Source organism: Streptomyces zaomyceticus, from assembly GCF_014656215.1.
Taxonomy (GTDB): Bacteria; Actinomycetota; Actinomycetes; order Streptomycetales; family Streptomycetaceae; genus Streptomyces; species Streptomyces zaomyceticus.
The window spans coordinates 1-55,986 of record NZ_BNBZ01000012.1 but is presented as its reverse complement, the minus strand read 5'-3'; the positions used below and the strand labels follow the sequence as shown (position 1 = coordinate 55,986).

At 72.8% G+C, this 55,986-nt stretch carries 52 protein-coding genes (1 of these 52 only partly in view); 16 read left to right on the top strand and 36 right to left on the bottom strand.

The genetic code is table 11. The features are described 5' to 3' along the window. The 14 genes from IE311_RS17575 to IE311_RS17510 form a co-directional block, all read right to left on the bottom strand. Window positions 1-616, bottom strand: partial view of a phosphorylase family protein gene (locus IE311_RS17575; RefSeq protein WP_189832645.1) — the 5' portion only. 65 nt of this gene lie to the left of the window's left edge; the window shows 616 of its 681 coding nt (coding positions 1-616); the start codon lies at window positions 614-616; its stop codon lies beyond the left edge, outside the window. Continuing rightward, a complete protein-coding gene (gene shc, locus IE311_RS17570) occupies window positions 616-2,601 on the bottom strand; it encodes a squalene--hopene cyclase (protein WP_189832644.1) in 1,986 nt (661 codons plus the stop codon). Before shc ends, IE311_RS17575 begins: the two co-directional genes overlap by 1 nt. Window positions 2,602-2,708: 107 nt before the next feature. Next, window positions 2,709-3,809 carry a polyprenyl synthetase family protein gene (locus IE311_RS17565; RefSeq protein WP_189832643.1) on the bottom strand — a complete coding sequence of 367 codons (1,101 nt, stop codon included), beginning with the start codon at window positions 3,807-3,809 and terminating at the stop codon, window positions 2,709-2,711. Beyond that, window positions 3,806-5,206, bottom strand: coding sequence for a hydroxysqualene dehydroxylase HpnE (gene hpnE, locus IE311_RS17560; protein ID WP_189832642.1), 1,401 nt, complete (start codon window positions 5,204-5,206; stop codon window positions 3,806-3,808). Before hpnE ends, IE311_RS17565 begins: the two co-directional genes overlap by 4 nt. 82 nt (window positions 5,207-5,288) lie before the next feature. Continuing rightward, complete coding sequence (hpnD, locus tag IE311_RS17555) at window positions 5,289-6,239, bottom strand: presqualene diphosphate synthase HpnD (protein WP_189832641.1); 951 nt, start codon at window positions 6,237-6,239, stop codon at window positions 5,289-5,291. After that, window positions 6,236-7,147, bottom strand: a complete 912-nt coding sequence (gene hpnC, locus IE311_RS17550) for a squalene synthase HpnC (protein ID WP_189832640.1) — start codon at window positions 7,145-7,147, stop codon at window positions 6,236-6,238. The genes hpnD and hpnC overlap by 4 nt, the downstream gene beginning before the upstream one ends. Before the next feature lie 312 nt (window positions 7,148-7,459). Further along, a complete protein-coding gene (locus IE311_RS17545; RefSeq protein WP_189832639.1) occupies window positions 7,460-8,107 on the bottom strand; it encodes a TetR/AcrR family transcriptional regulator in 648 nt (215 codons plus the stop codon). A 116-nt stretch (window positions 8,108-8,223) separates the two neighbouring features. Then, complete coding sequence (locus IE311_RS17540; protein WP_189832638.1) at window positions 8,224-9,015, bottom strand: ABC transporter ATP-binding protein; 792 nt, start codon at window positions 9,013-9,015, stop codon at window positions 8,224-8,226. Then, window positions 9,008-9,937: an ABC transporter permease gene (locus IE311_RS17535; protein ID WP_189832637.1), complete on the bottom strand. Its 930-nt coding sequence runs from the start codon at window positions 9,935-9,937 to the stop codon at window positions 9,008-9,010. Before IE311_RS17535 ends, IE311_RS17540 begins: the two co-directional genes overlap by 8 nt. Window positions 9,938-9,986: 49 nt before the next feature. After that, window positions 9,987-10,832: a glycosyltransferase family 2 protein gene (locus tag IE311_RS17530; protein ID WP_189832748.1), complete on the bottom strand. Its 846-nt coding sequence runs from the start codon at window positions 10,830-10,832 to the stop codon at window positions 9,987-9,989. Between the two features lie 47 nt (window positions 10,833-10,879). Continuing rightward, a complete protein-coding gene (locus IE311_RS17525; RefSeq protein ID WP_189832636.1) occupies window positions 10,880-11,659 on the bottom strand; it encodes a CDP-alcohol phosphatidyltransferase family protein in 780 nt (259 codons plus the stop codon). Continuing rightward, window positions 11,637-12,698: an iron-containing alcohol dehydrogenase family protein gene (locus tag IE311_RS17520; protein ID WP_189832635.1), complete on the bottom strand. Its 1,062-nt coding sequence runs from the start codon at window positions 12,696-12,698 to the stop codon at window positions 11,637-11,639. Before IE311_RS17520 ends, IE311_RS17525 begins: the two co-directional genes overlap by 23 nt. Then, window positions 12,686-13,423, bottom strand: coding sequence for a phosphocholine cytidylyltransferase family protein (locus IE311_RS17515; protein ID WP_189832634.1), 738 nt, complete (start codon window positions 13,421-13,423; stop codon window positions 12,686-12,688). Before IE311_RS17515 ends, IE311_RS17520 begins: the two co-directional genes overlap by 13 nt. Further along, window positions 13,420-15,207, bottom strand: coding sequence for a DUF5941 domain-containing protein (locus tag IE311_RS17510; protein ID WP_189832747.1), 1,788 nt, complete (start codon window positions 15,205-15,207; stop codon window positions 13,420-13,422). Before IE311_RS17510 ends, IE311_RS17515 begins: the two co-directional genes overlap by 4 nt. A gap of 415 nt (window positions 15,208-15,622) precedes the next feature. On the opposite strand from IE311_RS17510, the gene IE311_RS17505 reads away from it, so the two are divergent. The 3 genes from IE311_RS17505 to idi all read left to right on the top strand — a co-directional run bounded on the left by IE311_RS17505 (window position 15,623) and on the right by idi (window position 18,783). Next, the gene (locus IE311_RS17505) at window positions 15,623-16,564 is read left to right on the top strand and encodes a cation diffusion facilitator family transporter (protein ID WP_189832633.1); all 942 of its coding nucleotides are present in this window, start codon (window positions 15,623-15,625) and stop codon (window positions 16,562-16,564) included. 198 nt (window positions 16,565-16,762) lie between these two features. Beyond that, window positions 16,763-18,010, top strand: a complete 1,248-nt coding sequence (locus IE311_RS17500) for a bifunctional class I SAM-dependent methyltransferase/N-acetyltransferase (RefSeq protein WP_189832632.1) — start codon at window positions 16,763-16,765, stop codon at window positions 18,008-18,010. Window positions 18,011-18,162: 152 nt separating this feature from the next. After that, window positions 18,163-18,783, top strand: coding sequence for an isopentenyl-diphosphate Delta-isomerase (idi, locus tag IE311_RS17495; RefSeq protein ID WP_189832631.1), 621 nt, complete (start codon window positions 18,163-18,165; stop codon window positions 18,781-18,783). On the opposite strand, the gene IE311_RS17490 is transcribed toward idi, so the two are convergent. Beyond that, on the bottom strand, window positions 18,749-19,270 hold the full coding sequence (locus IE311_RS17490; RefSeq protein ID WP_229901980.1) for an ATP-binding protein: 522 nt from the start codon (window positions 19,268-19,270) through the stop codon (window positions 18,749-18,751). The genes idi and IE311_RS17490 overlap by 35 nt on opposite strands. Window positions 19,271-19,400: 130 nt before the next feature. Then, window positions 19,401-20,012: an HdeD family acid-resistance protein gene (locus IE311_RS17485; protein ID WP_229901998.1), complete on the bottom strand. Its 612-nt coding sequence runs from the start codon at window positions 20,010-20,012 to the stop codon at window positions 19,401-19,403. A 129-nt stretch (window positions 20,013-20,141) separates the two neighbouring features. Between IE311_RS17485 and IE311_RS17480 the strand changes: the two genes are divergently transcribed. Further along, a complete protein-coding gene (locus IE311_RS17480) occupies window positions 20,142-20,885 on the top strand; it encodes an enoyl-CoA hydratase/isomerase family protein (protein WP_189832628.1) in 744 nt (247 codons plus the stop codon). A gap of 52 nt (window positions 20,886-20,937) precedes the next feature. Here IE311_RS17480 and IE311_RS17475 read toward each other — a convergent pair whose 3' ends face one another. After that, entirely contained in the window at window positions 20,938-21,582 is a 645-nt protein-coding gene (locus IE311_RS17475) for a DJ-1/PfpI family protein (protein WP_189832627.1), read from the bottom strand. Between the two features lie 11 nt (window positions 21,583-21,593). Continuing rightward, entirely contained in the window at window positions 21,594-22,565 is a 972-nt protein-coding gene (locus IE311_RS17470) for a GlxA family transcriptional regulator (protein ID WP_189832626.1), read from the bottom strand. 183 nt (window positions 22,566-22,748) lie between these two features. On the opposite strand from IE311_RS17470, the gene IE311_RS17465 reads away from it, so the two are divergent. Both IE311_RS17465 and IE311_RS17460 read left to right on the top strand, forming a co-directional pair. Then, on the top strand, window positions 22,749-23,615 hold the full coding sequence (locus tag IE311_RS17465; RefSeq protein ID WP_189832625.1) for an SCO6745 family protein: 867 nt from the start codon (window positions 22,749-22,751) through the stop codon (window positions 23,613-23,615). A 121-nt stretch (window positions 23,616-23,736) separates the two neighbouring features. Continuing rightward, complete coding sequence (locus IE311_RS17460) at window positions 23,737-26,142, top strand: Tex family protein (protein ID WP_189832624.1); 2,406 nt, start codon at window positions 23,737-23,739, stop codon at window positions 26,140-26,142. 119 nt (window positions 26,143-26,261) lie between these two features. On the opposite strand, the gene IE311_RS17455 is transcribed toward IE311_RS17460, so the two are convergent. Genes IE311_RS17455 through IE311_RS17440 form a run of 4 tightly spaced genes read right to left on the bottom strand, consistent with a single transcriptional unit; the run spans window position 26,262 to window position 29,591 of the window. Beyond that, window positions 26,262-26,666: a hypothetical protein gene (locus IE311_RS17455; protein ID WP_189832623.1), complete on the bottom strand. Its 405-nt coding sequence runs from the start codon at window positions 26,664-26,666 to the stop codon at window positions 26,262-26,264. Next, window positions 26,663-27,391 carry a 2-phosphosulfolactate phosphatase gene (locus IE311_RS17450; protein ID WP_189832622.1) on the bottom strand — a complete coding sequence of 243 codons (729 nt, stop codon included), beginning with the start codon at window positions 27,389-27,391 and terminating at the stop codon, window positions 26,663-26,665. The genes IE311_RS17455 and IE311_RS17450 overlap by 4 nt, the downstream gene beginning before the upstream one ends. Before the next feature lie 57 nt (window positions 27,392-27,448). Further along, complete coding sequence (locus tag IE311_RS17445; RefSeq protein ID WP_189832621.1) at window positions 27,449-29,089, bottom strand: ABC-F family ATP-binding cassette domain-containing protein; 1,641 nt, start codon at window positions 29,087-29,089, stop codon at window positions 27,449-27,451. A 13-nt stretch (window positions 29,090-29,102) separates the two neighbouring features. Beyond that, on the bottom strand, window positions 29,103-29,591 hold the full coding sequence (locus tag IE311_RS17440) for a hypothetical protein (RefSeq protein WP_189832620.1): 489 nt from the start codon (window positions 29,589-29,591) through the stop codon (window positions 29,103-29,105). A gap of 71 nt (window positions 29,592-29,662) precedes the next feature. Between IE311_RS17440 and IE311_RS17435 the strand changes: the two genes are divergently transcribed. Beyond that, the gene (locus tag IE311_RS17435) at window positions 29,663-30,619 is read left to right on the top strand and encodes an NAD(P)/FAD-dependent oxidoreductase (RefSeq protein ID WP_189832619.1); all 957 of its coding nucleotides are present in this window, start codon (window positions 29,663-29,665) and stop codon (window positions 30,617-30,619) included. Between the two features lie 83 nt (window positions 30,620-30,702). Here the strand turns inward: IE311_RS17435 and IE311_RS17430 are convergent, their stop codons facing one another. The 3 genes from IE311_RS17430 to IE311_RS17420 all read right to left on the bottom strand — a co-directional run bounded on the left by IE311_RS17430 (window position 30,703) and on the right by IE311_RS17420 (window position 34,490). Continuing rightward, window positions 30,703-31,005 (bottom strand): hypothetical protein, encoded by a 303-nt coding sequence (locus tag IE311_RS17430; protein WP_189832618.1) that lies wholly within the window; start codon window positions 31,003-31,005, stop codon window positions 30,703-30,705. Window positions 31,006-31,122: 117 nt separating this feature from the next. Further along, a complete protein-coding gene (locus tag IE311_RS17425; protein WP_189832617.1) occupies window positions 31,123-32,430 on the bottom strand; it encodes a M14 family metallopeptidase in 1,308 nt (435 codons plus the stop codon). Next, complete coding sequence (locus IE311_RS17420) at window positions 32,427-34,490, bottom strand: Xaa-Pro dipeptidyl-peptidase (protein WP_229901979.1); 2,064 nt, start codon at window positions 34,488-34,490, stop codon at window positions 32,427-32,429. The genes IE311_RS17425 and IE311_RS17420 overlap by 4 nt, the downstream gene beginning before the upstream one ends. 225 nt (window positions 34,491-34,715) lie before the next feature. Here IE311_RS17420 and IE311_RS17415 point away from each other — a divergent pair, with 225 nt between their 5' ends. Then, a complete protein-coding gene (locus tag IE311_RS17415; RefSeq protein WP_189832616.1) occupies window positions 34,716-36,281 on the top strand; it encodes a M1 family metallopeptidase in 1,566 nt (521 codons plus the stop codon). 63 nt (window positions 36,282-36,344) lie between these two features. On the opposite strand, the gene IE311_RS17410 is transcribed toward IE311_RS17415, so the two are convergent. Next, a complete protein-coding gene (locus IE311_RS17410; RefSeq protein ID WP_229901978.1) occupies window positions 36,345-37,328 on the bottom strand; it encodes an oxygenase MpaB family protein in 984 nt (327 codons plus the stop codon). A 95-nt stretch (window positions 37,329-37,423) separates the two neighbouring features. After that, window positions 37,424-37,909, bottom strand: a complete 486-nt coding sequence (locus IE311_RS17405) for a F0F1 ATP synthase subunit B family protein (RefSeq protein WP_189832615.1) — start codon at window positions 37,907-37,909, stop codon at window positions 37,424-37,426. Window positions 37,910-38,067: 158 nt separating this feature from the next. On the opposite strand from IE311_RS17405, the gene sph reads away from it, so the two are divergent. After that, a complete protein-coding gene (gene sph, locus IE311_RS17400; RefSeq protein WP_229901977.1) occupies window positions 38,068-39,072 on the top strand; it encodes a sphingomyelin phosphodiesterase in 1,005 nt (334 codons plus the stop codon). A gap of 22 nt (window positions 39,073-39,094) precedes the next feature. On the opposite strand, the gene IE311_RS17395 is transcribed toward sph, so the two are convergent. Then, window positions 39,095-39,604, bottom strand: a complete 510-nt coding sequence (locus tag IE311_RS17395; RefSeq protein WP_189832613.1) for a hypothetical protein — start codon at window positions 39,602-39,604, stop codon at window positions 39,095-39,097. Window positions 39,605-39,697: 93 nt separating this feature from the next. Continuing rightward, window positions 39,698-40,180: a macro domain-containing protein gene (locus IE311_RS17390; RefSeq protein WP_189832612.1), complete on the bottom strand. Its 483-nt coding sequence runs from the start codon at window positions 40,178-40,180 to the stop codon at window positions 39,698-39,700. 123 nt (window positions 40,181-40,303) lie between these two features. On the opposite strand from IE311_RS17390, the gene IE311_RS17385 reads away from it, so the two are divergent. Next, entirely contained in the window at window positions 40,304-41,041 is a 738-nt protein-coding gene (locus IE311_RS17385; RefSeq protein ID WP_189832611.1) for a MerR family transcriptional regulator, read from the top strand. Between the two features lie 48 nt (window positions 41,042-41,089). On the opposite strand, the gene IE311_RS17380 is transcribed toward IE311_RS17385, so the two are convergent. The 4 genes from IE311_RS17380 to IE311_RS17365 are packed head-to-tail and all read right to left on the bottom strand — an operon-like array spanning window position 41,090 to window position 46,872. Continuing rightward, the gene (locus tag IE311_RS17380; protein WP_189832610.1) at window positions 41,090-43,261 is read right to left on the bottom strand and encodes a 3-hydroxyacyl-CoA dehydrogenase NAD-binding domain-containing protein; all 2,172 of its coding nucleotides are present in this window, start codon (window positions 43,259-43,261) and stop codon (window positions 41,090-41,092) included. Between the two features lie 47 nt (window positions 43,262-43,308). After that, window positions 43,309-44,523, bottom strand: a complete 1,215-nt coding sequence (locus IE311_RS17375) for an acetyl-CoA C-acetyltransferase (RefSeq protein ID WP_189832609.1) — start codon at window positions 44,521-44,523, stop codon at window positions 43,309-43,311. A 52-nt stretch (window positions 44,524-44,575) separates the two neighbouring features. After that, window positions 44,576-45,718, bottom strand: a complete 1,143-nt coding sequence (locus tag IE311_RS17370; RefSeq protein ID WP_189832608.1) for an acyl-CoA dehydrogenase family protein — start codon at window positions 45,716-45,718, stop codon at window positions 44,576-44,578. Further along, window positions 45,715-46,872, bottom strand: a complete 1,158-nt coding sequence (locus IE311_RS17365; RefSeq protein ID WP_189832607.1) for a CaiB/BaiF CoA transferase family protein — start codon at window positions 46,870-46,872, stop codon at window positions 45,715-45,717. The genes IE311_RS17370 and IE311_RS17365 overlap by 4 nt, the downstream gene beginning before the upstream one ends. Window positions 46,873-47,100: 228 nt before the next feature. Between IE311_RS17365 and IE311_RS17360 the strand changes: the two genes are divergently transcribed. Continuing rightward, window positions 47,101-48,390, top strand: a complete 1,290-nt coding sequence (locus IE311_RS17360) for a saccharopine dehydrogenase family protein (RefSeq protein ID WP_189832606.1) — start codon at window positions 47,101-47,103, stop codon at window positions 48,388-48,390. 155 nt (window positions 48,391-48,545) lie between these two features. Here IE311_RS17360 and IE311_RS17355 read toward each other — a convergent pair whose 3' ends face one another. Further along, window positions 48,546-48,917: a VOC family protein gene (locus IE311_RS17355; protein WP_189832605.1), complete on the bottom strand. Its 372-nt coding sequence runs from the start codon at window positions 48,915-48,917 to the stop codon at window positions 48,546-48,548. Between the two features lie 292 nt (window positions 48,918-49,209). Continuing rightward, window positions 49,210-49,905: an endonuclease V gene (locus IE311_RS17350; protein WP_189832604.1), complete on the bottom strand. Its 696-nt coding sequence runs from the start codon at window positions 49,903-49,905 to the stop codon at window positions 49,210-49,212. A gap of 164 nt (window positions 49,906-50,069) precedes the next feature. Here IE311_RS17350 and IE311_RS17345 point away from each other — a divergent pair, with 164 nt between their 5' ends. Continuing rightward, entirely contained in the window at window positions 50,070-50,369 is a 300-nt protein-coding gene (locus tag IE311_RS17345; protein WP_189832603.1) for a YciI family protein, read from the top strand. On the opposite strand, the gene IE311_RS17340 is transcribed toward IE311_RS17345, so the two are convergent. Then, the gene (locus IE311_RS17340) at window positions 50,370-51,464 is read right to left on the bottom strand and encodes a WD40/YVTN/BNR-like repeat-containing protein (protein WP_373313887.1); all 1,095 of its coding nucleotides are present in this window, start codon (window positions 51,462-51,464) and stop codon (window positions 50,370-50,372) included. Between the two features lie 76 nt (window positions 51,465-51,540). Between IE311_RS17340 and IE311_RS17335 the strand changes: the two genes are divergently transcribed. The 4 genes from IE311_RS17335 (at window position 51,541) to IE311_RS17320 (ending at window position 55,930) form a co-directional block, all read left to right on the top strand. Further along, window positions 51,541-52,005, top strand: a complete 465-nt coding sequence (locus tag IE311_RS17335) for a (4Fe-4S)-binding protein (RefSeq protein WP_189832602.1) — start codon at window positions 51,541-51,543, stop codon at window positions 52,003-52,005. A 193-nt stretch (window positions 52,006-52,198) separates the two neighbouring features. Continuing rightward, entirely contained in the window at window positions 52,199-52,615 is a 417-nt protein-coding gene (ssgD, locus tag IE311_RS17330) for a spore wall synthesis regulator SsgD (RefSeq protein WP_189832601.1), read from the top strand. A 243-nt stretch (window positions 52,616-52,858) separates the two neighbouring features. Beyond that, window positions 52,859-54,502: an ABC-F family ATP-binding cassette domain-containing protein gene (locus IE311_RS17325; protein WP_189832600.1), complete on the top strand. Its 1,644-nt coding sequence runs from the start codon at window positions 52,859-52,861 to the stop codon at window positions 54,500-54,502. Between the two features lie 453 nt (window positions 54,503-54,955). Continuing rightward, on the top strand, window positions 54,956-55,930 hold the full coding sequence (locus IE311_RS17320) for an acyl-ACP desaturase (protein ID WP_189832599.1): 975 nt from the start codon (window positions 54,956-54,958) through the stop codon (window positions 55,928-55,930). Window positions 55,931-55,986: the final 56 nt, after the last annotated feature.

Sequence of the window (55,986 nt, the reverse complement as noted above, 5' to 3'; positions counted from 1 at the left end):
CACGGAACGCCGATATTCCCCCGCGTACCGTGCCGATCCGGACCAGTTCATGTTCTGGAGCGTCCACGACCACCCGGACGGCCGCAACCGGACGGATGTCCGGCCCGCCGCCGAGACCCGCGGCCGTCCGGGCCGAGACCGCCGTCCGCAGGGTCGCCGCGGACTCCATGTCGACGGCGATCGCGCCGGTGGCCCGCAGGGCGGCCCGCTCGGGGCCGCGCACCACATGGTCGGAGCCGGTCAGCGGCCCGGTGTGGACAGCCCGCCCGGGTACGGCCCTGACCAGGGCCTTCACCAGGAGCTCCGTCCCGGTGCCGGGGGTCGTGCCGTCGGGGCCGCGGGTCTCGTCGGCGACGATCAGGTCCCCCGGATGCATTCCGGGGGCCAGTCCGGCGCAGAAGCCGGAGGCGATGACGGCGGCGTCCCGCCATCCCTCCTCGCCGAGGGCCCGGGAGACCTCACGGCGGGCCCGGTCCGGACCCATGCCCGTACGGAGCACGGTGAAGCGCCCGGGGGCGCCGGCGCGGTCCCCGCTGCGCAGGGCGAGCTGTTCGATGCCGAGCGCGCAGGCGATCAGCAGCGGTGGCGGGGCGCCGGGGCCCGGTTCGCGCCCCATCACCCCTCCTTGCCGGGCGAGGGCTCCCCGTACACATAGCGACCGAGCGCCGTGAGCGGGAACACCAGACGGTAGAGGTGGTAGTTGATGGAGAAGTCCCAGGGGAAGCCCGTTCCGGTGAAGTACGGCTCGTCCCAGGTGCCGTCCTCCCGCTGGGTGGCGGCGAGCCAGGCGACGCCCCGGCGGACGGGCTCGGAGTCGCGCTCCCCGGCCGTGAGGAGGGCGATCAGCGCCCAGGCGGTCTGGGAGGCGGTGGAGACACCGCGTCCGATCCACGCCTCGTCGTGGTACGAGCGCAGGTCCTCGCCCCAGCCGCCGTCCTCGTTCTGGGTGGACCCGAGCCAGTCGACGGCCCGCCGGATCGCCGGATGGGAGCCGGGGAGCCCGGCGGCGGTGAGCGCGGGGAGCACCGAACCGGTGCCGTACACGTGGTTGACGCCCCAGCGGCCGAACCAGGCCCCGTTGGCCTCCTGGTTCGCGAGCAGCCACTCGACGCCCCTGCGGGTACGGGGGTCCTGGGCCAGTCCCTCCCAGGCCAGCATCTCCACCACATGGGCGGTGACGTCGGCGGAGGGCGGGTCGATCACCTCGCCGAAGTCGCAGAACGGCAGCTTGTTGGGGAAGGCGCTGGTGTTGTCGGCGTCGAAGGCGCCCCAGGCGCCGCCCCGCGACTGCATGCCGAGCGTCCAGCGGGCGCCCCTGGCGGCGGCCGCCTCGACCCGCGCGGGGTCGGGGTGGGCGACCCTGCGGAGGGCGAGGAGCACCTCGGCGGTGTCGTCGGTGTCGGGGTAGTTGTCGTTGTGGAACTCGAACGCCCAGCCGCCCGGGGGCAGTTCGGGCCGTCGTACCGCCCAGTCCCCGGTCCGGGTGACCTCTTCGTCGAGCATCCAGTCGACGGCCTTCACCAGCGCCGGGTGGTCGGGGCGGAGCCCCGCGTCGGCGAGCGCGATGGTGGCGAGGCAGGTGTCCCAGACGGGCGACTGACAGGCCTCGACCATCCGTGAGCCGTCCTCGCGCCGGACGGCGAAGCGGTCGAGCGATTCCAGTCCGGCCCGCATCACGGGGTGCCGGAGGTCGTAGCCGAGGAGGTGGAGGGCGATGACCGAGTAGACGGCGGGGGGCTGGATGCCGCCCCAGCAGCCGTCGTTCTCCTGGCGCTCGACGATCCACCGCGCGGCCATGTTCATGGCGGTCCTGCGCAGGGCGCGCGGCGCCACCCGGTGGTAGACGTGCAGGGCCTTGTCGAGCCGCTGGAAGATCCCGTCCCAGCCGGTGGCCGGGGCGAGCGGCCGGGGCGGGTTCGGCCGCTCCGGGTCGGTGTGCAGCTCGTCGAGCGGGAAGGGCGCGGGCCGGACCGGGCGCTTGGCGGAGACGACGGTGAGCGGCACGATCGTCTGCCGTGCCCAACAGCCGAAGTCGTAGATGTTGAGCGGGAACCACTTCGGCAGGAAGAGCAGCTCCGGGGGAAGCTCGGGGAGGTCCTCCCAGCGCCACCAGCCGAAGAGGGCGAGCCAGATCCGGGTGAAGACCCGGGTGGCGGCGATACCGCCCCCGGCGCGGACCCAGGCGGCGGCCCGGGCCATGTGCGGGGCCTCGGGCGGGTCTCCGGCGAGCCGGAGCGCCACATAGGCCTCGACGGTGGCGGAGAGCTCTCCGGGTCCGCCGTAGAAGGTGGCCCAGGCGCCGTCCTCGCGCTGCTCGCGGCGGATGTGGAGGGCCGCGGCGCGGGTGGTGTCGGCGTCGAGGATGCCCAGGAACTGGCGGAGGAGAAGGTCCTCGGCGTCCATGGTGACGTTGGTCTCCAGGTCGCCCTTCCACCAGCCCTCGGGGTCCTGCAGGGCGAGCAGGTGCTCGGCGGCCCGTTCCGCGGCACGTGCGGCGGTCCCGTCGAGGTCCGGTGCCGTGGCACCGGTGTCGTGCGTCGTGCTGGCCGCGGCTGCCCGGGGGCCCACGGCCCCGGCGCTTCCGTCGGTCGTCGCTGTCATGGCTTCCCCTTTGCGCAGTCGGTTTCTTCTGCTTCTACGGGTCTGCCGTCGGCCGGCGCCGGAAGGCACCGGCCGGCGACCGCGAACTCATATCAGGGTGATGGTGATCATCTCTTCCGTACGACCACGAAGTCGGCCAGCGCGGTGAGCTGCGCCCGCACGCGGGCGGGCATGTCCACCTCGTTCAGGGCCTCGATCGCGACGGCGTGCTGGCGGCGGGCCTCCTGGGAGGTCCACTCGCGCCCACCGGCCTCCTCGATGAGGGCCGCCCGGAAGGCGAACTCCTCCTCGGAGAAGGTGTCGAAGTCATTGGACTTGGCGTCCGCGGCGAGCAGCTCGCCCAGCCGCTCGGAGGCCTCTCCGCCGGCGGCGAGGGCGGCGACGACGGGCAGGGACTTCTTGCGCTGGCGCAGGTCGCTCCAGGTCTGCTTGCCGGTGGCCTCCGGGTCGCCCCAGATGCCGAGCAGGTCGTCGACGGCCTGGAAGGCGAGTCCGAGGTGGTACCCGTACTCCTCCAGCTTGTCGGCGGTGCGGTCGTCGGCGCCGCCGAGGACGGCACCGATGGAGACGGCGCAGGCGAGCAGGGCGCCGGTCTTGTTGCCCTCCATCTCGAGGCACTCCTCGACGGTGACCCGCTCGCGGTGCTCGTAGGAGATGTCCTGGGCCTGGCCGTCGATGAGCTTGCGGCTGGCGGTGGTGAGCCTGCGGGTCGCCCGGCCGGCCTCCACCGTGCCGAGCTCCAGCAGGATCTCGTTGGCCAGCGCGAAGAGGGCGTCGCCGACGAGAATGGCCTGCGCGGGGCCGTGCACCTTCCACACGGTGTCACGGTGCCGGCGCTGCTCGTCGCCGTCCATGAGGTCGTCGTGCAGCAGCGAGAAGTTGTGGACGAGCTCCACGGCGACGGCGCCGGGGACGCCGACCTCGGGGGCGGCGCCCGCGGCCTCGGCCGACAGCAGGGCGAGCGCGGGGCGGACGGCCTTGCCGCCGTCGCCGTCGGCGGGGTTGCCCTGCGCGTCGATCCAGCCGAAGTGGTAGGCGGCCACGGTGTCCATGGGCGACGCGAGGCGGTCGACGGCCGCCCGCAGTACGGGGGTGGACAGGGTCCGTCCCCGCTCCAGCAGTGCGGACACGTCCGCGGTGTCGACGGCCGGATTACCCGGCGGCACAGTCGGCACGGTCTCTCCTCTTGTTCCGGTACTCACACTCATGCCGCCTCCTGTAGCGGGTGGTCATGGCGGCGGCCGAGGGCGGAGAGCGCGGCGCCCGCGGCGCTGAAACCACTGCGGACGGCACCCTCCATGGTCGCGGGCCAGCCGGTGGCGGTCCAGGCCCCGGCCAGGTAGAGCCCCGGTGCCTGGGTGCGGGCGCCGGGGCGGAGCCGGCCGACGCCCGGGGTGGGGGCGAACGTGGCCGTCCGCTCCCTGGTGACGAAGAAGTCGCGGATGCCGGCGCCGCGGGCGGCGGGCAGCAGGCGCTCCAGCTCGGGGAGGTACTTCTCGCGGAGGGCGGCGACGGGCTCGTCGATCTCGTCCTGGGCGGCGGACTGGGAGACGGCGAGGTACTGGCCTCCGCCCTTGAGTCCGGAGGAGTCGGTACGGTCGAAGACCCACTGCACCGGGGAGCCGAGGGCGGTGAAGAACGGCCTCTTCAGCACCTTGCGGTCGTAGACGACATGCAGGTTGAGGATGGGCGCGGTGGCGATGTCGAGGAGCCGGTCGGGGTCGTCGAGGGCGCCGTCGGGCAGCAGGTCGTGGGTCTCCTGCTGCGGTACGGCGAGGACGACGGCGTCCGCCGTGATCGTCTCACCGGGTACGTCGACGGCCCAACGCCCGTCCTCGGTACGGGAGATCCGCTCGGCCTTGGTGCGGAGCGCGGTGCGGACGCCGAGGGCGTCGAGCTCCTTCGCGGCCCGGGTGTCGTGGAGTTCGCCGAGCGGGACGTGGGCCCAGCCGATGTCGGCGGCGCCGGGCTCGGAGAGGAGACCGGTCTTGAAGACCATCGCGGCGAGCCCCATGGAGGCCTCCGGCGCGGGGGCGTTGAGGGTGGGGATGCCGACCAGGTCCCAGAGGGCCTCGACGGTCCGCGGGGACTGTCCGTGGCGGCCGAGCCAGGTGGCGAAGTCGATGCCGTCGAGCGCGGGATCGGCGGGGTCGAGCTTCTTCAGGGCGAGCGCGGCCCGGCCTACGGAGGCCCGCTCGGCGAGCGAGAGGTGCGGGTACGTGGCGAGGCTGCGCGCCAGGTGGAGCGGTACCGGGAGGTTGTCGCGCCGGATCCGGCCGAGCCGGGGGCCGCGCGGGTGCGCGACGTCGAGGACGGGGACGTCGAGGCGGTCCTGGAGCGGGGCGAGCCGGGCGCCGTCGACCCGGTCGAGGAACCAGCGGTAGGCGGTGCAGCAGCGCAGATAGACGTGCTGGCCGTTGTCGACGGTGAGGTCGCCCCGGCGGAAGGAGAAGGCGAGGCCGCCGAGCCGGGGCCGGCCTTCGAGGAGGGTGACGCCGACACCGGCGTCGGCGAGCTGGAGCGCGGCGGTGATCCCGGCGAGCCCGCCGCCGACGACGACGGCGTGGGGCTGCCGGGCGTGCTGCTCGATTCCTTCGCGGGTCACGCGGCCTCCGTTCGGGTCGTCGCGGGCAGGGACGCCGAAGCGGCGCCCGGGGTTGCCCGGTGGGCGGGGGCGTACGGGTTCATCAGGCACGCCTCCTGACGGTGCGCCGGGCGATGGTGCGGGTGTCGAGGCCGGAGAGGCCGCGCACCGCGACGTACGCCTTCTCGCGGCCCGGCAGCGAGACGCGGCCGCGCAGGACGGCCTCGGGGTCGCGTTCGATCCGGTCGAGGAGGCGGCGGTAGATGCCGGCCATGGCGGCGACGCAGGCGCCGCTGCGCCGGTCGAGCATGGGCAGCAGCCGGTAGCCCTCGGCGAACAGGGCGCGGGCGCGGCGCACTTCGAAGTGGACGAGGCCGGCGAAGTCGGCGCCGGCGGGCGGGGTGTCGCCGCCGAAGCCCTCGCCGCAACCGAACTTGGCGAGGTCGTCGGCGGGCAGATAGGTCCGCCCGTTGCCGGCGTCCTCGCGTACGTCCCTGAGGATGTTGGTGAGTTGGAGGGCGAGGCCGAGGGTGTCGGCGTACTCGGGGGCGCGGTCGACGCCCTGGGCGCCGGGCTGGGTGCCGAAGACGCCGAGGGAGAGCCGGCCGATCGCCCCGGCGACGCAGCGGCAGTAGACCTTGAGGTCGTCCCAGGTCTCGTAGGTCGCGCCGTGCACGTCCATGAGGACGCCGTCGATGAGTTCGTCGAGGCCGCCGAGCGGGATCGGGAAGCGGCGGGCCGAGTCGGCGAGGGCGACGGCGACGGGGTCGGTGTCGTCCTCCTCGATCCCGCCGGCGCGGATCCGGTCGAGCAGGCCGCGGGTGGCCTCCAGGCGTTCCCGCTTGGCCTCCGGCGGGAGTGTGCCGTCGCCGATGTCGTCGACACGCCGGGAGAAGGCGTACAGCGCGGACATCGCCTGGCGCTTCTCGGTCGGCAGCAGCCGGATTCCGTAGGCGAAGTTCCGCGCCTGCTGTCCGGTGACCGCCTCGCAGTAGCTGTAGGCGGCCTGGACCGGTGCGGACGGCTGGGGCTGTGCCTCCACGGTCGCGCTCACCCCTCTCTCCGCGCCCGGAGCAGAACCGCTCCCACCTGGCGCATCAGGCTCGGCTTGGTGGCCTTCGGTGGGCCGGTCAGCACGTCGAATCCGGCGTCGGTGATCGCGTCGAGCGCGGCGAGGCCTCCGGCGGTGAAGCCGGCCAGGAGGAGGCGGAGCCTGCCGTGGACGCTGCCGACGAGGGGGGTGCCCGCGTGGAGCAGTGCGCGGGCCCGATCCGCCTCGAAGGCGATCAGGGCGCGTACGGAGGCGCCGGCGGTGGGCCGGGCCAGGTCGCTCTCCGTGACGTGGAAGCGCTTGAGGTCCTCGGCGGGGAGGTAGATCCGGTCGTTGCCGAGGTCCTCGGCGACGTCCTGGAGGTGCTCGACGATCTGGAGGGCGGTGCAGATCTCGTCGGAGCGGCGGATCCGCTCGGGGGTGTCGGTGCCGGTGATCGCGAGGACGAGCCGGCCGACGGGGTTGGCGGAGAGCGCGCAGTACGCGAGGAGGTCGTCGTAGGTCTCGTAGCGCCCGACCAGCTGGTCCTGCCGGTTGGCGGCGATCAGGCCGAGGAAGGGCTCGGGGGTGAGCCCGCAGCGCAGCACGGTCGGCCGGAGGCCCCGGAGGAGGGGGTGGCGGGGGGTGCCGTCGAAGACGCGGTGGAGGTCGGCCTCGAAGGCGTCGAGGAAGGCGAGCCGGTCCTCGGCGGCCTCGGGGGCGAGGCCGAGGTGGCGGGCGTCGGCGCCGCCGGGGGCGAGGTCGCCGTCGCCGATGTCGTCGACGAGCCGGGCGAAGCCGTAGACGGCCATGAGGTCGTCGCGCCAGGCCCGGGGCAGGAAGAAGGGCGCCACGGGAAAGTTCTCGTCCGCGGCCTTGCCGAGGGTGGCGCGCGAGGAGGCGTCGGTGCGCGCCTGCCGGGTGTCCGTCACAGGTCACTGCCCGACGGAGGGACGGCGAGACCCTCGTGGAGCTGGAGATTCTGCGTCATGGCCGTCACGTCTCCCGTTCTACACTGCCGATCCAATCCATCCTATTTCGGACACGCCGCCGACCCCTGCCCGTAGAGCCGCCGCCGGAGGCCCGATGGTCGTGGAGTATCGCCCTACTTGCCGCGAAACAGACCGGTCCAGCTTACGTCGTACGACGGCCGTCGCCATTCCGGGGTGCCGGGCGCTCCGGAGCTCACTCGTACGAGTCGTCAACCCGCCTGCGCCGCAGGGGAGTTCGGCTTTCCGGAGGGTTCAGTGGGTGCGCGTGCCGGAGACGACCATGGCGAGGGTGGTGTCGACGACGGCGTTCCTGCGCTGGGCGGACAGACGGCGAAGCGGGCCTTCCAGCAGCAGAAGTGACAGTCCGTGGACGGCCGACCACGCTGCGGCGCCGGAGGCGGGCCGCACGCCGAACCGGGGGGTCCCGGTACGGGCGAGGGCTTCGAGGGCCTCCCGGAGCAGGGTGAACGCGCGGAGTTCGGGGTCGGGGGTCTGCCGGTCCTGCGCCGGCTCGTCGGGCGCGGCCGGGCGGGGCGCGCAGAACGCGGCCCGGTAGAGGCCGGGCTGGTCGACGGCGAAGCCCACGTATCCGCGGCAGAGGGCGGCCACACGGCGTTCCGCGGCGAGGGCGGGGTCGTCGGCGCCGGGCTCGCGGGCGGCCGCCCGTTCCATGGCGTCGGCGAGCAGCCGCTGGGCATGGGTCCTGACGGTGCGCAGGAGTTCGCCCCGTCCGTCGAAGTGCCGGTAGGCGGCGGTGGGCGAGACGCCGACCCGGCGGGCCGCCTCGCGCAGGACGACCCGTTCGGGGCCGCCCTCGGTGGCGAGGTCGACGGCGGCGCAGATCAGCGCGTTGCGCAGGTCGCCGTGGTGGTAGGTCTTTCCCCCCGAGATCGCTGCCATGGACTCATCCTGCCCGATGTTTACCGCATGAACATTCCGGGTCGTGGCGCGACGCGCGGAAAACGGAACCGCCCCCACCGGAAAGGGTGGGGGCGGTTCGGCGGCGGGGAACCCGATCAGCGGGCGGTCTCCCGCTCGTACGCCTTGAGGACCTCTTCCGTGGGCCCGTCCATCAGGAGCTGGCCCTTCTCCAGCCAGAGCACCCGGTCGCAGGTGTCCCGGATGGACTTGTTGCTGTGGCTCACCAGGAAGACCGTGCCGGCCTCCTTGCGGAGCTCGCGGATGCGCTCCTCGGAGCGGATCTGGAACTTGCGGTCACCGGTCGCCAGCGCCTCGTCGATGAGGAGGACGTCGTGGTTCTTGGCGGCCGCGATGGCGAAGCGGAGCCGGGCGCCCATGCCGGAGGAGTACGTGCGCATGGGCAGGCTGATGAAGTCGCCCTTCTCGTTGATGCCGGAGAAGTCGACGATCCCCTCGTAGCGCGAGCGCACCTCCTCGCGGCTCATGCCCATGGCGAGCCCGCCCAGGATCACGTTGCGCTCACCGGTGAGGTCGTTCATGAGGGCCGCGTTGACGCCCAGGAGGGAGGGCTGGCCGTCCGTGTAGACCTTGCCGCTCTCGGTGGGGAGCAGCCCGGCGACGGCGCGCAGCAGGGTGGACTTGCCGGAGCCGTTGGAGCCGATGAGGCCGATGGCCTCGCCGCGATAGGCGGTGAAGGTGACGCCGCGGACCGCGTGGACCTTGCGGACGCCCCGGGTGACCTCGGCCTTGCCGCGGCCGACGATCCGGCTGAGCGCCGCCGTGGCGCTGCCCTTGCCGCCGCCACCGGCGTTGACCCGGTAGACGATGTGGACGTCGTCGCAGATGACGGTGGGAACGTCGGACCGGTTGGTGTTCGTGTCAGCCACGGCCGTACCTCTCCTCGGCCTTCCAGAAGTAGACGAAGCCGCCGATGCCGAAGACCAGGGCCCAGCCGAGGGCGGTCATCCAGACATGGTCCGGCAGGTTCTGCGCGCTGTACCCCTCGATCAGGGCGAAGCGGATCAGGTCCATGTAGACGGCCGCCGGGTTGTACATGAGGATGTCGGCGATCCACGCGGGCTTGTCGGCGAGCATCACCGGGATCGAGAACATCACGCCGGACGCGTACATCCAGGTGCGCATGACGAACGGCATCAGCTGGGCGAGGTCGGGCGTCTTGGCGCCCATCCTGGCCACGATCATGGCGAGGCCGATGTTGAAGACGAACTGCAGGAACAGCGCCGGGATCACCAGCAGCCAGCGGAGCGAGGGGTAGCTGCCGAAGGCCATCGCCACCGCCACGAGCACGATCATCGAGAACAGCAGCTGCTGGAGCTGCTGGAGCGAGAAGGAGATCGGGAGTGTGGCGCGGGGGAAGTGCAGGGCCCGGACGAGTCCGAGGTTGCCCGCGATCGCCCGGACGCCCGCCATGACGGAGCTCTGCGTGAAGGTGAACACGAAGATGCCGGTCACCAGGAAGGGGATGTAGACCTCCTTGGTCATCCCCTGCCCGGCGCCCAGGATCAGTCCGAAGATCAGGTAGTAGACCAGGGCGTTCAGCAGCGGGGTCGCCACCTGCCACACCTGGCCCAGCTTCGCCTGGCTGTACTGGGCGGTCAGCTTCGCCGAGGAGAAGGCCAGGATGAAGTGGCGCCGGCTCCACAGGTCGCGGACGTACTCGAACAGTCCGGGCCTGGCGCCGCTGACCGAGAGGCCGTACTTCGCGGCCAGCGCGGCCGGCGTCAGGCCCTCGTCGACGGACGGGGGCGCGCTCGTCGCGACCGCCCCGCCCTGCTGTGTGTCACTCACAAGTCGAAACTTTCGTGTTCAAGATGCGCGGCACGTCGGTACCACGATGTCAGACGACCGGGGGGCGACCCAGCCGGGTCAGCCGCCACACCGTACGCCACCTCATGGGGCGGCGCGGTCCGCAGGGGGTCGTCCAGCCTGCGCGGAATCCGCCGAACCACGCCTTCAGCGCGGGGAGCGAGGGCCGACGGGCCAGAGTGAGCAGGAGCCAGACGCCGAGATACACCGGCACCAGGGGCGCGGGCAGATTGCGGCGTGCCAGCCAGACTCGGTTGCGGGCCACGTTGAAGTGGTACGAGGCGTGCCGGGAGGGTGCTGTGGTGGGGTGCAGCAGCACCATGTCCGAACGGTAGTCGATCATCCAGTCGGCGTCGAGCGCGCGCCAGGCGAGGTCGGTCTCCTCGTGCGCGTAGAAGAACTCGCCCGGCAGATCGCCGACTTCGGCGAACACCTTGGTGCGGACGGCGTTGGCGCCGCCGAGGAAGGTGGTCACCCGCGAGGAGCGCATCGGGTCGGAGGCGCGCAGCCGCGGCACGTGCCGGCGCTGGGTGGCCCCGGTCTCCGGATCGGCGATCCGGAAGGTGATGATGCCGAGCCGCGGGTCGGCGGTGAAGGCCTGCCGGACCAGCTCGGCGGTGTCCGTGTGGGCGAGCAGCCCGTCGTCGTCCAGGAAGAGCAGGACGTCGACGTCGGTGCCGCCGGGGCCGAAGGCCTCGATGCCGACGTTCCGGCCGGCGGGGATGCCGACGTTCTCCGGCAGGTCGACGGTCCGCACCCCGGCGGGCACCCCGGTGACCGGGGTGCCCTGTCCGACGACGACGACCTCGACGGGGTCGCCCTCCTGCTCGGCGACCGAGTCGATCAGCGCCCGCAGGTCGTCGGGGCGGTTGCCCATCGTGATCACGACGGCCCCCACCTTGAGCGGCGTACTCACGGCCGGCCTCACTTCAGCCTGCTGGAGACCATGATCGACACCAGGTGCAGCACGGTCTGGAGCAGCGCGATGCCGGCCAGGACGGCGACACCGAGACGGGTGAAGAACAGATCGCCCCGGACCTGGTCCGCGATCGCCAGGACGACGATCAGCAGCGAGGCCTCGATGCCGAGGACGAGCCGGTGGAACTTCAGCGCGCCGGCGGCCCTGCGGGCCAGTGCCATGCCGGAGGAGCGCGGCTCGGAGGCGGCCTCCTTGACCGGCGGCAGACCGCCCTGGTGCCGGGCGACGCCGACGAGGTCGGTCTCGGCCTTGATCAGGATGGCGCCGAGGGCGGCCAGGGTACCGAGGAAGGCCCACAGCCAGTCGATCCGGCCCGAGCCCCACAGGTCGGCGGCCCGCAGGCCGAAGCCGACGAGCACGGCCGCGTCGCAGAGGTACGCGCCGACCCGGTCCAGGTAGACCCCGGACAGGGAGAACTGCTTCTTCCAGCGGGCCACCTCGCCGTCGACGCAGTCGAGCAGCAGGTAGAGCTGGACCATGAGCGCGCCGAGCAGCGCCCCGGGGATCCCGGGCACCAGCAGGGCCGGTGCCGCGAGGACGCCCGCGAGGGTCATCACGTACGTGAGCTGGTTCGGCGTGATCCTGGTGCCGACGAGCCGCCGGGTGATCCTGAGGGAGATCTCCCGCATGTACAGGCGGCCGCCCCAGTGCTCCCCGCTGCGCCGGTCCTTCACACCCGGGGGGTGAACGACCGGGCGGAGCTCAGCTACGGATGGCTTTGGCATAGTCGGCGTACGCGTCCCTGATCTCGTCGTCGGACAGGTCGAGGTGTTCGAGGATGGTGAAGCGGCCCGGCCGGGTCTGCGGGGCGAAGGACACCGCCTGGACGAACTCGTCCACGGTGAAGCCCATCTCCTCCGGCAGGACGGGCAGCCCGTGCCGGCGCAGGGTCTCGACCATCTGGGCGGAGCCCTCGTGGGCGCCGCGCAGGTGCATGGCGAAGGCCGCTCCGAGACCGCACTGCTCGCCGTGGCTGGCGGCGCGGGCCGGGAAGAGCAGGTCGAAGGCGTGGCTGATCTCGTGGCAGGCGCCCGAGGAGGGGCGGCTGTCCCCGCTGATCGACATGGCGATGCCGGACATGACCAGGCCCTCGGAGAGGGTGACCAGGAAGTCGTCGTCGCCGACGCCGCCGGGGTGGCGGAGCACGGCCTCGCCGGCGCTGCGGGCCATGGCGGCCGCGAGGCCGTCGACGGGCTCGCCGGTCACCTGGTGCGAGAGCTCCCAGTCCGCGATGGCGGAGAGGTTGGAGATCGCGTCGCCGATGCCGGAGCGCACGAAGCGGACCGGGGCGTCCCTGATCACGTCCAGGTCGATGACGAGGGCGATCGGGGTGGGCACACCGTACGAACCCCGGCCGTTGTCGTTGTCCAGGGTCGAGATCGGGGAGCAGATCCCGTCGTGCGAGAGGTTGGTGGCGATGGCCACCAGCGGCAGCCCGACCCGGGCCGCCGCGTACTTCGTCACGTCGATGATCTTGCCGCCGCCGAGGGCGACCACGGCGTCGTACCGCTTGCCGCGCATGGCGTCGGCGAGCTTCACGGCCTCGTCGATGGTGCCGCCGGCGACCGGGTACCAGTCGGCGCCGGGCAGCTCGGGGGCGAAGTGGTCACGCAGCTTGAGGCCCGAGCCGCCGCTGATGGCGACGGCGATCTTGCCGTTGCTGGAGATCCGCTGGTCCGCGAGGAGCGCGGACAGGTCGTCCAGCGCTCCCCTGCGGATGTCGACGACGACCGGCGAGGGGATCAGCCGGGTCAGTACTGGCACGCGATCTCACGGCCCTTCGCGAGGTCGTCGTGGTTGTCGATCTCGACCCACTTGACGTCACCGATGGGCTCGACGTCGACGGTGAAGCCGCGGTTCACGAGCTCCTGGTAGCCGTCCTCGTAGTACAGGTCGGGGTCGCGCTCGAAGGTGGCCTTGAGGGCGTCGGCGAGCTCCTCGGCGGCCTCGGCCTCGATGAGGGTGACACCGATGTACTCGCCGGTGGCGGTGGCCGGGTCCATCAGCTTGGTGATGCGCTGGACGCCCTTGCCCTCGGCGGTGATGACCTTCATCTCCTCGTCGGCGAGGCTCTTCACCGTGTCGAGGGCGAGGATGATCTTCTTGCCGTCGCCGCGGGCGGCGAGCAGGGTCTTCTCGACGGAGACCGGGTGGACGGTGTCGCCGTTGGCGAGGATCACACCGCGCTTGAGGACCTCACGGGCGCACCACAGGGAGTAGGCGTTGTTCCACTCCTCGGCCTTGTCGTTGTCGACGAGGGTGAGCTTGAGCCCGTACTTCGCCTCCAGGGCCTCCTTGCGGTCGTAGACGGCCTCCTTGCGGTAGCCGACGACGATCGCGACCTCGGTGAGGCCGATCTCGGCGAAGTTCTTCAGCGTTCCGTCGAGGATGGTGATGTCACCGTCGACCGGCACGAGGGCCTTCGGAAGCGTGTCCGTGTAGGGACGCAGACGGCGTCCGGCACCGGCTGCCAGTACGAGGCCGATCATGCTGTTTCTCCTTCGTCGTGAACGGCGGGTGCTCCGGAGGAGACCCAGAAACGGATGGACTCCACGAGCACCACGAGCGCGACGGCGACCGCGAGGGCGGTCAGTGCCAGGGTGAAGTCGTCACCGCGGTCCGCCAGGAGGGCGGCGAGGACGGTCACCAGGAGCGTGCGCCCCTCGTGTCCGCCGGTGACGCGCACCAGCCAGGCGGGCGGCGCGCCGGTGCCTCCGCGGATGCGGTACACCGTGTCGTAGTGATGGTAGGCGACGGCCGCGACCAGCCCGAACGCCGCCGGGAGGGCGTGCGCCGAGTCGGAGCGGGCGGCCAGCACGAGAACGGTGGTGTACTCGGCGGCGCGGAAGAGCGGCGGTACGAGCCAGTCGAGGGCGCCCTTGAGGGGGCGGGCGACGGCCGCGCCGGAGAGGACCACGTAGAAGACCGCGATGATCACGATCTGGCGGTCGCCGAAGGGCCGGGCCAGGACCGTGGCGAGGAGTGCGCCGGTGGCGACGGCCGCGAGCACGACGCCGGGGAGGCGCGGACCGGTGCGGGCGAGGACGCGCGCGACGATCCCGGCGAGCGGGCCGGAGTCCGCGAGGTCGGCCAGGGCCTGGGCGGCCCGGTCGGTGCGCTTCGCCCTGCGGGTCAGGGAGCGCAGGACACGGCCCGCGGTGGTGTAGCAGGCGCCGAAGGCGCAGCCGATGATCAGCGCCCAGAAGACGATCCGGGGGTTGGTGACGGCGGTGAGGACGGCGATCATCGCCCAGCGCTCGCCGATCGGCAGGATGATCATGCGGCGGGCCCACACGGTCCAGCCGAGGCTGTCGAGCCGGTCGGAGAGGGCCGCCGTGGGGCTGGTGTTGGCGGTGGCGTCGTGGTTGGCCTCGTTGAACGAGAAGTCCACCACGTGCCGGCAGGTCATCAGGATCATCGCGCCGAGGGCCAGGGCCCAGACGTCGTCGCCGTTGCGGGCCGCGCCGAGGGCGAGGCCCGCGTAGAGGGCGTACTCCTTGGCGCGGTCGAAGGTGGCGTCGAGCCAGGCGCCCATCGTCGAGTACTTCAGCGCGTACCGGGCGAGCTGCCCGTCGGTGCAGTCCAGGACGAAGGAGACGAGGAGGAGGACGCCGGCGGCGACGTAGCCGCCGCGCTCGCCGGTCGCCGCGCAGCCCGCCGCGATCAGGGCGGTGAGCAGCGACGCGGTGGTGACCTGGTTGGGGGTCAGTCCGCGGCGGGCGCACCAGCGGGCGATGTAGCGCGAGTACGGGCTGATGAAGAAGGTGGTGAAGAAGCCGTCGTGGGCCTTGACCGCCGAGCGGAGGCGTACGGCCTCGTCGTCGACGGCGTCCACGGCGGCGCGGGCCTCGTGGCGGGCCTCGGCGTCTGCGGGGACGGTGGCGACGAGGGTGCCCAGCTGGGGCCGGTGCACGGCGACGCCGTCGGCGTCGAGAGCCTCGGCGAGCGTGCCGGTGAGGTCGTCGGCCCCGGAGGTGCCCGCGGCGGTCAGGGCGCGGGCGAGCGCGGGGCGGGCCCCGCTCTGCGCGGTGAGCGCGCCGGGTGCGGCGGCCGCGGGGAACCGGGGGTCGGTGAGGGCGAGGCGGAGCGCGTGCACATGGCCGACGAACCGGGGGTCGACGAGCGCGACGCGCTCACCCGCGGGGACGGCGGCCAGCAGGGCACCGGCCTCGTCGGCGCCGGAGGCGGCCTTGACGTCGAAGCCGAGCGACCTCAGATCTCCGTCGAGCGAGGATCCGGGTGCCGGCGGACCGGTGAGGATGGCGGTCGACAGACGAACTCACTCCTTGGAGCTGACGGAGGGGCCGGCGGGACCCATGGCGGCCCCGGGCGCGGCGGTGCGGCCCGGCACGGGGCGGCGACACGTCGGCTGAGGCTATCGGATGAACAGAAGCGTGAGTTCACCGAGGCTTCGCGGGCAGGACTCCCCCGGGCCCACCCGTGTCCTCACGGTTGCGCCGCGCCCTGCGGAGATCATCATGGGCGATCGGTGGCCCGCCTCACAAACCACGGTTCCGGCCCCCTGCGGGGCCCTCGGGCGTCACCCTCCCGCCATGGCCGGTCCCGCTCGCATCACCGCAGGTCAGAGCATATGACAACGGTGTTCAGTACCGTGTTGCACATACCCCCCACCCGTAGTTGACTTGCGATTCGGGGCACTCGCGCACACACGATCTGGAGGCCATGTCATGGGGGCTGGACACGACCACGGGCACAGTCACGGCGGCCCGCCGCCGACGGGCACCGCCGGGGCCGCGTACAAGAACCGGCTGCGGATCGCACTCGGCATCACGCTCTCCGTGATGGTGATCGAGATCATCGGCGGTCTGCTCGCCGACTCGCTCGCCCTGATCGCCGACGCGGCGCACATGGCGACCGACGCGGTCGGCCTCGCGATGGCGCTCCTCGCGATCCACTTCGCGAACCGGCCGCCGTCCGGGAACCGCACGTTCGGGTACGCGCGGGCCGAGATCCTGGCGGCGCTCGCCAACTGTCTGCTGCTCCTCGTCGTCGGCGGCTATGTGCTGTACGAGGCGATCCAGCGCTTCATGGAGCCGGCCGAGACCAAGGGCGGTCTCACGATCGTCTTCGCGGTGATCGGTCTGGTCGCCAACGTGATCTCCCTGTCCCTGCTCATGCGCGGCCAGAAGGACAGCCTCAATGTGCGCGGGGCGTACCTGGAGGTGCTCGCCGACGCCCTGGGCTCGGTCACCGTGATCGTGGCGGCCACGATCATCCTGCTCACGGGCTGGCAGTACGCCGACCCGATCGCCTCGATCGCCATCGGCCTGATGATCGTCCCCCGCACGATCAAGCTGCTGCGCGAGACCCTGGACGTCCTTCTGGAGGCCGCCCCCAAGGGCGTCGACATGGCGGAGGTCCGGGCCCACATCCTGGCCCTGCCCGGAGTCGAGGACGTCCACGATCTGCACGCCTGGACGATCACCTCGGGCATGCCGGTGCTCTCCGCGCACGTGGTCGTGGACCAGGGCGCGCTGGACTCGGTCGGCCACGAGAAGATGCTCCACTCCCTCCAGGGGTGCCTGGGCTCGCACTTCGACGTCGAGCACTGCACCTTCCAGTTGGAGCCGGTCGGGCACGCGGAGCACGAGGCGAAGCTCTGCCTGTGAGGACCGGGCCCGCCTGTTAGCCTTTTCGCACGAACGTGTGGAGAGAGGAGCTGAGGTTGATGACCGTCGCGATGGAGGCTGCCCCGAGCGGCAGCACCCGGTCCTCCCTCAGCCTCCGGGTCTCCGGCTGACCTGATCCCGGTTCCCACCGGTCCGTCACGTCGTCGGCCGGGACCCTCTCACCAAGGGTTTCCCACGTTGTCCGACAACACTCTGCACGATTCCTTCTTCGCCCTGCACCACGGTCTTCCGCGGCAGGGCCCCGGCTCCGACGCCACCACCCGTCGGCTCCTCGCGCTCGCCGGGCTGCTTCCCGAGCGTCCGCGGGTGCTCGACCTGGGCTGCGGCCCGGGCCGTTCCGCGCTGCTCCTGGCCGCCGAGGCGGGCGCCGAGGTGACCGCCGTCGACACCCATGAGCCGTTCCTCGCCGAGCTGCGCGAGGCGGCGGCCGACCGTGGGCTCGACGGCTCGATCCACACCCTCCGCGCCGACATGGGCGCACTGCCGTTCCCCGACGGCTCCTTCGACCTGGTCTGGGCCGAGAGCTCGGTCTTCGTGCTCGGCTTCGACCGGGCGCTGACCGAGTGGCGCAGGCTGCTGGCTCCCGGCGGCACCCTGGTGCTCACCGAGTGCGTCTGGACCACCGGGGAGCCGGGCCCCGTGGCCCGCGCCTTCTGGGAGGAGCACTACCCGCTCCGTACCGTCACCGGGAACGCGGCGGCGGCGGTCGCGGCCGGCTATCACGTCCTGGGGACCGTGACGCAGCCCGACGGCGACTGGGACGAGTACTACGTCCCGCTCGCCGCGCACGCCGAGGCGGCGGACACCACCGTCCCCGGCATGGCCGAGGCGGTGGCCGGGGCCCGTGCCGAGATCGCGCTGCGGCGCGAGCACGGCTCCGACTACGGATACGCGGGATTCGTCCTGCGGCCCGCCGATCCCCGCTGGCGCACCCGTCCGGAGGGCGCCGGCGAGGCCGCGGCGGTCCGTCCGCTGGTGGCGGCCGCCTTCGGTTCGGACGCGGAGGCCGATCTGGTCGACGCGCTCCGGCGGGACCCGGACGCCTGGCTCCCGGGCCTCTCGTACGTGGCCGAGGCTCCCGACGGTTCGGTCGCGGCGCACGCCCTGATCACCCGCTGCCGGGTGGGCGGCGCCCCCGCGGCGGCTCTCGCCCCGGTCGCGGTGGCGCCGGAGTACCAGCGGACGGGGGCCGGGCAGGCCGTCGTCCGGGCGGTGCTCGACGCGGCACGACTGCGGGGGGAGTCGCTCGTCCTGGTCCTGGGCCATCCGGAGTACTACCCGAAGTTCGGGTTCGTACGTGCGTCTGAGTATGCGATCAAGCCAGGTTTCGAGGTTCCGGACGAGGCGATGATGGCGCTCGTCCTGGACGACTCCGTACCCGTTCCGGCGGGCACGATCGCCTATCCGGCGGCTTTCGGGGTCTAGTCGCCCCGGGCCGCCCCTCCGCTCCCGCCGCGCCGGACGTGCTCCGGTGCGGTGGGAGCGGCCACGTCCGGCCGCCGAAGTACGGACAAGCCGCTTTTGTACGGCAGACTGAGGTGGCCCCATCGGGGCGAGGACCGAAGCGAAGGATGGGTATGCCGACCACACCAGCCACCGCGGCTCAGATCTCGCCGGAGATCGTGTCGAACGGTGTCCAGCCGTCCGGAGCGCCGGCGCCGATCATGCTCGAACTGGTCGACGAGGACGGGACGACCATCGGCACGGCGGAGAAGCTCGCCGCCCACCAGGCGCCCGGACTGCTGCACCGCGCCTTCTCCGTCTTCCTCTTCGACGAGTCCGGCCGGCTGCTGCTCCAGCGCCGGGCGCTCGGGAAGTACCACTCCCCCGGCGTCTGGTCCAACACCTGCTGCGGCCACCCCTACCCGGGCGAGGCGCCGTTCGCCGCCGCCGCCCGGCGGACCTTCGAGGAGCTCGGCGTCTCGCCCACGCTGCTCGCCGAGGCGGGCACCGTCCGCTACAACCACCCGGACCCGGCCTCGGGCCTGGTGGAGCAGGAGTTCAACCATCTCTTCGTCGGCCTGGTGCAGGCCGAGCCGCGGCCGGACCCGGAGGAGATCGAGGACACCGCGTTCGTGACCGCGGCCGAGCTGGCCGAGCGCCACGCCGCCGCGCCCTTCTCCGCCTGGTTCATGACGGTGCTCGACGCGGCGCGTCCGGCGGTCAGGGAACTGACGGGTCCGTCCGGGGGCTGGTGACCATCGGCTGGTGGATCGTCGCTCCGGGCCCCGGCACCATCGGGGCCAGGGGCAGCGCCGCCCAGATGATCTTGCCGCCGCTCGCGGTGTGCTCGACGTCGCAGGCGCCGCCGGACTCCTGGGCGATCTCCCGGACCAGGAGCAGCCCGCGGCCGCCGGTCTGCCCGTAGTCCGCCTCCAGCGCCTTGGGGCGGTACGGGTGGTTGTCCTCGACGGACACCCGGATCCACTCGGGGCCGATCGCGACCTCGACCGCTATCTCCGGGGACAGCAGCGCCGCGTGCCGCACGGCGTTGGTGACCAGCTCGGAGACGATCAGCAGCAGGCCGTCCATGATCTCCTCATGGAGGGGGACGCCCTGGCGGACCAGCAGGTCGCGTACGGCGTGCCGGGCCTGCGGGACGGAGACGTCGACCGCGGCAGCGGTGAAGCGCCAGACTCCTTCGTAGGACGGTTGCCGGGCGGGGCCACCTCCGTGCGTGTCCACGGTACGGTTCCCACCCTCGTGCTCGATTCTCGCCACGGATCGAGTCTTGGCAATGCGCGCAGGCGTACCGGCCTACTGACCAGAAGTCGACACTTATCGGCCGCCTTCCGATCGGGTGAGTATGCCGATGTCAGTTGTTCGACTGATCGGGTGCGCTTTCTGACGACTCCGAAGGCGCGCCGGACACCGGTGCCGGGGTCACCATACTGACGATCCGTCGCCCGCCCACCCCGATCGCGATCAGGCCGAGGCCGTCGAAGAGCAGCGCCAGCGAGAAGAAGACCCCGAGAACGTACCGGCTGCTGTCCGGCCAGTCGAACAGCACGAGCAGACCGAGCAGCAGTCCGAAGGCCCCCTGGAGGAGCGTCCAGCCGAACTGCGGGCCCCGCACCACCACGCTGCCGACCAGCCGGAAGAGACCGCCGGTCAGGAACAGCAGGGCGGCGAACATCGTCAGCGCCTCCGCCGAACCGTGGGGGTGACGGATCACCACCACACCCGCGGCGATGTTCAGGGCGGCGACCACCACGGCGAGCCAGAAGTAGCTCGTGCCCCGCGACTGGATCGCCTGGAGCAGCCCCACGACCCCGCCGATCAGCAGCAGCCAGCCGAAGAGCAGCATCGAGGTCAGGGTCGCCAGGCCCGTGTAGACCAGACCCACGAGGCCGCCGATGACGAGCAGGACGCCCAGCACGGCCAGCCAGCCGAAGCTCCGGTTGAGCCGTTTCCCCTCGCGTGCCATCTCCTGGACGGGGTCCGGGGCCGGGCCCGGGTCGTCGTGCGTCTCGCGGGCGTCCTCGGCCATGCGGTGCCTCCTCCTGGCGGCCCCTTCCTGATCGTACGTTCGGGTGGGGCGGATAGCATCCGGCCCATGGATCCGCAGCTGAAGGACAGCGTCACGGACGGGATCGCCACCGTCGTCATCGCCAACCCGGCCAAGCGCAACGCGATGAGCGCCGGCATGTGGCGCGCGCTGCCCGGTGTGCTGGACCGGCTCGCCGCCGACCCCGCGGTGCGGGTCCTGGTCCTGACCGGCGAGGGCGACACCTTCTGCGCCGGGGCCGACATCTCGGCGCTCCGGGAGCCCGGGGACGAGCAGCAGACGCTCGCGGTACGGGCCGAGGAGGCGCTCGCGGCCTTCCCCCGGCCGACCCTGGCGGCCGTCCGGGGCTTCTGCGTCGGGGGCGGCAGCCAGCTGGCCGCCGCCTGCGATCTGCGGTTCGCCGAGGAGGGCGCCCGCTTCGGGATCACCCCCTCGAAGCTCGGCATCGTCTACCCGTCCTCGTCGACCCGGCGGCTCGCCGCCCTGGTGGGACCCTCGGCCGCCAAGTACCTGCTGTTCTCAGGTGAGTTGATCGACGCGGAGCGGGCCCTGCGGACCGGGTTCGTGGACGAGCTCCACCCGGTGGGCGAACTGGACAAGCGGGTGGCCGAGTTCGCCCGTGTGCTGGCCTCGCGCTCGCTGCTGACGCAGTCGGCCGCCAAGGAGTTCGCCGACGGGCGCCTGGACCGGGACGCCCACTGGGCCGAGCAGGCGCGCGGAAGCGGCGACACCGCGGAGGGTGTCGCCGCCTTCCTGGAGCGCCGGGCGCCCCGCTTCACGTACGGGAGCTGAGGCCCGGCGGGCCGTCGTCAGCGCCCCTGGGGCAGGTGGCCGGGGGCCGTCGTCAGCGCCCCTGGGGGAGGTCCTCCGCCTTCACGCCCCGCCACCGCGCCACGATCTCGGCCGGGGCCTTCTCCGGCGACCCCGCGTCGTACGGCGGCTGCGGGTCGTACTCGGTGAGCAGCTGGATCGTCTGGGCGAGCTCGTCCCCGCCGATGCGGCCGAGCAGGTGCAGGGCCATGTCGATGCCGGAGGAGACACCGGCGGCGGTGACGTACTTTCCGTCGAACACGACCCGCTCACCGGTGGGTTCGACGCCCAGCGCCCTGAGCTCCTCGTGGGCGAGCCAGTGCGTGGTGGCGCGGCGGCCGTCGAGGACTCCCGCGGCGGCCAGGATCAGGGAGCCGGTGCAGACCGAGGTGGTCCAGGTACTGGTCTCGTCCGCGGTACGGAGCCAGGCCTGGACCTCCGGGTCGCTCATGGTCTCCCGGGAGTCGGGCCCGCCGGGGACGAGCACGATGTCCGGGCGCGGGACCTCGGCGAGGGTCCTGTCCGCGACGAGGGCGAGGCTGCCCTGGTCGTTGCGGACGGGGCCGGTCTCCTTGGCCACGAAGACGGTCTCGGCCCCGGGGATGCGGGCGAGGAGCTCGTACGGCCCGACGGCGTCGAGCGTGGTGAAGCCCTGGTAGAGCAGGACGGCGATCTGCACGGTGGTCCCTTTCAGGTGACGGGTGCGTGGAATCGGCGGCGGTAGTCGGCGGGTGCGGTGCCGAGGGCCTTCGTGAAGGCGCGGCGCATGGTCTCGGAGGTGCCGTACCCGGCGGCCCGGGCGACCTCCTCGACGCCGCGCGAGGTCTCCTCCAGGAGGCGGCGGGCGTGTTCGAGCCGGACCCGGTCGACGTAGCGGCCGGGGGTCGTGCCGGTCTCCACCCGGAAGGCGCGGGCGAAGTGGCGGGGCGAGAGCCGGGCGCGGGCGGCGAGCGTCTCGACGGAGAGATCCCCTTCGGGGTGCTCGGTGATCCACTGCTGCAGGTCGCGCAGCGGCTCCCGGCGAGCGGTCTGGGCGGCCAGCTGGGCGCTGAACTGGGCCTGGTTGCCGGGGCGGCGCAGAAAGACGACCAGGTGGCGGGCGACGGTGAGGGCCGCGTCCCGGCCGAGGTCCTCCTCGACCAGGGCCAGCGCCAGGTCGATACCGGCCGTGACGCCGGCCGAGGTGGAGAGCCGCCCGTCCCGTACGAAGATGGGGTCCGGGTCCACCTCGACCCGGGGGTAGCAGCGGGCGAGGTGGTCGCAGGCGACCCAGTGGGTGGTCGCCCGGTGCCCGTCGAGGAGACCGGCCTCGGCGAGGAGCAGTGCCCCCGTGCAGACGGAGACCAGCCGCCCGGCGTCGGGGGCGTGGGTGCGCAGCCAGTCGATCAGGGCGGGGGCGGGCCGGCGGGTGCCCTCCCCGCCGGGGACGACGAGGGTGTGCGGGGCTCCGTCGGCGACCGCCTCGGCGAGGGTGGTGTCGGGCAGCAGACGCAGCCCGCTGTGGGTACGGACCGGCCCGCCGTCCAGGGAGGCGGTGCGGATCGTGTACGCGGCCGGGTCCCCGGCGGCGCGGCCGGCACCGGCGAACACCTCCAAGGGGCCGGTGACGTCGAGGCTCTGCACGTCGTCGAAGAGGACGACGAGAACGGATCGCTGCGTCATGGGTCCATCCTCGGAGGCCACCGGGAGGGCCGCAATGACGCCGATCCCACCTTTTCTGCCATCGCGCGCGCATACGGGGCGGTCTCGGCGGTGGCCGTGGCGGCCTCGGTGACTCCGAGGGCCCGGCCGTATCGGCACGTTCCGAAGGTTCCCGTCGTACCGACCAGTCGGTAACCTTCGGGCATGACGACTGCTCTGCCGCCGCGCGCGGGACGCCGCTGCCACAACGCGCTCAACCCGCTGCACTCCACGCTCTACTTCTCGCCCGACCTCGACCGCGAGTTCGGCGCCCTGGGCTTCACCGACCAGAGCGCGATGCGGCTCGCCGCGCGCAGCGCCGCGCTCGGCGCGGTGGGCCCCGGCACCGTCGCCGCGACCTTCTACAACTACAACCACGAGCTGCTCGCCCGGCACCTCCCGGGCGTCTGGGAGACCGCCTCCCCCGCCGAGGTCCTCGACGCGCGGCTGCGCACCGTCGACGCGACCCTGCGCCGTCTGCTCGGCGAGGAGACCGTCGCCTCCCCGGAGATGGCCGAGGCGGCGGGGCTCGCCCTGCGCGCCACGGAGGCCTGCGCCCGGCACGCCCGGCCGCTCTACTCGGCCCACGCGGACCTGCCGGTGCCCGAGGAGCCCCACCTCGCCTACTGGTACGCCGCCACCCTGCTGCGCGAGCACCGGGGCGACGGACATCTCGCGGCCCTGCTCTCCGCCGGTCTCGACCCCGTCGAGGCGCTCGCCTCCCACACCGCCACCGGCAAGGGCATGGCCCCCCGCTGGGTCCTCGGCACCCGCGGCTGGCGGCGCGCGGACTGGGAGGCGGCGACGGAGCGGCTGCGCGGACGTGGGCTGATCGACGCCGACGGCGAGCTCACCGAGGCGGGCACGGCCCTCCGCACCGAGCTGGAGGACCACACCGACCGGCTCGACGCGGCCCCGTACGAGCACCTCGGCGCGGCCGGGGTCGAGCGGCTCACCGAGCTGGGGCGCGGCTTCCTCGTCACGGCGGCCGGCGCGGGCGCGTTCCCGACGGATCTCGTCGGCAAGGGGTGACCGCGGGGCGCCCGACGGGCGGCCGGGACGCGCGCGGGACGGGCCGGTTGCCGCGTTCGGGTGACCGACCCGGCAGAATGCACTCGCAAGCTTGAGGCACGAGAAGGCGAGTCGGGACACCGTGACGACGTCCATCGAAGCAAGGATCGCCGAGGAACTCGGCGTACGCGAGCGACAGGTGAAGGCGGCCGTCGAGCTGCTCGACGGCGGTTCGACCGTGCCGTTCATCGCGCGCTACCGCAAGGAAGCGACGGAGATGCTCGACGACGCGCAGCTGCGCACGCTCGAGGAACGGCTGCGCTATCTGCGCGAGCTGGAGGACCGCCGGTCGGCGATCCTCGACTCCGTACGCGAGCAGGGCAAGCTGACCGGGGAGCTGGAGGCCCGTATCCGGGCCGCGGACACCAAGGCGCGCCTGGAGGACATCTACCTGCCCTTCAAGCCGAAGCGCCGGACGAAGGCGCAGATCGCCCGCGAGGCCGGTCTCGAACCGCTGGCGGAGGGGCTGCTCGCCGATCCGTCGGTGGAGCCGACGGCCGCCGCCGCCGCCTTCGTGGACGCGGGCAAGGGCGTCGCGGACGCCGCCGCGGCCCTGGAGGGGGCACGGGCGATCCTCGCCGAGAAGTTCTCCGAGGACGCCGACCTCATCGGCGAGCTGCGCGAGCGCATGTGGGGCCGCGGCCGGCTGGTGGCGAAGGTGCGGGACGGCCAGGAGGAGGCGGGAGCGAAGTTCGCCGACTACTTCGACTTCACCGAGCCCTTCACGGCCCTCCCCTCGCACCGGGTGCTCGCCATGCTGCGCGGCGAGAAGGAGGATGTGCTCAGCCTGGACCTGGAGCCGGAGCAGCCTTCCGAGACCCCCGGCCCCTCCTCGTACGAAGGGATCGTCGCGCACCGCTTCGGGGTCGCCGACCGCGGTCGCCCCGGGGACAAGTGGCTTCAGGACACGGTCCGCTGGTCCTGGCGGACCCGCATCCTGGTCCACCTCGGGATCGATCTGCGACTGCGGCTGCGGACGGCCGCCGAGGACGAGGCGGTGCGGGTCTTCGCGACGAACCTGCGCGATCTGCTGCTCGCCGCTCCGGCCGGCACGCGGGCGACGCTCGGCCTCGACCCCGGCTTCCGTACGGGTGTGAAGGTCGCCGTGGTGGACGCGACCGGCAAGGTCGTCGCCACCGACACGATCTATCCGCACGTCCCCGCGAACAAGTGGGACCAGGCGCTGGACAGGCTGTCGCGGCTCGCCAAGGAGTACGCGGTCGAGCTGATCGCGATCGGCAACGGCACGGCCTCCCGCGAGACCGACAAGCTGGCGACCGAACTCCTCGCCAAGCACCCCGAGTTGAACCTGACGAAGGTGATGGTCTCGGAGGCCGGTGCCTCGGTCTACTCGGCCTCGGCGTTCGCCTCGCAGGAGCTCCCGGGCCTCGACGTGTCGCTGCGCGGCGCGGTCTCCATCGCCCGTCGGCTGCAGGACCCGCTCGCCGAGCTGGTGAAGATCGACCCGAAGTCCATCGGCGTCGGCCAGTACCAGCACGACCTGGCCGAGGTGAAGCTCTCGCGCTCCCTCGACGCGGTCGTCGAGGACTGTGTCAACGGTGTCGGCGTCGACGTCAACACCGCCTCCGCGCCGCTCCTCTCGCGCGTCTCGGGCATCAGCGCCGGGCTCGCGGAGAACATCGTGGCGCACCGGGACACCAACGGCCCCTTCCGCTCCCGCCGGGCGCTGAAGGACGTGGCGAGGCTCGGACCGAAGGCGTACGAGCAGTGCGCGGGCTTCCTGCGCATCCGGGACGGCGACGACCCGCTCGACTCCTCGTCGGTGCACCCGGAGGCGTACCCGGTGGTCCGCCGGATGGTGAAGGCGACGGGCGGCGAGGTGGCGGCGCTCATCGGCGACACGGGCACGCTGCGCTCGCTGCGGGCGGACGACTTCGTCGACGAGACCTTCGGTCTGCCGACGGTGACGGACATCCTGCGCGAGCTGGAGAAGCCGGGCCGTGACCCGCGTCCGGCGTTCCGGACGGCCACCTTCAAGGACGGTGTCGAGAAGATCGGCGACCTGGCGTCCGGGATGGTCCTGGAGGGGGTCGTCACCAACGTGGCCGCCTTCGGGGCGTTCGTGGACATCGGTGTGCACCAGGACGGTCTGGTGCACGTGTCGGCGATGTCGAAGAACTTCGTCAAGGACCCGCGCGACGTGGTGAAGCCGGGCGACGTGGTCAAGGTGAAGGTCCTCGACGTGGACATCCCGCGCAAGCGGATCGCGCTGACGCTGCGGCTCGACGACGAGCCGGGCGCGGACGCCCAGGGCGGCGGGCCCAAGCGCGAGCGGGGCGAGCGCTCCGGCCGGCCGCCGCAGCAGCGGCAGGGCGGTGGCCGCAAGGCGGAGGGCGGCAACCGCAACGACCGCGGGGACCGCTCCGGCCGGGATCGTTCGGCCGCGCCCGCGCCCTCCAACAGCGCGATGGCGGACGCCCTGCGCAAGGCCGGACTGCTGGGCGAGGGCGACCGCAAGCGCCGGTAGGACGCACGGGGGCGGATCCCGGTTTCCGACCGGGACCCGAGCCCGTGTCCGACGGAAACGGGAAGGAGGCCACGGCCCGGTCGGGCCGTGGCCTCCTTGACGTGGGGGTGCGGACTCGGTTACGGCAGGAAGCGCAGGGCCCAGTCGGCGCGGTTGGCGACGGAGAGGTCGTCGTCCTCCGTGAGGGGCTGGAGCAGACCGCGGGCCGTCTTCGGGTCCGCCTGGACCAGGTCGACGATCTCGGTGGCCAGGCCGTCCTGGTCGTCGCCGAGGTCGACGGCGGAGGCCCGTACGAGCACCGGCAGGGTCTCGACGCCGCCGAGCCCCGCGACGACACCGCCGAGCAGCTCACGGGCGTACGCGTTCCGCTCGGCGATCGCCCGGTCGAGCTCGGCCGTCAGCCGGGGCAGCAGCGCCCGGTCGCCCGTCGCCGCGATCTCGTCGGCGAGGTCGATCGTCGCGTCGACGTCGGCGTCGAGGTCGTCCAGCATCGTGATGAGCCGGGTGATGACGTCGTCGGTCATGGTGCCTCCTGGAATGCGCCGTCCACGAGCACGGGGACGGTCGTCGAGGTGTCGGTCTCGGCGGCCACGGCCACGTCCTGCGGAAAGCCGTTCTCGTACAGTTCACGGCCCGAGTCGCAGCCGTGCAAGGCGGCGACCGGGTCCTCCGTGGCCGACCACAGCGTGGCCGCCGCGGTCGCCTCCGGGGTCAGGGTGTGCGCGCCCGTGGCACGCAGTCCGGCGAGGACCGCGCCCGCGCCGAGCAGGTCCTCGAGCGCCGGGCGCAGCGAGCCGTCGGGCCACCGCTCGCCCGCGGCGACGACGGCGAGCGGACGTTCGGCGGAGCCGTACCCGTGGTCGGTGAGCCACCGGACGACGGCCGAGTGATTGCGGAGGGAGGCGGCGACGACGGTCGCGGCACCGGCCTCCGCGGCGATCGTGGAGCCGTTCGGCGAGGGCAGGACCAGGCGGGGCGGCATCGGGGCGGCCCGCAGGGCGGCCGGCGAGAGCGTCCACGGGTGCGCGGGGGTCGCCTCGCGGCGCCCGACGGCGAGGCTCGCCCCGACGGCCGTCGCGTACGCGACGGCCGTGGCGTCCCGCCATCGGTACGGGTGGACCGCGGCGCCGGCCTCGACGGCGACGCCCACGGCCGTGGTGAAGGACAGCACGTCGACCACGACGACACAGGCGGCCGAGGGGGCGAGGACCCTCGCCTCGACGGGGCCCCAGCCGAAGGAGACCGTCATCGCGGCCCCCGCCGGAGGGGGACGGTCATCGCGGTTCCCGGCCGTCGCGCGGGAGCGTCATCGGAGCTCCGTGACCTTGCCGCCGGCGACCTCGATGCGCCGGGTGGTGCGGACCGCGTCGAGCATCCGCCGGTCGTGGGTGACGAGCAGCAGCGTGCCGGTGTACGAGTCGAGCGCGGACTCCAGCTGCTCGATGGCCGGGAGGTCCAGGTGGTTGGTGGGCTCGTCCAGGACGAGCAGGTTCACGCCCCGGCCCTGGAGCAGGGCGAGTGCCGCGCGGGTCCGCTCGCCCGGGGAGAGCGTGGTGGCGGGCCGCATCACATGTGCGGCCTTGAGGCCGAACTTGGCGAGCAGGGTGCGGACCTCGGCGGGCTCGGTCTCGGGCACGGCCGCGCAGAACGCCTCCAGGAGCGTCTCCGTACCGTGGAAGAGCTTGCGGGCCTGGTCGACCTCGCCCACGACGACGCCCGAGCCGAGAACGGCGTCGCCGGAGTCCAGCGCCAGCCGGCCGAGGAGGGCGGCGAGCAGGGTCGACTTCCCGGCTCCGTTGGCCCCGGTGACGGCGACCCGGTCGGCCCAGTCGATCTGGAGGGTGACGGGGCCGAAGGAGAAGTCGCCGCGGCGCACCTCGGCCTCGCGCAGGGTCGCGACGACGGAGCCGGAGCGCGGCGCGGACGCGATCTCCATCCGCAGCTCCCACTCCTTGCGGGGCTCGTCCACGACGTCGAGACGTTCGATCATGCGCTGCGTCTGCCGGGCCTTCGCGGCCTGCTTCTCGCTGGCCTCGCTGCGCGCGTTGCGTCCGAGCTTGTCGCCGTCGGTGGACTTGCGACGGGCGTTCCTGACGCCCTTGTCCATCCAGGACCGCTGCATGTGGCCGCGCGCTTCGAGGGCCGCCTTCTTGCCCGCGTACTCCTCGAAGTCCTCGCGCGCGTGGCGCCGGGCGGTGTCCCGCTCCTCCAGGTACGCCTCGTAGCCACCGCCGTACAGGGTGATCTGCTGCTGGGCGAGGTCGAGTTCGAGGACCTTGGTGACCGTACGGGTGAGGAACTCGCGGTCGTGGCTGATGACGACCGTCCCGGCGCGCAGCCCCTTGACGAAGGCCTCCAGGCGCTCCAGGCCCTCGAGGTCCAGGTCGTTGGTGGGCTCGTCGAGCAGGAAGACGTCGTAGCGGGAGAGCAGGAGCGAGGCGAGACCGGCGCGGGCGGCCTGGCCCCCGGAGAGGGAGGTCATCGGCTGGTCGAGGCCGACGGTGAGGCCGAGGGAGTCGGCGACCTCCTCGGCGCGCTCGTCGAGGTCGGCGCCGCCGAGGTTCAGCCAGCGCTCCAGGGTGGTCGCGTACGCGTCGTCGGCGCCGGGGGTGCCGTCGACGAGGCCCTGGGTGGCCTCGTCCATCGCGGTCTGGGCGGCGGCCACGCCGGTGCGCCGGGCGAGGAACTCCCGCACGGTCTCGCCCGCGCGCCGCTCGGGCTCCTGCGGGAGGTGCCCGACGGCGGCGGTGGGCGGGGAGAGCCGGAGCTCGCCCTCCTCCGGGGTGTCGATCCCGGCGAGCAGCCGCAGCAGGGTCGACTTGCCCGCTCCGTTGACTCCGACGAGGCCGATCACGTCGCCCGGGGCGACGACGAGGTCGAGCTCGGCGAAGAGGGTGCGGGCGCCGTGGCCGGCGGCGAGGTCCTTGGCGACGAGGGTTGCAGTCATCAGGGAACGAATCCTAGGCGACGGAACGACACGCCGAGGATTCGAGGAGCCGCAGCAGCACGGACCGGTAGGCGGCACCGTGGAAGCGGTACGGACCGACCCCGGGGTAGCCCTCGCGCGCGAGGTCGGCGGTGGGGCCGGTCTGCCAGGCGAAGTCGCGCCAGACGACGTCCTCGCCGTCGTGTGCGACGAAGGCGGTGACCGCGCCGCAGCCGGGGTCGTCGCAGTCGGGGCAGGAGTAGATCACCCGTCGGCCGTCGGCGGATCCGGGGCCGCGGCCGAGGAGCCGCTCGACATGATCGGCGCGGAGGACGGGCGGGAGGTCGGAGGCCAGGGGCGAGACCGTGTCGACGCCGTCGACCTCGTCGAGGAGCCGGAGCAGCGGCCTGCCGTCGACCACGAGGTCGGCGGGATGCTCTCCGAGGCCGGTGGAGCTCAGGGGGATGACGCCGTCCGCACCGGTGGTGGGGGCGAGTTCGAGGGTCGTGTAGGCGCCGCGCATGCCCTTGAGTCTTCCGCGCCCGCGTGGCTGGGCCGTCCCGGAAATGTCCCGGTCCCGGTACGGTCCGGGGCATGGAGAGCGACGTGATCGTGGTGGGTGGCGGGGTCGTCGGCCTGACGACCGCGGTGACCCTCGCCGAGCGAGGGCTGCGCGTGCGGGTCTGGTCGCGGGACGAGGTGACGGCGACGACATCGGCGGTGGCGGGGGCCCTGTGGTGGCCGTACCGGATCGAGCCGGAGGCCGAGGCGGGCGCGTGGGCGCTGGCCTCGTTGCGGGTGTACGGGGAACTGGCCGACGATCCCGGCAGGACGGGGGTGCGCTGGGTGGCCGGGGTCCACGCGGACACCGTGCTGGACGGTCTCGGTGCCTGGGCACGGGAGGTGCCGGGCCTGCGGCAGCTGTCGCCCGAGGAGGTGCCGGGTCCGTACGAGGTGGGTCTGGCCGCGCGGTTGCCGCTGATCGACATGCCCGTCCATCTGACGTGGCTGCGGGGCCGGTTCGAGGCGGCGGGCGGGGTCGTCGAGCGGCGCGTGGTCAGCGGCTTCGGGGAGGCGGCGGCGCGGGCCCGGGTGGTCGTCGACTGCACGGGGGCGGCGGCGCGGGAGCTCGTACCGGATCCCGCGGTGCGGCCGGTGCGGGGGCAGTTGGTGCTGGTGGAGAACCCGGGGATCGAGGAGTGGTTCACCTCGGCGGACGCGGGGGCGAGCGAGACGACGTACTTCTTCCCGCAGCCGGGGCGGCTCGTCCTCGGCGGGACGGCCGAGGAGGGGGACGAGCGGCTGGTACCCGATCCGGCGACGGCGGCGGCGATCGTCGCGCGCTGCGCGCGGGTGCGGCCGGAGATCGCGGGGGCGCGGGTGCTCGGTCACCGGGTGGGCCTGCGGCCGGCGCGGGTGGGCGGGGTCCGGATCGAGGCGGTGCCGCTGCCGGGCGGTGGGCGTCTGGTGCACCACTACGGGCACGGGGGCGCGGGGGTGACGGTGTCCTGGGGCTGCGCGGAGCGGGCGGCGGAGCTCGTGGAGGCCTGAGAACGACTGCGGGGCGGATGCCACCCTTTCGGACAGCACCCGCCCCGCGTTTGCTCACCGGATCGTCGCTCCGGTGCGTTCCCCTACTTCCAGATCGGCGGCTTGCTGTTGTTCTCCGCGTCCTCGCACTGGCGGGCGCGCGTCTCCAGGGCGTTGGCGTGGGCGAGGGCCTTGCGGGCCTCCGCGTGGGCGCCGAGACCCCTGAGCTGCGCGGCGCGGTTGCGCTCCTTCTGGGCGTCGTGCCGCAGCTGACCGATGTTGCAGGTCATCTTGGCCGCGGACGCGGGCTCGGCGGTCACCGTCTGCCCGAGCAGCACGCCGCCGGCGAGCAGCGTCGTGGCGAGCACGGACGTGAGGACACGACGAGCGGTCGTGGTGGTGCGCATGGTGTTCTCCAACTTCCAGGCCGTGGGGACCTGTTCGAGGCATGGTCAGTACCAGTGGGTAACTTTACCTCGGCAAACATCGGATTCACGCCATCGCGCCCCTGCGCCACGTGATCGTCAACACACCTCCACAGGACTGCCACTGACGAGGTGATAGGTGGCACGTGCATCCAGGAGCAGCGGGACGAGTGCGCGACGCGACTGGCCCAGCGGTACGAACACCCCCGCGTCCTCCTGCCTCACGGCGACGCCGTGCAGGGCGAGTTCGTCGCCCACCTCCGCGTACTGCGCGGCGGACAGCCGGTAGCCGCAGGGCGGGTCGGCGAGGATCTCCGAGGGCTCCGCCGGGTCGTTGTCGGCGCCACCGAGGAAGACCGGACCCCGGTCCGCGTATCCGGCGCGCCGGGCCGCCGAGGTGGCCGACGTCAGCGGTCCGCGCCGCTCGTCGAGGTAGTCGAAGGCGCCCTGCAGGGCGGCGTGCTGGGTGGCGACACGGCGCCGGTGGTTGCGCGCCGGGTCGTTCTGCTCGGCCTCGTCGAACGCGTCCACCCGGGTCTCGACGAGCAGCCCCACGGCGTGCTTGATACCGGCCGTGTTCCGCAGGATCCGCTCCTGGCCGTCCCCTGCCACCTGCTTGAGCGGCTTGCCGGTCAGGGGGTCGGTCCAGATGCCGTAGATGCCGCTGCTGTATCCGGCGAGCCCGGCCGCGGGCCGGACGTACTCCTCGGAGAGCGTCCTGGACTCGTCGTGGACGTGCGGATCGGCGTCGAGGCTGCGCGGCCAGAGCGCGAGCAGATCCTTGTCGTAGTACCGGGGGGTGGCTCCGTACTCGTGCAGGTCGTAGACGAGTTCGGGGCTCCGGTCGCGGATCACCGCGGCGACCGCCCGGGCCTCGGCGGTCCGCAGCGCGATGTGGTCCCGGTTGACGTCGACCCCGTCGGCGTTGCCCCGGGTGTCGGCCTCCCGGCCGTCGGGGTTGGCGGTCGGAACGACGAGGAGGGTCGTCCGGGCGAGGAACCGCAGGGTCTCCGGGTCCCGCGCGCGGGCGAGGTCGCGCACCGTGCTGAGACAGGCCTCGCGGCCCGCGGGCTCGTCGCCGTGCTGGCTGCAGACGAGCAGCACGGTGGTGCGGCCCGTACCGAGGGTGGCGAGCCGGAGCGGGCGGCCCTGCGCGGTGGTGCCGATCACGCGCACCGACACCCGCGCGCTCGCCCGGTCGACGGCCGCGAGGAAGTCCCGCTCCTCGGCCTCGGTGGTCCACCGGGCTCCCAGGCTCGTCTCGAAGCCGGTGCGCGGGAGCGGCTTCACCGGTGCGCTGTCCGCCGCCTTGGCGGGAACGGTGACGAGCGGCAGGGCGAGGGCCGCCGCGCCCGCCGCGAGGGCGAGCGTGCGGCGTCGGCCTCGCGGCGCGCTACGGGGGATCACCGGGCGGCTCCGGCTCCGGGAAGGCGGGGACCGGCGACGGCGGCCGGCGGCACTTCACCGCTCGGGGACGCCGCCGCGGTCGGGGCCCGGGGCACGGCCGGGTGGAGCCCGGACGTGGCGCGGCCGAAGGCGGCGGCGCCGCCCACCAGCGGCAGCTTCGCCCAGGTGCGGGTGAGGTCGAGGGTCAGGGTCGGGGTGCTCGACGGCGGGTCGAGCAGGTCCTTGTCGGTGCCGCCGACGATCAGGGCCAATCGGTGTCCGGCCGGGACGACATGGTCGGTGGCGGCGAGGTCCAGGGTCATCGTGTACGCCCTGCCGGGGGTCAGCGGACGCTCCGCGCCGGGGTCGGCCCAGGTGCCGAGATCGGCCCAGCCCCGGCTGACGACCGTGTACCCGACGGCTGCCGTACGGGCCTCGGTCTCCTTGAAGCAGGCGCTGTCACCGGGGGTGCTCAGCCCCCAGCAGGTGCGGTCGGCGAGGGTGGTGATGCCCTCTCCGGCGGCTCCGTAGTCGCGGATGGTGTCGGGTCCGAGGTCGACGAGGACGGCGGAGAGATGCGCTGTCGAGGTGCTCGGGGTGGCGGTGACCGTCACCTTCGAGGAGCCGGAGATCCGCAGCTCGCGGGAGAGCGGGCGGGTGACGAACCCGGCCTTCTCGGGGGTCGTGCCGTCGATCCGGGCGGCCCAGTCGAGCTCGCCGAGCCCGGGGTCGTCGGTGAAGGTCGCGGTGGAGCCGGGGGCGGCGGGGGCGCGGCCGAGGACACCGGGGCCGGCCGCCGCGCCGGGGGCGGGGCGCAGCGTGGTGGTCGCGGTGGTGCGCGGCGGCCAGTGCCGGTCGGTGGTCCAGCGGTCCGGGGCGCGCTCGATGTCGGCGACCGGCTCACGGTCGATGCCGTTGTCGTAACCGAGGAGGTAGTGGTCGAACCAGCGGTGCAGGGTGCGCACCCACTCGGCGCGCCGGAAGTCGAAGGGGTCGACATGGCCGGTCTGGGAGAGCCAGATCTTCCGCTCGACGCCGTGGGCGGCGAGCGCGTCCCACCACTGGCCGAACTGGTTCGCGCGCACGTTGAGGTCCTGTTGGCCGTGGACGACGAAGACGCTGGCCTTCACGTTGCCCGCGTTCCGTACGTGGTCGCGCTCGGTCCAGGCGGCGGTCCGGTCCCCGCTGTAGGGGGTGCCGGCGGTGACGCGGTCCTGGACCGCGCCGCAGCGGGCCCGTGCCTCGGGGCTGTTGACGTAGTCGGAGAGCCAGCTGGGGTTGGCGTTGTAGAGCGGGGCTCCCTGGGAGTGGAAGTAGTCGTACCAGGAGGAGATGGCACCGATCGGAACGATCGTTTTCAGCCCTTCGACGCCGGTGGCGGCGACGCCGTTGGCGATGGTGCCGTCCCAGCTCTTGCCGATCATGCCGACGTTGCCGGTGCTCCAGGTGGTGGCGCGGGACCGGGTGTCCCCCGTACGGGAGGTGTAGCCGCGGGCGCGGCCGTTGAGCCAGTCGACGACGGCCTTGGCCGACTGGACGTCGGAGCGTCCGCCGACGTCGTCGCAACCGTCGGAGCGGTTGGTGCCGGCGAGGTCGACGGCGACGAAGGCGTAGCCGCGCGGAACGAAGAAGTTGTCGTAGAACAGCGGGAACCGCACCGGGTTGCCGTCGGCGTCGTAGGTCTTCTTCTGGCTCTCGTTGCCCCGGCCGCAGCAGGCGTAGTACGGGCTGGCGTCCATGACGACGGGGATCCTGCGGCCGGCCGCCGCGGTCTCCCGGGGGCGGACGATGTCGACGGCGACCCGGTCGGTGCGCCCGTCGCCGTCTCCGTCGAGTCCGGTGTCGACCCAGACGGACTCGCGGATGGCGTCGGCGTACGAGTGGACGGGCCGGGACTCGCGGGCGGAGGGCGCGGCGGGGCCGGTCGGCGCGGACGACAGGGCGGATCCGGCGGGCGCGGCGGGCTCCGGCCGCGCGCCGGCGGGCGTGACCAGGGTGGCGAGCAGGGCGGCGGTGGCCGCGGCCACGAGGGTTCCGTACGGCAGTCGGGCTCCGCGGGTTCTCCGCATTCGCTTCGGCATGGGCGGGAACGTACCCCGGTCAACTCCCGTGCAAAAGAGTGCCGTAGGCAATCAGGGGGGATTCGGGGTGAATCCGGGGGTGGAGGGGTTCATGTCGGCCGAATGGCGATCGTGTGACACGGGGTCCTCTGGACGTGACGGTGCGTCGAGGCACTGAATAGTGTCCGGACTAAGGACCGACGACCACCCGCGCGTCTTACGTTTCTTATGACTTGGGGAGCACCTGTGCACCGCAGAATCATCGTTCCGAGCGCCCTCGCGGCCTCCCTGCTGCTGGCGATCCCGGCATCGGCGGCCGACTTCACCCCCGGGGCCCCGGGCATCGGCGACTCCTACTACCCCACCAGTGGCAACGGCGGATACGACGTCTCCCACTACGACCTGCGCCTGAAGTACCAGCCCGCCACGGACCTCCTGGAGGGCACGGCGACGATCGTCGCCACCGCCAAGCAGAACCTGTCCCGCTTCAACCTCGACCTCGGCCTGAAGGTCAGCGAGGTCCGCGTCAACGGCCGCCTCGCGAAGTTCGCCGCATCGGGTGCCCACGAGCTGGAGGTCACCCCGGCCGTCCCGCTGGAGAAGAACAAGGCGATCTCGATCGTCGTCCGCTACGCGGGCAAGCCCTCCGAGGTGAAGATCGACGGCTGGTCGGCCTGGGCCCGCACCCCCGACGGCGGTGTCGCCGCGCAGGAGCCGGACTCGGCCGTCTGGTGGTTCCCGTCCAACGACCACCCGCTCGACAAGGCCACCTTCGACGTCTCCGTCTCGGTGCCGGACGGCACCCAGGCCATCAGCAACGGCGTGCTCCAGTCGCAGTCCTCCCGCCTCGGCTGGACGCGCTTCAACTGGCGCTCCAACAAGCCGCAGGCGACCTACCTGGCCACGCTGGCCGTCGGCAAGTTCGACATCACGACGGACAGGACGGCGAACGGACTGCCGGTCCTCAACGCGTACAGCAAGAACCTCGGCGACAACGACGGCGCCGCGCGCGCCTCCATCGAACGCACGACCGAGGTCGCCGAGTGGCTGGAGGGGGTCTTCGGGCCGTACCCCTTCAACGCCCTCGGCGGGTACGTGCCGAACGTGACCAGCGGCTTCGCCCTGGAGACGCAGACCCGTCCGTTCTACAGCCCGCGACAGTTCGCCAACGGCGCGAACGTGTCGGTGGTCGTCCACGAGCTGGCGCACCAGTGGTACGGCGACAGTGTGTCCGTCCGCGACTGGAAGGACATCTGGGTCAACGAGGGCTTCGCCCGCTACAGCCAGTGGCTGTGGTCGGAGAAGGAGGGCGAGGGCACGGCCCAGGAGCTGGCGGACTACGTGTACGCCACGCGGACGGCCGAGGATCCGTTCTGGACGGTGAAGCCGGGTGACCCGGGCGCGGAGAACCAGTTCCACATCGCCGTCTACGACCGGGGCGCGCTGGCGCTCCAGGCGCTGCGCAACGAGATCGGCGACGAGGACTTCTTCGCGATCCTGAAGGGCTGGCCGCAGCAGTTCGCCTACGGCAACGCGCGGGTCGCCGACTTCGTGCGGTACGCGGAGCGGGTCTCCGGCAAGCCGCTGGCCGAGCTCTTCGACACGTGGCTGTACCAGCCGTCGAAGCCGTCCGCGTCGACGGCGGCGGCGGTGGGCCTGTCCTCGCCGGCCGCCGCGCCCGCTTCCGGCGGCGCGTCCGCCCGCTCGGCGGCGCCGAGGTCCGCGCAGCCGAAGCCGGTGCAGCCGAAGTCGTGGAAGAAGATCGCGGCGACGAACACCGTCCACGAGACGGAGCACCACGGCGGGCACTGAGCCGTACGCCCGACCGGGGCCCGTCGCACCGAGGCTCGTCGTACCGGGCCCCGAGGCCGTCCGTCAGCGCGCCGCGCGGCGGGCGGCCTCCCGCGCCTTCCGGGCCAGCGGCAGATAGCGCAGCCGCTCGGGAAGGACGGGAACCACCGCCCGGACCACCCGGGCGAGGCGGCGCAGTGTCCGGTCCTGCGCGTCCGTCCACTCCAGACCGATCGCCTCACGTGCGTCCGGCGGCATCATGCCCACGGTGAGGAAGGTCCGCAGCCGCAGGAACGGGCGGCGCAGGACCGGCCAGAGCAGGCGGAGGGCCAGCCGGAGCGGCAGCGGGCCCCGGTCGGGGGCGGGGACCGGCTGGTTGGGGTCGAGCAGCTCCCGGACGACGACCGTCGCCTCCAGTTCCTCCGCGAGGACCTTCCGGTAGTACGGCCAGAACTCCTCGATCGTCTGCGGCATGTCCCGGTCGTGGATCCCGAGGATCCGGCCGACCTGGAGCCACTCCGCGTACAGCTGCCGTTCCTGCGCCTCGGTGAGGGGGCGGGCGAGCAGGCGGAGGCCGTGCGCGTAGACGGGGAAGCCGGTCGCGTGCACCCAGGAGTAGTAGGCGGGGGTCAGCGCGTGATAGCGGCGCCCGTGGGCGTCCGTGCCCTGGATGTCGCGGTGGAGCTTGCGGAGGCGGCGCCCTTCGCGGGCGGCGTCCTCACCGCCGTAGATCCACAGCTGGACCGAGCGCAGCGAGCGTTCGCCGCGGCCCCAGGGGTCGGTGCGGAAGACGGAGTGGGCGTCGACCCCGGCGCCGATCGCGGGGTGCGCGACCTGCATCGTGAGGGCGGCGGGCAGCATGAGGAGCGCCCGGATGTCGCCGGCGACGCTCCACAGCACCCCGCCGACGGGCGGGGGCACCGGGTCGCCGGGCACGGCGGGGGCGGTGGAGTCGACCGGCTCGGCCGGGCCGCCGGGGTCGACGGCAGGGGCACCGGGGTCGACAGGGCCGCCGGGGTCGACAGCGGCGCCGGAGGATCCGGGGTCCACCGGATTCACTCGTTCCATGGGGCTTCTCCTCACACTCCAGGCTGCACCCACGACGAAGGGGCCGTCACCCGGGCGCCGCGGCCCTGGTGACGGCCCCTTCCGGGGAGTACGGGTCAGGCGCGGTCGGCGCCGACCGGCTCGCCGACGATACGGGCGGCGAGGGCGTGTGCCCAGGCGTCGACGTCCGCGGTGAGCTCGCGCTCGGCGGCGGCGCGCTCGGAGGCGATCTTCTCGGCACCGGCCGCGAGGATGGACTCGCGCTCGGCGTTGCCCTCGGCGCGGGCGGCGGCGATGGCCACCGAGCCCTCCTCGACGGCCTTGGCGCGGATACGGGCGGCCTCGTGGCGGGCCTCGGCCAGCTCGGCCTCGTACTGCTCACGGATCTGCGTGGCCTCGGAGCGCAGGTCGTCGGCGCGCTCGGTGCCGCCGTCGATGGCGTCCTCGCGCTCGTCGAGGGTGCGCCGGATCTTCGGCAGGATGACCTTCGCGAGCATGAGGAAGGTGAAGCCGAAGACGACCAGACCGAGGATGAGCTCGGCCCAGACGGGGTTGAGCGGACCGAGGTCCGTCTTGAAGACTTGTGAGTTCGCGAGGGTCATGCGCGCATTCTACCTGGCTCAAATAGGGACAAATCAGGCACTGCGATGAGAGTTGGCGCGCTCGTGCGGGGCACGCAAGATTCCCGGCACCCAGAGGCTACCGGAAGGTAACTCCGGCTGGTTGTATGTGCGGCGCCAGCTCAACCCCCCACACCCTCATGGGAGTTCCCGTGTCGTTCGCCGCGCTCCGCCGCGCCCCCGGCGCCGCCCTCTCGCTCGCGCTCGCCGCCGCCACCCTGGCGGCGACCGCACCGGGCGCGACCGCCGCCCCCGCCACGACCGCCGCCGAGGCCCCGCGGCTGAAGGTGCTCACGTACAACGCCTTCCTCTTCTCCAAGACGCTCTACCCGAACTGGGGCCAGGACCACCGGGCCAAGGCGATCCCCGCCGCCTCCTTCTTCCAGGGGCAGGACGTCGTCGTCGTCCAGGAGGCCTTCGACAACTCCGCCTCGGACGCCCTCAAGGCGAACGCCGCCGGGCAGTACCCGCACCAGACCCCGGTCGTGGGCCGCAGCAAGAGCGGCTGGGACGCCACCGGTGGGTCCTACTCCGCGACCACGCCCGAGGACGGCGGCGTGACGATCCTGAGCAAGTGGCCGATCGTCCGCAAGGAGCAGTACGTCTACAAGGACGCCTGCGGCGCCGACTGGTGGTCGAACAAGGGCTTCGCCTACACCGTGCTCGACGTCAACGGCAGCCGGGTCCACGTCCTCGGCACCCACGCCCAGTCCACCGACCCGGGCTGCTCGGCCGGCGAGGCGGCGCAGATGCGCAGCCGCCAGTTCAAGGCGCTCGACGCCTTCCTCGACGCCAAGAACATCCCGGCGAACGAGCAGGTGATCGTCGCCGGTGACATGAACGTCGACTCCCACACGCCCGAGTACGCCACGATGCTCGCCGACGCGGGCCTGGTGGGGGCCGACGCCCGCACCGGCCACCCGTACTCCTTCGACACCGACCTGAACTCGATCGCCTCCGAGCGCTACCCGGACGACCCCCGCGAGGACCTCGACTACGTCCTCCACCGCGCCGGGCACGCCCGCCCCGCCGGCTGGACCAACCACGTGGTCCTGGAGCGGAGCGCCCCGTGGTCGGTCTCCAGCTGGGGCACCACGTACACCTACGAGAACCTCTCCGACCACTACCCCGTCACCGGCTTCTGACCGGAGCGGCGGCGGGCGCGGATCAGTACCCGTAGCCGCCGAAGACGCTGTAGAGCCAGACACCGAGGACCCCGGCGACACAGAGCAGCACGACGAAGGAACCCGGACTCGTGTGCCGCGCCTTCCGGGGCCGGCCGGACCGGGCGGCACGCGCCGCCCGGTCCGGCTTCTCCCGCTTCCCGGACGTGCCCGCGCGGCTCGCCCGCCCGGCCCGTCCCGACGGGGCCGGAGCCGGCTCGGCCATCGCGGCGACATCCGCGAGCAGGCTCCGGCAGACCGCCGCGAGCTCCGCCGTCCCGGCGGTCAGGTCCACGATCACCTCGGTACGGGCCGGGGCGGTGGTCCCCCCGTCGAGCAGTCGGCCCGCGCGCAGCAGCGCCTGGTCCTTGCCCCCGGTCGGACCGAGACTTATCCAGCGGCCCACGTGCTCGCCCCGGATCACCACACCGCCGCCCCGCTCGCGGTAGACGGTGTGCTCCCGCCACAGGACTCCGGCCAATTCGGCGGCCGTCTCCCTGAGTTGCGTGTACATCTGACTCCCCTGTTCCCGTTCCCCCAGTTCGAACAGCCGCAGACTCTAGCCCCCGAGCCCCGACTCCCCCACCGCCCCCCGCCTCCCCGCCCCTTACGCGCCGAAGTCGTACACGGTGACCGGTATCCCCCGCTCCACCAGCCGCCGGAGCACCAGCGGCTCGACCCGCGCCCAGGAGCCGCCCGCGAGGCCGCAGCCGATGCGCGGCATGTGCACGGACGCCCCCAGCTCGGCCGCCCTGTCGGCGAGCAGCCCGAGCGCGGCGTCGATCGCCTCGTACCGCACGGGCACGCCGCTGCTGCGCCCGGTGCGCATCCCCCGCTGGCCGATCAGATTGGCCACCCAGACGTACGGCTCGACCTGGACGAACTGCGCGGCGCCGAGGCCGAAATCGTTCCCCGCGCGCTCGCGGTGCCAGCGCCGGTAGGCCGCCTCCGGCTCGCTCCAGCGGCGGGAGACCGCCAGGACGAAGCCCTTGCCCCAGCCCCCGAGATCGTTGCAGACATGCGCGACGATCTTGACGCCCTTGGCCTGCGGCGCGGTCGCGTCCCCCCGGACGTAGGTGATCCCCTTCATGACGATCACGCTACGGCCTCCCACTGACAACGGCATCAGTCTTTTACACAGGTGGTGAGACAGCAATACTGTTCAAGTGACCCGGACCGGCGGGTCGCCGGCAACGGAAGCGGGGCGGCTCGGATGGACGTCGGGAGTGACGGGGAGAGCGGACCCAGCTACACCGTCGACGAGCTGGCCGCGCGGGCCGGGGTCACGGTGCGGACCGTGCGGTTCTACGGGACGCGGGGGCTCCTCCCGCCGCCCGTCATCGGGGCGCGCCGGGTCGGGCACTACGGGCCGGGGCATCTGTCGCGGCTCGCGCTCATCGAGGAGCTCCGGCGGCAGGGCATGACCCTGGCCGCGATCGAGCGCTACCTGGAGCAGCTGCCGCCCGACCTCAGCGCGCAGGACCTGGCGATCCACCGCGCCCTGGTGGCCTCCTGGGCCCCCGAGTCGGCCGAGTCCATCACCCGCCGCGAGCTGGAGCGGCGGGCCGGCCGGACGCTGACCGAGCGGGACGTGGACCGGCTGGCGGCGATGGGGGTGCTCGACCGGACCGCCGAGGAGGACACCTTCCGGCTGGACGGGGCCCTGCTGCGGCTCGGTGTCGAGCTGCTGGACGTGCCCATCGAGCACGAGACCATCCTCGCCTCACGCACCGTGCTTCTGGAGCACGCGCGCGCCGCCGCCCAGGAGCTGTCGCGGCTCTTCCGGGACGAGGTGTGGAGCCCGTACCGGGAGAGCGGTGAGGACCCGGACCACCTGAGCGCGATGAGGTCGCTCTCGGCGCACATGCAGCCGATGGTGGTCCAGGCCCTCCTCACGGCCTTCCAGCGCTCGCTGAGCGAGGAGCTGAGGACGGCCTTCCGGGCGCCGTGACGGTCGGCCGGTCCGTGCGGACCGGCCGTGTGCTTCGGCGGGCGCCCGTCAGTCGGTGAAGACCTCGCCCCGCTCGGCCTTCTCCACCAGGAGGGCGGGCGGGGTGAAGCGCTCGCCGTAGGTCTCCGCCAGCTCGCGGGAGCGGGCGACGAAGCCGGCGACACCGCCCTCGTAGCCGTTGACGTACTGGAGCACACCGCCCGTCCAGGCCGGGAAGCCGATGCCCATGATGGAGCCGATGTTGGCGTCGGCGACCGAGGTCAGGACGCCTTCCTCCAGGAGCCGCACGGTGTCCAGGGCCTCGGCGAAGAGCATCCGCTCCTGCATGTCGCGGAACGGGATCTCGTGCCCGGGCCTGGTGAAGTGCTCGCGCAGTCCGGGCCAGAGCTTGCCGCGCCCGCCGTCCTCGCCGTACTCGTAGAAGCCCGCGCCGCCGCTGCGGCCGGGCCGCCCGAACTCGTCGACCATGCGGTCGATGACGGCCTCGCCCGGGTGGCTGACCCAGGTGCCGCCGGCCTCCTCGATCGCGCGCTTCGTCTCGTTGCGGATCTTGCGGGGCAGCGTCAGGGTCAGCTCGTCCATCAGGGAGAGGACCTTGGCGGGGTATCCGGCCTGGGCGGCGGCCTGCTCGACGGAGGCGGGCTCGATGCCCTCGCCGACCATGGCGACACCCTCGTTGATGAAGTGGCCGATCACCCGGGAGGTGAAGAAGCCGCGCGAGTCGTTGACGACGATCGGCGTCTTGTTGATCTGCCGGACCAGGTCGAAGGCGCGGGCGAGTGCCTCGTCGCCGGTCCGCTCGCCCTTGATGATCTCGACGAGCGGCATCTTGTCGACGGGCGAGAAGAAGTGCAGACCGATGAAGTCGCTCTGGCGCTCCACTCCCTCGGCGAGGACGGAGATCGGCAGGGTCGAGGTGTTGGAGCAGAGCAGCGCGTCGGGCTCGACGACGGCCTGGATCTCCTGGAAGACCTTGTGCTTGAGCGCGGTGTCCTCGAAGACCGCCTCGATGACGGCGTCGCAGCCGGCCAGGTCCTGGACGTCGGAGGTCGGGGTGATCCGGGCGAGGAGCGCCTCGGCCTTCTCCTGGGTCGTCCGGCCGCGCTTGACCGCCTTGGCGCAGAGCGCCTCGGAGTACGCCTTGCCCTTCGCGGCGGACTCGGCGGTGACGTCCTTGAGGACGACCTCGATGCCGGCGCGGGCGCAGGAGTACGCGATGCCGGCGCCCATCATGCCCGCGCCGAGGACGGCGACCTTGCGGACCGGGCGGGCCTCGATGCCCTTGGGGCGGCTGGCGCCGGAGTTGACGGCCTGGAGATCGAAGAAGAACGCCTGGATCATGTTCTTCGCGGTCTGCCCGGTGACCAGCTCGGTGAAGTAGCGGCTCTCGATGGTGGCGGCGGTCTCGAAGTCGACCTGGGAGCCCTCCACCGCGGCGGCCATGATGGCGCGCGGCGCCGGGTAGGGCGCACCGCCCAGCTGCTTGCGCAGATTGGCCGGGAAGGCCGGCAGGTTGGCGGCGAACTTCGGGTTCGACGGGGTGCCGCCGGGGATGCGGTAGCCCGGGACGTCCCAGGGCTGCCGGGACTCGGGGTGTCCGTCGATGAAGGCGATGGCCTTGGCCATCATCTCCTCGGGGGTGGCGGCCACCTCGTGCACGAGGCCGCTGTCGAGGGCGCGCTTCGGGGCGTACTGGGTGCCCTGGAGGAGCACCTTGAGCAGGGCGTCGGTGATGCCCATGAGACGGACGGTACGGGTGATGCCGCCGCCGCCCGGCAGCAGACCGAGGGTGACCTCGGGCAGGCCGATCTTGGAACCGGGGGCGTCGAGGGCGACGCGGTGGTGGGAGGCGAGGGCGATCTCGTAGCCGCCGCCCAGCGCGGCGCCGTTGATGGCGGCGACGACGGGCTTGCCGACGGTCTCGATGCGGCGCAGCGCGCTCTTCATCTCCAGCGCGCCGCGGAAGATGTCCTCGGCGTGCTCGGGGCCCGCCTGGACCATGTCCTTGAGGTCGCCGCCGGCGAAGAAGGTCTTCTTCGCGGAGGTGTAGATGATGCCGCGGATGGAGTCCTTCTCGGCCTCCACACGGTCGGCGATCGCGAGGATCGAGGCCCGGAAGGCCTGGTTCATGGTGTTGGCGGACTGGTTCGGGTCGTCGAGGACGAGGGTGACGATCCCGGTCGCGTCCTGCTCCCAGCGGATGGTGGTGCTCTCGCTCATGTCTCTGCTTCTCCGTGGATCCGTGAAGAGGGGTTCGGACGGGACGGTCAGACGCGCTCGACGACGGTGGCGATGCCCATGCCGCCGCCCACGCAGAGGGTGGCCAGGCCGTAGCGCTTGTCCTGTCGCTCCAGCTCGTCGACGAGGGTGCCGAGGATCATCGCGCCGGTGGCGCCGAGCGGGTGGCCGAGCGCGATGGCGCCGCCGTTGACGTTGACCTTGTCCAGGGTGATGCCCATGTCCTTGACGAAGCGCAGGACGACGGCCGCGAAGGCCTCGTTGATCTCGATCAGGTCGATGTCGTCGATGGTGAGGCCGGCCTTGGCGAGGGCCTTGCGGGCGGCCGGGGCGGGGCCCGTCAGCATGATGGTCGGCTCGGAACCGGAGACGGCGGCCGAGACGATCCGGGCGCGGGGGGTCAGCCCGTACCGCTCGCCGACCTCCTTGGAGCCGATGGCGACGAGGGAGGCGCCGTCGACGATGCCGGAGGAGTTGCCGGCGTGGTGGACGTGGTCGATCTCCTCGATCCAGTGGTACTTCTGCAGGGCGACGGCGTCGAAGCCGCCCAGTTCGCCGATGTCGGCGAAGGAGGGCTTGAGCCGGGCGAGGGAGTCGGCGGTGGTGCCGGGGCGCAGGAACTCGTCGTGGTCGAGGACGGTGAGCCCGGCCCGGTCGACGACGGGGACGATCGAGCGGGCGAAGCGGCCGTCCTTGACGGCGGCGGCGGCGCGTTCCTGGGAGAGGGCCGCGTACTCGTCGACGTCGCGGCGGGTGAAGCCCTCGATGGTGGCGATCAGGTCGGCGCCGATGCCCTGCGGGACGAAGTTGGTCTCCAGGTTGGTCATCGGGTCGGCGAACCAGGCGCCGCCGTCGGAGGCCATCGGCACCCGGGACATGGACTCGACGCCGCCGGCGAGGACCAGGTCCTCCCAGCCGGAGCGGATCTTCATCGCGGCCATGTTGACCGCTTCCAGGCCCGAGGCACAGAAGCGGTTCTCCTGGACGCCGGCGACGGTGTCGGGGAGTCCGGCGGCGATCGCGGCGATCCGGGCGATGTCGGAGCCCTGGTCGCCGACGGGGCCGACGACGCCGAGGACGATGTCGTCGATGGCGGCCGGGTCGAGGTCGGGGTTCCGGGTCTGGATCTCCCGGATGAGGCCGACGACCAGGTCGATCGGCTTGGTGCCGTGCAGGGAGCCATTGGCCTTGCCGCGTCCGCGCGGGGTGCGGATCGCGTCGTACACGTACGCTTCGGTGCTCACGGGAAGCCTTTCGCGAGGGATGAGGGTGGGGAGCGGCGGGAGGGGCCGGTGGTCAGCCGAGGAGGGAACGGCCGATGATCTCCTTCATGATCTCGGTGGTCCCGCCGTAGATGGTCTGGATCCGGCCGTCGGTGTAGGCGCGGGCGACCGGGAATTCGCTCATGTAGCCGTAACCGCCGTGCAGTTGCAGACAGCGGTCGGCGACGCGCTTCTGGAGTTCGGTCGCCCACCACTTGGCCATGGAGGCGTGGACGGCGTCGAGGCCGCCCTCGGTGTGCTCGGTGATGCAGCGGTCGACGAAGGTCCGTGTGACGGCGCACTCGGTGGCCATCTCCGCGATCTCGAAGCGGATGTGCTGGAGCCGGGCGAGGGGACGCCCGAAGGCCTCGCGCTCCTTCACGTACCGGGTGGTGATCTCCAGGAGGTGCTCGGCGCCCGCGATGCCGGCGACGGCGATGGCGAGGCGCTCCTGCGCGAGGTTGGTCATGAGGTGCAGGAAGGCGCCGTTGAGCTCGCCGAGCAGGTTCTCCTTGGGGACGCGGACGTCCTTGAAGAAGAGTTCGGCGGTGTCCTGGGACTTCTGGCCGATCTTGTCGAGGTTGCGGCCGCGCTCGAAGCCCTCGGCACCGCGCTCGACGACGAGGAGCGAGAGGCCGTGCGCGCCGCCCTCGGGGGTGGTGCGGGCGACGACGATCACCAGGTCGGCGAGGATGCCGTTGGAGATGAAGGTCTTGGATCCGTTGAGGATCCAGTGGTCGCCGTGGTCCTCGGCGGTCGTACGGATGCCCTGGAGGTCCGAACCGGCGCCGGGCTCCGTCATGGCGATGGCGGTGACGAGCTCGCCGGAGCAGAAGCCGGGCAGCCAGCGCCGCTTCTGCTCCTCGGTGCCGAGCGAGGTGAGGTACGGGCCGATGATGTCGTTGTGCAGGCCGATGGCGAGTCCGGGGGCGCCGGCCCGGGTGAACTCCTCGGCGAGGACGGCCCCGTAGCGGAAGTCGGGGTTGCCGCCGCCTCCGTACTCCTCGTCGACGGCGAGGCCGAGCAGCCCCTGGCGTCCGGCGGCGAGCCAGGCCTCGCGGGCGACGATGCCGTCCTTCTCCCACTGCGCGTAGTGCGGCAGCACCTCCTTGTCGAGGAAGGTGCGGACGGTGGCCCGGAAAGCCTCGTGGTCGGCGGTGTAGAGCTGGCGCTTCATGCTTCGGTCTCCTGGGTCTGGGTCGGGCTGCCGAGCGCGGGTACGGCCCAGTCGCGGGCGACCTCGGCGGTGTCGGCACCGGGCAGGGCGGGGCCCGTCCGGAGAGTGCCGGGGGTGACGGAGAAGCGGGGTGCGGGGGCGGGCTGGGCGATTCCGCCGTGCTCGGTGAAGGTGGCGCGGGCGGCGAGATGGGGGTGGGACGGGGCTTCGCGCAGGGAGAGGACGGGGGCGACGCAGGCGTCGCTGCCCTCGAAGACGGCGGTCCACTCCTCGCGGGTACGGCTCCGGAAGCGGTCGGCGACGGCCTCGCGGAGTTCGGGCCAGCGGGCGAGGTCGCGGCGGGCGGGGGCGGTCTCCTCGACGCCGAGGAGGCGGACGAACTCGGCGTAGAACCGCTCTTCCAGGGCACCGACCGCCATGTGGCCGCCGTCGGAGGTCTCGTAGACGCCGTAGAAGGGGCAGCCGCCGTCGAGGAGGTTGACGCCCCGGCGGTCCTGCCAGCCGCCGGCCGCGAGCATGCCGTGGATCATGGTGGTGAGGTGGGCGGTGCCGTCGACGATCGCGGCGTCGACGACCTGGCCCTCGCCGTGCGCGCGGGCGTGCTGGAGGGCGGCGAGGACGCCGATGACGAGGTAGAGGGAGCCGCCCGCGTAGTCGCCGACGAGGTTGGCGGGGACGGTGGGCGGGCCGTCCGGGTCGGGACCGATCATGCCGAGGGCGCCGGTGACGGCGATGTAGCCGATGTCGTGTCCGGCGGTGGTGGCGAGCGGTCCGTCCTGGCCCCAGCCGGTCATCCGTCCGTACACGAGGCGCGGATTGCGGGCGAGGCAGGCGTCGGGGCCGACGCCGAGGCGTTCGGCGACGCCGGGCCGGTAGCCCTCGATCAGGATGTCGGCGCGGGCGACGAGGTCGAGGACGGTCGCGGGGCCGTCCTCGGCCTTGAGGTCGACGAGGACGGAGCGCTTGTTGCGGTTGGTGAGGTCGCGCGCCGGGTCGATGCCTAGACCGGGGCCGCCGGGGCGGTCGACACGGACGACGTCGGCGCCGAGGTCGGCGAGGAGCATCGCGGCGAAGGGGCCGGGTCCGATGCCGGCGAGTTCGACCACGCGTACTCCGGTGAGCGGGCCGTTCCCGGCGCTGTGCGTCGTGCTCATCGAGCCCCCAGGCGTGTATGACACCAATGATGTAACACCGGAGATGCTAGGAACGTGTTCCACTCGGCACAAGCCCCCCGGCCGAGCAAGCGCTTGGAAATTCCCGGCGGGGCGTGAGTGGGGTAACCGGGGGTAGGGCGACAACGGAGCACGGCGGAGGACCCGCTATCCTCCGCCGACGACAAGATCCGCGCACGGCGGCGCGGCACGGCCGAAATGAGGGGCTGGATGGACACAGGGGCGGGCGTGGGGCGCGAGCCGGAGGCCGGACGGACGGCGGACGGCCGCACCGGGGCCGGACGGGAGAGCGCGCCGGAGAGCGACAGGGAGGCCCGGGCGGAGAGCGGGGCCCGGACCTACGACGTCGTCCTCTTCGGGGCGACCGGAATCGTGGGCGAGCTCACCGCCGCCTATCTGGCCGAGCACGCCCCGGCGGAGTGCCGCTGGGCCCTCGCGGGACGCAGCACGGCCGGGCTCACCGCCCTGCGCGAGCGGCTCACCGCCCGCTGGCCGCACTGCGCCGATCTGCCTCTCGTCGTCGCCGACGCCGGGGACCCCGGCTCACTGCGTGAACTCGCCGAGTCCACCAGGGTGGTGGCGACCACGGTCGGCCCCTACGTCTGGTACGGCGACGGGCTCGTCGGCGCCTGCGCGGAGGCCGGCACGGACTACCTGGACCTGACCGGCGAGGCCGAGTTCGTCGACCTGACGTACGTGCGGCACGACGCGCGCGCCCGGGAGACCGGCGCCCGGATCGTGCACGCCTGCGGTTTCGACTCCGTCCCGCACGACCTGGGCGTGTACTTCACCGTTCAGCAGCTCCCGGAGGACGTCCCGCTCCGGGTGGACGGCTTCGTCCGGGCCGGGGCCGCCTTCTCCGGCGGCACGTTCGCGTCCGCGCTGACCGCGCTCGGCCGGGGGCGGGAGATCCTGCGGGCCGCGCGCGAACGACGCCTGTACGAGCCGCGATTGGTGGGCCGACGGGCTCGCGCACCCCTGGGCGGACCGCGGTTCAGCCGGGAGACGGGGACGTGGGCACTGCCGCTGCCGACGCTCGACCCGCAGGTCGTGGCCCGCTCGGCCGCGGCCCTCGACCGGTACGGACCGGACTTCCGCTACCGGCACTACGCCTCCGTGAAGACGCTACCGATGGCCCTCGGGGGCGCCACGGCGGCCGGGGTGGGCGTGGCGGCGGCCCAACTCCCCTCGGTCCGCTCCTGGTTGATGGACCGCTATCGGGCGGGCGAGGGCCCCTCCGCAGAGCGCCGGTCGCGCAGCTGGTTCTCCGTGCGCTTCGTCGGCGAGGGCGGTGGCCGTCGGGTCTTCACCGAGGTGTCGGGCGGCGACCCGGGGTACGACGAGACGGCGAAGATGCTCGCCGAGTCGGCCCTCAGCCTCGCCTTCGACCCGCTGCCGAAGACGGCCGGACAGGTGACGACGGCGGCGGCGATGGGAGACGCGCTCATCGACCGGCTCCGGGCGGCGGGCATCCGCTTCCGGGTGGCGCACCGGGGCTAGGCCGTCTCTTCCGGAAGAGACGAACCAGGTCGTATCAGGACGAACCGACCCAGGTGGTCGCCTTCGGATCGCGCCGGTCCAGCCCGCGGCGGCGCGGGTCCGGCACGATCCGGAGGAGACGACCCGAGCGACGTCGCCCGCCGGTCCGGGTGGGATCAGGGCATGACGAGACGGAAGGGGTGACCGGCAGGGTCGGCGTAGACACGCCAGGCCGCGTCGGCACCCCCGTCGTCGAGCGGTACGGCCCCGAGGGCGAGGACGTCCTCATGGGCGACGTCCAGGTCGTCGACCCGCACGTCGAGGTGGAACTGCTGCTCGGGCGCGCCCCAGACGGGCGACCGGTGGTCGGCCACGCTCTGGAAGGCGAGGACGGGGCCCTCGTCGCCGAGCAGCACCGCGGATCCCTCACCGACGGCCCACCGGGGGTACGGGCTCTCCACCTCTCCGCCGATCAGCTTCCGGTAGAAGTGGGCGAGGTCCCAGGCGTCGGGGCAGTCGAGCACGAGGCACCGCAGCCGCCCGATCACTCCGGGGTCCCGTCGACGAGGACGGAAGGCACAGCGCGGACCCGGGCCGGGGCGGGGAGCCCGGCACCGAAGAGGGTCCGATTCGGGCCGCGCCCGGCGGAACGCGACGGAACGGAAAGGGGTGTTGTCATGAACCCCACTCTGCCGCGCGGGCCGAGGGGCCGGTATCCGTACAGGTACTCAGCTCGTCACGGGTACTCAGCCGGTACTGAGTGCGTCCCCCCTCCCGACGAGCCCGGAACCCGCCCAATCCGGAGGGATCCTGACGGGATGTCCGAGACGCCCGCACGCTTCAGGCGTCACCTCGCGCCTCGTTCAGGGCGTGGCGGCAGAGGGAGTCCGCGTGGCGGGTGGTCTCGGGGATGCGGTACCGGGGTGCGAGGTGGAGGGTGTGGGCGCAGGCGTTGGCGAGGGAGACCCGGTGGCCGACGGAGACGAAGACCGGCTTCACCCCGGCCCGGGTGCGCAGCGCCCGCCCCACCTCCTCTCCGGCGGCCAGGAGCGGGGCGAAGTCGCCTCGTGCCGGGCCGGGTTGCTCGTACGTGAAGGTGAAGGGGTTCTTCGCGACACCGATGGACGGCCGGCCGGTGAGGACACCGAGATGGCTGGCGAGTCCGAAGCGACGGGGGTGGGCGATGCCGTAGCCGTCGCAGACGAGCAGGCCGGGGTCGGTGGTCAGCCTGTCGAGCGCGGCGAGCACCGTCGGGATCTCCCGGAAGGCGAGGAGCCCGGGGACATAGGGGAACGAGACCCGGCCGACGGCCGTGGCCCGCTCGACCACCTCCAGGGTCCGCGCGTCGAGGACGACGGCCGCCGCCGCGACGAGATCGCGCTCGTCGTCGTAGGCCACGTCGAGGCCCGTCACGTGCCCCTCGCCGACCTCCGGGCCCTCCTCGTCGCGTACGAGGCGCCCGCACAGCTCCGCCTGGACGGCCCGGGCGGCGGTCTCGTCGGCGGGCCAGCCCGCCGGAATCTCGATGATCGTCATGATGCGGGCCACCCTATGGTCGCCCGTGCGGCGGCTCCCAGCCCCGTGCCGCCTCGGCCGTGGGGCGGTGCGCGGCGACAGGGGCGGGCCGGGGCCCGGCGAGGGGCGGTCCGACGGCTGGGACGCCTCGTCGGCGTCCGGCCGGCGCCGGTAGCCTGGCGATCATGTTCGTACTGGAATTGACCTACACCGCGCCCGTCGAGCGGGTCGACGCACTGCTCGACGCCCACATCGAGTGGCTCGACGCGCAGTACGCCGCGGGTGTCTTCGTCGCCTCGGGGCGGAAGAACCCGCGCGACGGCGGGGTGATCCTGGCCGCCGGGGTCGACCGCACGGAGATCGAGAAGATCGCGGCGGCCGACCCGTTCAGCGTCGAGGGAGTCTGCGTGTACCGGATCACGGAGTTCTACGCGACCAAGACGGCCGACGGACTCGCCGCGTACCGGGAGCAGCTCCCCTCCTGACTACCGGCCGAGCCGGGCGATCCTGCCCTTCTCGCCCGAGGCCCAGCAGGAGCCGTCGGGCGTGCAGTCCACCGTGTCGTACGAGCCGGTGTCGACCGTGCGCCAGGTGCGGCCGCCGTCGGTGGTCAGGTCCGTGCCCGTCGGGCCGACGGCGAGCGCCGCGTTCCTGCTGTGCGGCAGCCAGGCGACGCCGGAGCGGTACGCGGGCGGGGGGGTGGCCGAAGCGCGCCAGGTGCGGCCCCCGTCGCCGGTGACCGCTCCGGCCTGCGGGGACGGCTGGTCCTTGCGGTAGTCGCCGCCGACGGCGATGCCGTGTGCGCGGTCGCGGAACGCGAGGCCGAAGACGCCCCGGGCCGGGTCCCCGGCCGGGATCGGCGAGATGGTGGCGGTCCAGGTCAGCCCCCGGTCGGCGGAGTGGAGCACGCGCGCGGTGGCCCCGCCGCCCGTCGCCAGCCAGACGTCCCGGGGACCGGCCGAGACCAGGCACTGGCCGCTCGCCGCGAAGCCCGCCTCGCCGGGCAGCGCGTCCGGCATCCCGGCGTTCGGCAGCACCTTCCAGGAGCGGCCGCCGTCGCGGGTGGAGAGGATGCGGTACTTCCCGTCGACCGGGTCGCTCATGGCGAGTCCGTGCCGCCGGTCGAAGAAGGTCATGCAGTCGTAGAAGGCGCGCGGATCGGTGTTGCGGAAGGACTCGGTCCAGGTGGCTCCGCCGTCCTCGGTGCGCAGCACGCGCGAGGCCTCGCCCTCACCGATGGCGAGGACGACGGCCCGGCGGGCGTCGAAGGCCTCCACATCGCGGAACTCCAGCTCGGCCGCGCCCGGCGGTGAGACGTTTCGCCAGCTCCGGCCGCCGTCGGTGGTCCGCAGGACCGTGCCCTTGGAGCCGGCGGCCCAGGCGGTTCGGCGGTCGACGGGCGCGAGGCCGCGGAAGCGGGCGTCGGTGCCGGTCGGCGTCAGCTGCCAGCCCGCCGTGTTCGTGCCGGCCGCCGCCGCGGGGGTCTCCCCGGCTCGCGCGGGCGCCGCCAGGGTCAGCGCGAGCGCCGCCCCGATCAGTCCCACCGACATCATTCGTCTCGTGTTCCCCATGGACGTCATGGCGCCGGAAGCTAGTGCCCCCGGCCCCTCCCCGTCCAGGGTGCGTCCCCCGCCGGGCGTTCCTAGGCTGGATGCCATGACCGACCGTACGAGCGAGCGGACGCCCGACGAGACGCCGAAGCTCAAGGAGTACGAGGGCGAGGGCATCACCGTCACCTTCGAGCCGCGCCGGTGTCTGCACGCGGCCGAGTGCGTCCACGAGCTGCCCGAGGTCTTCGATCTCTCCCGGCGCCCGTGGGTGCTGCCCGACGCAGCCGAGGCCGGTCTGGTGGCGGAGGTCGTCCGTCGTTGCCCCTCCGGGGCGCTGCAGTACCACCCGGCGGACGGCTCCGTCGAGCATCCCGACTCCCCCACCTCCGTCCGCCGGACGCCGTCCGGCCGGCTCGTGGTGCGCGGGGACCTGCTCGTGAGCGGCGAGCTCGGCGACCGGCACGAGACACGGGTGGTGCTCTGCGGCCGCGGAGCCTCCGGAAACCAGCCGTACTGCGACCGCTCCGGTCCCTGCGCCGAGCCGGACGACGACGTGCCCGAAGCACGCTGACCTCTTCCGGCACCGCTCCGACCTGCGGCGATCCCTTCGGCCCGGCGCGGGGCGCGGCCCTTCGACGCGGCCGTGACGCAGCTCACGCACATCCGGAGTGCACGTTCCGGGTCCGCCGCTCGTCTTGTCAGGTGTCAGGTGCCCTGGTGTCGGGGAGACGCACAGGATCCAGCCCGTGTGAAAGGAGCCGGTCGTGTCCGCCGTCATCGAGCAGGCCGTCCAGGCCCGTCTGGTCGCATCCGCTCCGCGGATGGAGACCGTCCCCGCCACCCTGCGGTACGACCGCGAGGACCCCTACGCCGTGAGCATGGCGTTCCCTCCTCCGGCGACCCTGGAGGGTGTCGAGGTCTCCTGGGCCTTCGCGCGGGAACTGCTCGTCCAGGGCGTCGAGCGACCGGCCGGTGTCGGGGACGTACGCCTGCGTCCGTACGGCTACGACCGGACGGTGGTGGAGTTCCACGCTCCCGAGGGGGTGGCCATGGTCCACGTCAGGACCTCGGAGCTGCGCCGCTTCCTGGAGCGCTCGCAGCACCTGGTGCCCGCGGGCCGTGAGCACCAGTACCTGGACTGGGACCAGGACCTCGCCGAGCTGCTGCGCGACCGGCCGTAGCCACTAAATCGTTTGCCGCCCTCCCGAGCCCCGGCGTACGGTCTGTCCTGACCTTGTCGTCACCTGATCGGAGAAGGACGTTGCTCGTCTGAGGTTGCGAGACACCGTGCCGCGCGTGCCCCCTGTGCCGCGTGTGCCGTTCTCGACCTCGGCGTACGAGCCGTTCCTCCGACTGCCCGCGCCCCGGTGTCTCCACGCGTTCGCATCTCTTCACGCTCGCGCTCACGCATTCGGGAGGCCCCCATGGCGCATCACCCCACGTTCATCACCTGCACCGCTCTCTCCTTCTCCTGGCCCGACGGCACAGAGGTCCTCGACGACTTCCGGCTCACGGTCGGCCCCGGCCGCACCGGGCTCGTCGGGCTGAACGGCTCCGGCAAGTCCACGCTCCTGAAGCTGATCGCGGGCGAACTGGCCCCGGCCTCCGGCACGGTCCGGGTCACCGGCGAACTCGGCTACCTCCCCCAGAACGTGGTGCTGGACACCTCACGACGGGTGGACGAGATCCTCGGCATCGCCGCGAAGCGGGCCGCCCTGCACGCCATCGAGGCGGGCGACCCCGCGGAGGAGCACTTCACCGCCCTCGCCGACGACTGGGACGTGGAGGAGCGGGCCCGCGCCACCCTCGACCAGCTCGGGCTCGGCGCCGTCGGTCTCGACCGGACCGTCGGCGAGGTCTCGGGCGGCGAGTCGGTGCTGCTGCGCCTCGCGGCGCTGCTGCTCGCCCGGCCCGACGTCCTGCTGCTCGACGAGCCGACGAACAACCTGGACCGGTACGCCCGCGCACGGCTGTACGAGGCGGTGGAGAGCTGGTCGGGCGTCCTGGTCGTGGTCAGCCACGACCGTGAACTCCTGGAGCTCGTCGATCAGATCGCCGATCTGCGGGACGGCTCCGTCGCCTGGTACGGCGGCGCCTGGTCCGCCTACGAGGAGGCACTCGCCGCCGAACAGGAGGCCGCGGAAAGGATGGTGCGGGTCGCGGAGGCCGACGTTCAGCGCCAGAAGCGGGAACTCGCCGACTCCCAGATGAAGTTGGCCCGCCGGAAACGGTACGGACAGAAGAGCTTCGAGAACAAGGTCGTCCCGAAGATCGTGGCGAACAACCGCAGGAGCGAGGCCCAGGTCTCGGCCGGCAAGCACAAGGCGCTGCACACCGAGCGCCTCTCGGAGGCCCGGGAGCGGCTGGACGCGGCGGTCGAGGCGGTGCGGGACGACGACGAGATCCGGGTCGAGCTGCCGCGCACCTCGGTGCCGCCGGGCCGCGAGGTGCTGTTCCTGCGGGACCTGGAGCTGCGGTACGGGGCGCGGGTGGCCGGCACGTTCGAACTGCGCGGGCCGGAGCGGATCGCACTGGTCGGCAGGAACGGCGCCGGGAAGACGACCCTGCTGCGGACGATCGCAGGGGAGGTCGAGCCGCTCTCGGGCGAGACGGAGACCCGGGTGCCGCTCCGCTTCCTGCCGCAGCGGCTCGACGTCCTCGACGACGGGCTGAGCGTGGTGGAGAACGTGGCCCGGTTCGCGCCCACGGCGACGGCGAACGCGATCAGGGCCCGGCTGGCACGGTTCCTCTTCCGGGGAGCGCGGGCGGATCAGCCCGCCGGCACCCTCTCGGGCGGGGAGCGTTTCCGGGCGGCGCTCGCGGCGCTGCTCCTGGCGGAGCCGGCTCCGCAGCTGCTCGTGCTGGACGAGCCGACGAACAACCTGGACATGGCGTCGGTACGGAAGCTGACGGCGGCCCTCGACGCCTACGAGGGGGCGCTGATCGTGGCGAGCCACGACGTGACGTTCCTGGAGTCGCTGGGGATCACCCGCTGGCTGCTGCTCGACGGTGAGCTGCGGCCGACGACGGCGGAGGAGGTACGGGGGGCGGCGCCGAGCCGTCGATAGCCCCTAGCCCCCCTGGGCGCGTACGGCTCCGAGCCGGAGACAGCTCCCGGAGCACGGACGGAGACAGCCCGCGGAGCACGGGCGGGGGCGACTCTCCGGAGCACGGACGGGGGCGGGTCTTCGGCCCTCCGTGCGCGTCGACATCCGCGACCGTCGCTGCCGCACGCCACGGCCGCGGCGGCCGCGGACCTCCGCGGTGGGGGCCGGCGCCGCCGGCCCTCCACTCCGCGGTCGTGTATCTGCTCTGCGTAGTCGGCCGGACGCCTGTCGACGGGCACCCGGTACGTGACCTGCGTCTCCGGCGCCTGGCCCGAGCAGCGCACATAACGGAACGTAACCGGACATCGCCGGGACGGGCTTGGCCGACGCCTTACGGAGCCTTAACCTACGGTCTCGTAACCTACGAATCCGTAGGTACGCCCGTATGTCCCCTCTCCGTCCCCAGGAGTCCCCGTGACGCTCACCTCTCCCCACCTCGGCAGCTCGACAGGGTGGACCGACGCGCGGCTGCTCTACGCGCTGGAAGAGGTCGTGGAGAAGGAGCTCAACCGCCACCTCAAGGTCACCAAGGACTGGATGCCGCACGAGTACGTGCCCTGGTCCGACGCCCGCAACTTCCCCGGCTTCTTCGAGGACGGCGAGGCCTGGGACCCGGCGCAGTCCAAGGTGACCGACATCGGCAAGATCGCCCTCGTGGTCAACCTGCTCACCGAGGACAACCTCCCGAGCTACCACCACGAGATCGCCAGCCTCTTCGGCCGCGACGGCGCCTGGGGCACCTGGGTGCACCGCTGGACCGCCGAGGAGGGCCGCCACGGCATCGTGATGCGCGACTACCTCCTCGCCTCGCGCGCCGTCGACCCGGACAAGCTGGAGCAGTTCCGGATGGCGCACATGAGCGAGGGCTTCGAGTCCGACAACCGGCACTCGATGCTGCACTCCGTGGCGTACGTCGCCTTCCAGGAGCTCGCCACCCGCATCTCGCACCGCAACACCGGCCACCAGTCCGGCGACCCGGTCTGCGACCGGATGCTGGCGCGTATCGCCACCGACGAGAACCTGCACATGGTCTTCTACCGCAACCTGCTGGGCGCGGCCTTCGAGCTCGCCCCCGACCTGACCATGCAGGCCGTGCGGGACGTCGTGGTCAACTTCCGGATGCCCGGACACGGCATGCCCGGCTTCGAGCGGGCGGCGGCGCAGATGGCGATCGGCGAGATCTACAACATGCGCATCCACCACGACGACGTGCTCCAGCCCGTCCTCCGCTTCCTGAAGGTCCTCCAGATCGAGGGCCTCGGGCCGGAGGGTCTGCAGGCGCAGGAGGAGCTGGGTCTGTACATGAACGGCCTGGACTCCGAGGCGAGCAAGTTCGACGAGAAGCTCGCCGCCCGCAAGGCGCGGATGGCCGCGCGCGCGGCCGGCTGAGCGACTCTGCCGGTCACTGGACGACGAGACGGGCGCGGCAGGCTGTGATCAGCCTG

What these genes read in the sequence shown, in the direction of transcription:
- shc (WP_189832644.1), bottom strand. Translation starts at nt 2,601, where the DNA reads ATGACAGCGACGACCGACGGAAGCGCCGGGGCCGTGGGCCCCCGGGCA.
- IE311_RS17565 (WP_189832643.1), bottom strand. Translation starts at nt 3,809, where the DNA reads ATGAGTGTGAGTACCGGAACAAGAGGAGAGACCGTGCCGACTGTGCCG.
- IE311_RS17545 (WP_189832639.1), bottom strand. Translation starts at nt 8,107, where the DNA reads ATGGCAGCGATCTCGGGGGGAAAGACCTACCACCACGGCGACCTGCGC.
- IE311_RS17530 (WP_189832748.1), bottom strand. Translation starts at nt 10,832, where the DNA reads ATGGGCAACCGCCCCGACGACCTGCGGGCGCTGATCGACTCGGTCGCC.
- IE311_RS17525 (WP_189832636.1), bottom strand. Translation starts at nt 11,659, where the DNA reads ATGCCAAAGCCATCCGTAGCTGAGCTCCGCCCGGTCGTTCACCCCCCG.
- IE311_RS17515 (WP_189832634.1), bottom strand. Translation starts at nt 13,423, where the DNA reads ATGATCGGCCTCGTACTGGCAGCCGGTGCCGGACGCCGTCTGCGTCCC.
- IE311_RS17505 (WP_189832633.1), top strand. Translation starts at nt 15,623, where the DNA reads ATGGGGGCTGGACACGACCACGGGCACAGTCACGGCGGCCCGCCGCCG.
- idi (WP_189832631.1), top strand. Translation starts at nt 18,163, where the DNA reads ATGCCGACCACACCAGCCACCGCGGCTCAGATCTCGCCGGAGATCGTG.
- IE311_RS17485 (WP_229901998.1), bottom strand. Translation starts at nt 20,012, where the DNA reads ATGGCACGCGAGGGGAAACGGCTCAACCGGAGCTTCGGCTGGCTGGCC.
- IE311_RS17480 (WP_189832628.1), top strand. Translation starts at nt 20,142, where the DNA reads ATGGATCCGCAGCTGAAGGACAGCGTCACGGACGGGATCGCCACCGTC.
- IE311_RS17470 (WP_189832626.1), bottom strand. Translation starts at nt 22,565, where the DNA reads ATGACGCAGCGATCCGTTCTCGTCGTCCTCTTCGACGACGTGCAGAGC.
- IE311_RS17465 (WP_189832625.1), top strand. Translation starts at nt 22,749, where the DNA reads ATGACGACTGCTCTGCCGCCGCGCGCGGGACGCCGCTGCCACAACGCG.
- IE311_RS17455 (WP_189832623.1), bottom strand. Translation starts at nt 26,666, where the DNA reads ATGACCGACGACGTCATCACCCGGCTCATCACGATGCTGGACGACCTC.
- IE311_RS17450 (WP_189832622.1), bottom strand. Translation starts at nt 27,391, where the DNA reads ATGACGGTCTCCTTCGGCTGGGGCCCCGTCGAGGCGAGGGTCCTCGCC.
- IE311_RS17445 (WP_189832621.1), bottom strand. Translation starts at nt 29,089, where the DNA reads ATGACTGCAACCCTCGTCGCCAAGGACCTCGCCGCCGGCCACGGCGCC.
- IE311_RS17440 (WP_189832620.1), bottom strand. Translation starts at nt 29,591, where the DNA reads ATGCGCGGCGCCTACACGACCCTCGAACTCGCCCCCACCACCGGTGCG.
- IE311_RS17435 (WP_189832619.1), top strand. Translation starts at nt 29,663, where the DNA reads ATGGAGAGCGACGTGATCGTGGTGGGTGGCGGGGTCGTCGGCCTGACG.
- IE311_RS17430 (WP_189832618.1), bottom strand. Translation starts at nt 31,005, where the DNA reads ATGCGCACCACCACGACCGCTCGTCGTGTCCTCACGTCCGTGCTCGCC.
- IE311_RS17420 (WP_229901979.1), bottom strand. Translation starts at nt 34,490, where the DNA reads ATGCCGAAGCGAATGCGGAGAACCCGCGGAGCCCGACTGCCGTACGGA.
- IE311_RS17410 (WP_229901978.1), bottom strand. Translation starts at nt 37,328, where the DNA reads ATGGAACGAGTGAATCCGGTGGACCCCGGATCCTCCGGCGCCGCTGTC.
- IE311_RS17405 (WP_189832615.1), bottom strand. Translation starts at nt 37,909, where the DNA reads ATGACCCTCGCGAACTCACAAGTCTTCAAGACGGACCTCGGTCCGCTC.
- sph (WP_229901977.1), top strand. Translation starts at nt 38,068, where the DNA reads ATGGGAGTTCCCGTGTCGTTCGCCGCGCTCCGCCGCGCCCCCGGCGCC.
- IE311_RS17395 (WP_189832613.1), bottom strand. Translation starts at nt 39,604, where the DNA reads ATGTACACGCAACTCAGGGAGACGGCCGCCGAATTGGCCGGAGTCCTG.
- IE311_RS17390 (WP_189832612.1), bottom strand. Translation starts at nt 40,180, where the DNA reads ATGAAGGGGATCACCTACGTCCGGGGGGACGCGACCGCGCCGCAGGCC.
- IE311_RS17385 (WP_189832611.1), top strand. Translation starts at nt 40,304, where the DNA reads ATGGACGTCGGGAGTGACGGGGAGAGCGGACCCAGCTACACCGTCGAC.
- IE311_RS17380 (WP_189832610.1), bottom strand. Translation starts at nt 43,261, where the DNA reads ATGAGCGAGAGCACCACCATCCGCTGGGAGCAGGACGCGACCGGGATC.
- IE311_RS17370 (WP_189832608.1), bottom strand. Translation starts at nt 45,718, where the DNA reads ATGAAGCGCCAGCTCTACACCGCCGACCACGAGGCTTTCCGGGCCACC.
- IE311_RS17365 (WP_189832607.1), bottom strand. Translation starts at nt 46,872, where the DNA reads ATGAGCACGACGCACAGCGCCGGGAACGGCCCGCTCACCGGAGTACGC.
- IE311_RS17360 (WP_189832606.1), top strand. Translation starts at nt 47,101, where the DNA reads ATGGACACAGGGGCGGGCGTGGGGCGCGAGCCGGAGGCCGGACGGACG.
- IE311_RS17350 (WP_189832604.1), bottom strand. Translation starts at nt 49,905, where the DNA reads ATGACGATCATCGAGATTCCGGCGGGCTGGCCCGCCGACGAGACCGCC.
- IE311_RS17345 (WP_189832603.1), top strand. Translation starts at nt 50,070, where the DNA reads ATGTTCGTACTGGAATTGACCTACACCGCGCCCGTCGAGCGGGTCGAC.
- IE311_RS17340 (WP_373313887.1), bottom strand. Translation starts at nt 51,464, where the DNA reads ATGACGTCCATGGGGAACACGAGACGAATGATGTCGGTGGGACTGATC.
- IE311_RS17335 (WP_189832602.1), top strand. Translation starts at nt 51,541, where the DNA reads ATGACCGACCGTACGAGCGAGCGGACGCCCGACGAGACGCCGAAGCTC.
- IE311_RS17325 (WP_189832600.1), top strand. Translation starts at nt 52,859, where the DNA reads ATGGCGCATCACCCCACGTTCATCACCTGCACCGCTCTCTCCTTCTCC.